This window comes from Onishia taeanensis, from assembly GCF_013349955.1.
GTDB lineage: Bacteria > Pseudomonadota > Gammaproteobacteria > Pseudomonadales > Halomonadaceae > Onishia > Onishia taeanensis_B.
In genome coordinates, this window is record NZ_JABVXC010000001.1 from 343916 (window position 1) to 401586 (window position 57671).

Genomic DNA, 57671 nt, shown 5'->3' on the forward strand with positions numbered 1-57671 from the left:
AGACGGCAGCGCCTCAGGCGCAAAGGCCTCACCCAGGCGCTCGCCAAGCTTCTCGAGGCGAAAGGCCTCCTTCGGGCCATAGAGGGTGCAGGCCATGCCGCTGCTCCCGGCCCGGCCCGTTCGGCCGATACGGTGCACGTGCACCTCGAGTTCGCGGGCGATACCGTAGTTGAAGACCGCATCCAGGGCATCGATATCCAGGCCGCGAGCGGCCACGTCGGTAGCAACCAGGATCGAGGCGCTCTGGTTGGCGAACAGCACCAGGGTGCGATCCCGGTCGCGCTGCTCGAGATCCCCGTGCAAGGCCAGGGCGCTGAAGCCGTGCTCGCAAAGCGCTTCGGCCACTTCACGCGTCTCGCGCTTGGTGTTGCAGAACACCACGCTGGTGGCGGGTCGGTGAGTCAGCAGCAAGAGACGCAGGGCCTCGAAGCGTGCATTCTCGTCGGCTACCTGGAAGAAGTGCTGCCGGATACTGGCGCTATCGTGGGTCGACTCGACCTCAACGGTGACCGGCCCGCGCATCAGCGACTCGGCGATCGGGCGAATGGCATCGGTATAGGTGGCGCTGAACAGCAGCGTCTGGCGCTCCTCAGGCGTGACGCCGATGATCGCCTCCAGGGCTTCCTTGAAGCCCATGTCAAGCATGCGATCGGCTTCATCGAGCACCAGGGTCGAGAGCGCATCGAGGGACAGGGTGCCCTTGCGCAGATGTTCTTCGACCCGGCCGGGCGTGCCGACGACCAGATGGGCGCCGTGTTCCAGCGAGCCTCGCTGCGGGCCGAAGGGAGCCCCCCCGCACAGGGTCAGCACCTTGACGTTAGGCAGCGCGCGGGCCAGGCGGCGCAGCTCGCCGGCCACCTGGTCGGCAAGCTCACGGGTCGGGCACAGCACCAGTCCCTGGACATCCAGACGCGTGAGATCGAGTCTCGATAAAAGCCCCAGACCGAAGGCCGCGGTCTTCCCCGAGCCGGTCTTGCCGCGCCCGATCACGTCGCGGCCATCGAGCATCGGCGGCAGGCTCTGGGCCTGAATCGGCGTCATGGAGTGGTAGCCCAGCGCGTCGAGATTGGTCAGCAGCGCATCGGCCAGTGGCAGGCACGCGAAGGAGGTAGCATCAGACACGGTGGGGGATCCTTGGCAGCGGGAAAAAGCGAGGACGGGCAGGATACCAGACCCTTGGCGTGATCGTCTGGAAACCGCGCGGCATCTTACGCTAACAAATACCCCTGTTACCGATTTCGGTTGTTCAGTAAGATTTCCGCTTCGATCACGACGCAACAGGATGACACGATGGGCAGGGCCTTCCAGAACCGCAAGGAATCCATGGCCAAGACGGCCGATGCGAAAACCAAGGTCTACAGCAAGTACGGCCGTGAGATTTACGTGGTGGCCAAGTCGGGCGGCACCGACCCCAGCAGCAACCTGACGCTGCGCGGCCTGATCGAGCGTGCCAAGAAGGATCAGGTGCCTTCGCACGTGATCGACAAGGCGCTGGACAAGGCCGCCGGCGCCGGTGGCGAGGACTTCTCGCCGGCCCGTTACGAAGGCTTCGGCCCGGCCAGTTGCATGATCATTGTCGAGTGCCTGACCGATAACCCCAACCGCACCTTCGGCGACGTGCGCAACGCCTTCAACAAGGGCAAGGGCAAGATCGGCACGCCGGGCAGCGTCAGCCATATGTTCGACCACTGTGCGATCCTGCGCTTTGTCGGCGAGGACGAAGAGGACGTGCTGGAGTCACTGATGGGAGCCGATGTCGATGTCACCGACATCGAGAACGAGGACGGCCACATCACCGTTTTTGCGCCGCATACCGAGTATGCCAAGGCCAAGCAGGCGCTGATCGACGCTTACGGCGAGCTGGACTTCGAAGTCGACGAAATTCAGTTCCTGCCCCAGACCCATACCCCGGTCGAGGGCGATGACGTGGCACCGTTCGAGAAACTTCTCGATATGCTCAACGACCTGGACGACGTACAGAACGTCTACCACAACGCCGAGCTGTAAGCCTACCGCGCCGGGCTCACTCACAGCCCGGCGCACGCCCCTATCTCCGCCTGTTCCTTTGGCACCCAGCGGGCATGACGCCGGCCAGCCAGCATGCTGAACTAGTCAATATTGAGAGCTAGTCAATATTGAGAGCTAGGCAATCTCGCGAAACAGGATCACGTAGCGCCTCCTTTGGTCACGAATGACGCCATTCGCCGTGACCCGCACCGACCGCAACTCCCCATCACGCCGCTCAAACTGACACGCCTTTTCCCAGCGCTTGTCCTGATCTAGCGTGGCGACCAGATCGGGATGCACCATCAGAAACAGCCGCATGGCCGAACGGGCCTCTTCCTCCGGGAAGCCGCTCATCTCAGCAAAGGCGCTGTTGGCGATCAGCACCCGCTGCTGCTCGTCGAGCACGATGGCCGCAGCGCGGGTCTCGGCAAGCGCCTCCTTGGTCAGGTCAAGCTCCGTCTCGATCTGTTCGAGGTCGGTGATATCGGTGGCGATGCCGCCGATCAGGTAAGGCGCGCCGTGATCATCGATGATCGGGTACTTGCTGAACAGAAAGCTCCGTATACCCGAAGGTGTGGTGAGCACCTGCTTGTATTTGACCGGCTCACAGCTAAGCAGCACGTGACGATCCATCGCCAGCGCATATTCCATGATCTCGTGGTCGAGCACTTCCCACATCGGCCGCCCCAACAGCTGTTGCGGCGTAGTGTTCAAGGCCTTGGCATATTGCTGGTTAACCAGGCAATAGCTGTGGTCCAGGTCTTTGAGAAAGATCAGGTCGGGGGAATGCTCGATGATGCCGGCCAGATACTTGTCGCGCTCGTGGATACGCCGCAGGATCTCCTCGAAGGCCCGACCGACTCGGTTAACCTCCTCGAAGTGGCCGTCCTTGAAGGGCTTGGGCGCCCCGCTATCAGGCACCTGCTCAGCGTAGCGGGTCAGACTGCCCAGCGCGCTGGACGTCAGCCGGTTGACCACCAACATCATGATGACGCCGAGCGCTACCACCATCAGGGTGGCATATACCAGATTGGCGCTATAAAGGTCGCGCAAGGCATGGTAGCTATCGCTGGGCAGCACCGTGAGGAGCCGGTAGTCCCCACTCCTGCCGACCTTCAGTACATGCTCGCGCAAAATGCCCGCCGGGGTGATAAGCACCTCATCATCGGAGGCTTTCAGGGCCTTGAGCTGCTGCAAGGCATTCGCACCACTCTCCAGCGAATCGAGGACCGTGCCCTTGTGACTCAACGCAATCGCACGGGCGCCGAACATCGACTGTAGTTCGTTGAGAATCCAGAAGTTGTCGTTGAGCAGCACGAAGGTATGCAAGCGGCCAACCACCTCGCCAAGCAGTGGCTCGACCACCGGCAGCGTGAGCCGCAGCAGGCTATAGTGCTTCTGTTGAGCATTAGCCCCGATATCGGCGTCGACGGTGACCCAACTGCCCATCCTCGACTCTGAACGACTCAGCGCCTCAAGCGGCAGTTTCAGGTTCTGCAGGCTGGCGTTGGGGGCTACCTGAAATTGGCCATCGTGTTCTACCACCATGGCATCGATATAGCGCGAAGAGCTGTCCTGCATCAGTCCCTGCAAGGCTTGGCCCAGCAGCGCGTTATCGTCAAGCATCAGGGCCCGCTCAAGCGCCGCGGACTGGCTGACCTTCTCGCTGTACTGACGGATATTGCGGAAATGACCCTCGACAACGCTATCCAGCATGCGCTGGTCGCTAGCATGCGCATGCTCCGCCTCATGCTGCAGCGCGCGCTCCGCTCCCAGATAAGCGGTCGCCAGCAAGGTCAGCGACACACCCGCAAGCATCGCCAGCACCAGCGCCAGCAACAGCCGCGAGAAACGCCAGGTCCTCACTCGGGGGCTCCTGCGGCATGCTCGCTCGCCACGGCGTCATCGCCGTTGCTAAGGCGAAACGCCGGGCGTGCGAAATACCTGAGTACCTCGGGAGACACCGCGCAGCGCGCGCCACGATTCCTGTAGTAAATGAGTGACATGCGAGCCTGCTAGGTAGCGACATGAAATCGTGCGGTGGCCTAGTGCACAGCTATTGAGGGTGTACGTCTCTACCCACCTCAAGCAAGACAGAACCCCTCAGCGCCGAGCACGATTGTTTGGCGAAGCTGCGCTCAACTTACGCATCTCTTGACGGCGTACATATCGGTATCGGCATGACGGAACAGCTGCCGGCGATCACTCCCCTGCTCGGGGTAGAGCGCGGTGCCAATGCTCACCGTTATATCGACCTCGAGCAGTTGACCGCCCAGGCAAAAAGGCTCAGCAAGCGCCGCACGAATCTTGTCCGCCACGACGATGACGGCGGCCTGGTCTGCGATACCGGTCAGCAGCACCGTGAACTCATCACCGCCCATGCGCCCCACCATGTCCGACTCGCGCACGGCACCTTCGAGGCGGCGAGCCACCTCGCAAAGCAGTTCATCGCCCGCCTCGTGACCCAGGGTGTCATTGATGCCCTTGAAGCCATTCAGATCCAAATAAAGGAGCGCCAAATGCTCGCGCGAGCGATAGGCACGCTTCAAGCACATGTCGAAATGCTGATTGAAAAGCATGCGGTTGGGCAGCTCGGTCAGCGGATCATGACGCGCCATGTGTTCAAGGCGGGCCTCTGTCTGCTTGCGCGAGATAGCGGCGGCGACCTGAGTGGACACGAACTGCAAGAGCGCTTTTCCCTCTTCAGTGTAGCGAATGCCATCGGTATAGCTCTGCATGACCACGGCACCGATCACCCCCGCCTGAGAAATCAGCGGCACGCCCAGCCAGTCGACCCATTCCTGGCCCTGCGCCTCGGCCTGCTCAGCGGTGATCAATAACGCCTGGCCAAGGTGAATGACGTCATAGAGAGGGGTGCCGGGTGCGAGCGGCTGCGATGCTGGCAAAGGCACACGCTCATCGATGTAATAAGGGAAGCTCAGCCAGCCCTTTGCCGCATCGAACAGAACCACCTGGAAGTTGTCTGCCGGCAGCAGTTCGCCAATCACCCGGTGAATCTGCCGGTAGAGATCGACCAGGCCATCGGTCTGATACGCCGCTTCGGAAATCCGGTAGATCGCCTGCTGCACGCGCTCCGCTCGCTTGATCTCGGTGATGTCTCGCGCCACCGCCAAACGAATGCGCTCTTCCTCCAGCCAACGCGCCGTCCACATGATATCGACGGCATGCCCATCCCTGTGGATGTAGCGGTTCTCGAAATGCATCTTGAGCTGGCCTTCCATCACCTCGGCGGCGGTCGCCAGCGTGCGTTGCCGGTCGTCCGGATGAACCAGGTCGATCATGGCCGTGCCAATCAATTCCTGCTGGGAGTAGCCAAGAATGCGCTCGCAGGCGGAGCTGATGAAAACGAAACGCCCCTCGACATCGACCGCACAGACTGCGTCAGGCAATAGATCCAGCAGTTTGTCGAGAAGCAGCTCTGAATTCATATCGTCTCAATCCTAGGTCAGCAAGGCAGGCTTGAGCAGTCACGATTCGTTGCACGGCACTCAGGCAAGCCGCCGTTGAGAAGGCAGCGGCGTTAGGCTGTTAATGTAAAAGACTTCTCCCAGGTATTCGAATGATTGTGCGTTTTCCATACGAATATCATCGGCTAAGGAGCAACCTAATGACCCGATCCGCGCTGGGCACCCTGCTGGCAGCGGCCCTGTTCATGCTCGTGGGCTGTGGCGAATCATCAGCTCCCACAGCACAACTGGCCGCTCCCGACGAGACGGGCATCCTCAAGGTAGCCACGCGCAACGGCGCCACTACCTACTATTTCAACCGCCACGAAAATCCCGCCGGCCCTGAATTCGACCTGACACGTCGCTTCGCCGAAGATCGAGGCTGGGAGATCGAATGGTCGGTCTTTGATTCCACCTCCCAGGTGCTCGAGGCCCTCGAGGCCGGCAGGGTGCATTTGGCCGCCGCGGGGCTGACCCAGTTGCCCAGCCGGGATCAGCGCTTCACGCCGGGACCCGGCCATACCGGTATCGTCGAACAGCTGGTCTGCCACCGGGACATGCGACCCCTGCCCCGCCAAATCGAGGAGTTGACCGGCGTGGAGATTCGCGTCACCGCAGCGTCAAGCTACTCCCAGCAGCTCACCTCGCTGGTCAATGAACAGACCGGCATCAGCTTCGAGGAAGACCCGCGCTCCACCGAGGTGCTGCTGGAAGCCGTGGCCAACCGAACGCTGGACTGTACCGTCGCCGACTCCAATATCGTCAGAGTGGTGCGTCGCCACTTCCCGCACCTGGAAGTCGCCATGAACCTGACCGCCGGCAGCACCCTGGGCTGGTACCTGCCTAACGGACTGGAGGCGCTGGCCGACCAGGCAACAGACTGGATGGATAGCGACGCCGGCCACGCTGCCATCGAGGCAATGAACGAGCGCTACTACGACTATATCGGCGAGTTCGATTTCGTTGACCTGCGAGCCCTGAACCGTCGCATCGACGACCGATTGCCGAACTTCATCGACCTGTTTCTCGAGGCAGAGAGAAGCACCGGCATGTCGGCCGACCTGCTGGCCGCCCTGGCCTATCAAGAGTCCCACTGGGACCCCAGCGCCGTCTCCCCTACCGGCGTGCGCGGCATCATGATGCTGACCCGCAACACCGCCGAGTCGCTGGGCGTCGCCAATCGCCTGGATCCCAAGGCCGCCATCGACGGCGGCGCCCGCTATCTGGCCGACCGCCATGCGCGACTGCCCGAGGATATTCCCGAACCGGACCGCACCTATCTGGCGCTTGCCAGCTACAACATTGGCCGCGGCCACTTGCTGGATGCCCGCGAACTGGCTCGCAGCCTGGGCAAGAATCCGGATTCCTGGGAAGACATGAAAGAGATACTCCCGCTCAAGGCCGACAAGCGCTACTACCCGCAGACGCGCTACGGCTATGCCCGCGGCTACGAGCCGGTTCACTACGTCAAGCGCATCCGCAACTACATGGACATCATCGCCCCTGCCATCGACCCGTATGAGCTTGCCGAGGCCGACACGCAGGCGGCACAGGCGCTGTCCGAGGATGCCTCACAAGCCCCCAGAGCATCGCAGGACGGCTGAAGAAGGCATCAGAAGCCGCGCAGTACGATCTTGCCGCGCCCCTTGCCGGACTCCAGCAGCGCATGGGCGCGCAGCAGGTTCTCGGCGTTGATGGTGCCGAACTCTTCGGCAAGGGTGGTGGTCAGCTCGCCGCGGTCGACCATATCGGCGACTCGCTCGAGCAGCCGGTGCTGTTCGATCATATCCGCCGTCTGGAAGAGTGAACGAGTGAACATGAACTCCCAATGCACCGATACGCTCTTGCGCTTGAACGGCATGATGTCGAAGGACGCAGGATCATCGATCACCGCGAGTCGGCCCTGAGGTGCGATCAGCTCGGCGACCGCGGCCAGGTGCTGGTCGGTATGGGTCAGGCTCGCCACATAGTTCACGGGAGGAAGGTTGGCGGCTTTCAGCTCGTCGACCAGCGACTGATGGTGGTCAATGACATGGTCTGCGCCCAGTTCCTGAGCCCAGGCACGGGTTTCCGGCCTTGACGCAGTCGCGATCACGGTCAGGTCGGTAAGCTGCTTGGCGAGCTGGATCATGATCGAGCCCACGCCGCCCGACGCGCCGATGATCAGCAGCGAGCCGGCGTTTTCCTTGGGCACCTGCAGGCGATCGAAGAGCATCTCCCAGGCGGTGATCGTGGTCAGCGGCAACGCCGCCGCCTCGGCAAAACCTAACGATGTCGGCATCCTGGAGACGATGCGCTCATCGACCTGATGGAACTGCGCATTGGTGCCGCTGCGATCGACGGCGCCGGCGTACCAGACCTTGTCGCCGGGCTGGAACAGGCTCACATCCTCACCGACGGCCTCGACCACGCCGGCGGCATCCCAGCCCAGCACCTTGTACTCGCCGCCCTCGGGCGACACGTTCTGACGAATCTTGGTATCGACCGGATTGACCGAGACGGCCTCGACGCGCACCAGAAGATCGCGCCCCTGGGCCTCGGGGGTCGGCAGCTCGATATCCTCGAGCGCTCCGGCGGCAGTAACCGGCAGCGACTGCTTGTAACCAACGGCTTTCATATCGGGCTCCTATCGGCAGGTGTATTGCCGACCGAGTATAGGGGTACCATGGTGACGAACAAGTATGCACATTCCTGTGCGGTAGTGACCTTTCCGTGCCTTAGTTCCCCTGAAACCCCTGGGTACACTTTTGTATACTGCAAGCAACGGGCAAGGCCCCGCCCCGTAACACTCGACCAGGCGACACTCGAACAGGCGATACCCGAACATGGATCATAAAAACATGCGGCATCAGAGCTACGCCTGCAGCTTCGGCTGCTCCGTGGAAGCCGCCATCGAAGCCATCGGCGGCAAGTGGAAGGGCGTGATTCTCTTCCACCTGACGGATGGCACCAAGCGCTTCAACGAATTGCGCCGGCTGATGCCGTCGGTGACCCAGCGCATGCTGACCAAACAGCTACGCGAGCTGGAGCGCGACGGCATCGTCCACCGGCACGTCTATGCCGAAGTGCCGCCCAGGGTCGAATACCGCCTGACCGCCTTCGGCGAGACCCTCGAGCCGATCCTCAAGGAACTGGAAGCCTGGGGCAGCCAGTACCTGGACAAACTATCGGCGCTGCGAAGCGCGGACGAATAGTAGGCACGGACGAACTGAGAGCAGTTGCTCACTTCTCAGAGCACGTCATTAAAGACATCGACGCCTCGGCACAACAACACAGTGCTGGATCAGCAGCCAAAACCCTGTATGCTGACCGTGCACCACCGACAGTCAATGGAGTAGGCATCACGATCGATCATTCTTACCAAGCCAGCACGGAGGTTTTCATGAAGGTATATCGACCTGAATGGCAGTGCACGTTTAACGTAAACGAAGGCGTGGAAGAAACAGCCGGTTGGAAGGAACGCATCGCCTGGAGCATCAGGGCGCTTGCCAACAGGCTGGATGGTGGCGGACGTACGATCCAGATTGACTGCGATGTGACCCCTCGGGTGAGCCAGGAAGACGTCGATGTTTGCCTGGGCAAAGGCTTCGAGGTGACGCATAGCCTGCTCACCCAGCTTGCTCATCAAGCCGCCTGCGAAGACGTCATGCGTGACGCCAAGGCAGAGCTTTACGAGGAAAACACGCAGCATTGAGGGAAGCGACTGGCGTGAACGCACTGGCCTGAAAGAGCTGGTGTGACAGAACCTGGCAAGAATGCAAGTTGCTCGTTCGCAAGTGAAGCAGAGCATCTGTTTGATCGCACAAGGCCCTCAGTACCGGGGTCTCCGCACCGGGTTCTCCACACTTGTTACACTGTACGTTAGCCATTGCACGTGAGCAGGGAAGCTGCGAAAGCGATAGCCGATAGAGAGTTAATCGAAGCAAGCTAGACCGCCACGACACCCCATTCAGCCACGCTGGATGGGGTGTTTTCGTTCTGGCCCTTGCAACCGCCGCCGTGTTGGGACCAGCAGCAATCCCGTCCCGATATGCAGCCAGGTGCCCAGGCGCTCGGCAAGCTGGCTCACCACTTCCCCCGCTCGAGTGGAGCCCATGAAATGGCTGAAAATGATCTGGCCGATCACCATCTGTAAGCTGGCGAGTGGACGAGCCGGCGTCAACAAAATGTGCGGCAGGCCATGTCATGGGTGCGGTAAAAGAGCGCACTCAAGCCCTTGACGGTTGATTCAGATCAAGCGCGGGAGCAACATTCCTTCGCATGAGCTGCCCGCTAATTACCGCGCTGATAGCCAGTTTCGCCGTCATTCATTTCGACATTTTTCGGTATCCGGCTCGCGGTCCTGTCGCCGACCAACGTGACGAAAGGTTGTTAAGAAAGCTTCAAGGACACCAGGGCAGTCAGTTTTCATCACAGTGATGTGTCAGCGCATAAGGAGCCTAGTGACATGCTGAGTATTCTGATCTTCTTCCTGATTTATGCCGGCGTTTCGATTGCCGTTTATCAGCTGTATGACATCTATCATAGCCAGAACTTCGCTGACGAAGAGAAACGGGCACGCATCGGCGGGCAGGAAATTGAAGACCTGGCGCATCAGGCCAAGGAATACCGCGAAACCGGCTCATCAACGGGATTCATCAAAGGTGTGAAGGCCTTCTTCGGTAGCGACTTCGACCCGCGGATAGCGCTGGCCGCCTTCTCTCAAGGCGACAAGCTCCCCAACGTGGAACCGCTGCTGCGCCGGAAAAGCAACATCACCTGCAACGGCAAGATCCGTATTCGTCATCCCTTCGGCATCACGACCAACCCGCCGACGAAGGACTCACGGGGCGTTGCTATCGCCCTCATCATCATCAACTGCCTGCTGGCCCTGTTCCTGGGGGGCCTTAGCGTCTACTCCATCGGCTACGATGTACCGGCAGCCTGGATGCATGATGAATCGATCCTGATGCTGCTGATCTACGCGCTGATCCTGTTCACGCACTTGATTGCCAGAGCCGACAATTATCTGAGTGACCTCTATCAGATCGGCAAGTTGAATCGCCACTTCCCCGCCCGGCCGCTGAACCAGCAGCCGCAGGATGACGGCCTGTCTACGTGAGGCCATGCCTTTCTATCAATTGAGACATTACGCCCCCCGACCACAGCGTCAGGGGGCGTTTTTGGATACGGCGAAACCGCCTGTTCAAGACAGAAAAACGCAGGAGTGCAGCACCGATGCACAGGATCAACCCCGAAAAGCTTCAGCAAAGCAAGTGGACCGCCGTTGCGCCCAAGCACAAGGAAAAGCACTTCATGGTGACCAAGCTGGTGCGCGACGAGGAAGAAAAGGTGGTGCAGGTGGTACTGGAAGCCGTGCTCACCCGCCGGGAATTCACCCTGCCCTGGCAGGCGCTCAAGGATGACGAGACCTGGCGGATGGGCTGGAAGTAAGCGCCCTGTATCGGCGCTTCTTCCCTCCGCCAGTTCCCTCCGCCAGGCGGCAGTTCCACCGGGTGACGGGGGCTCCCAGCGTCTATCTAGAGGCCAGGAGCCGAATAGCCCGCCCTTAGGCCGTTGAGGCCGACGCCTCGGGCTGGGCAGTATGCTTGTCTTCCGTCCGGGAAATGATCGAGGTGCCGACCAGATCCCCCGTGACGTTGAGCGCGGTGCAGCCCATGCCCACCAGGGCATCGATGGAGGCCAACAGCGCCACTGTTTCGATCGGCAGCCCCACCTGAGCGAAGACCGTCGCGATCATCACGATACCGGCCCCCGGCACCCCGGCGGTCCCGATCGAGGTCAGGGTACCGATCAGCACGATCTGGGCCATGCTGATCAGATCCAGCGGCGCGCCGATCACATTGGCCGCGAACACCGCCGAAATCGCGATGCGAATCGCCGCGCCATCCATGTTGATGGTCGCCCCCAGCGGCAGGCTGAAGCCGTACAGGCTGCGCGCATGGCCGAGGCGACGTGAGGCATTCAGCGTCAACGGCAACGTGCCGGAGCTGCTCTGGGTGGCGAAGGCCGTGGCCATCGGCGTGCGGGCCTCGCGGAAGAAGGCGCGCAACCGAACGCCGAACAGCTTCATCAACACCCCGTAGACGACCAGCTGCGCCGCCAGCGCGATGTAGAGCACCGCCACCATGTCACCCAGCGACAGCAGCGTTTCCATGCCCTGCTGGCCGACCGTCTTGGCAACGATCGCAAACACGCCGATCGGCACATAATGGAGCACGCCGGACATGACCTTGAGGGTCACTTCGTTCAGTGCCTCGATCACGCCATACAGCCGCTCGCCGAGCGCGGCGTGGCTATCGGAGTTGCGCAGCATCAACAGCGCGATGCCGAATGCCATCGCCGTGAAGATGATGCCCAGCAGGTTGCCATCGACGAACGCCGCGACGATGTTATCCGGCACGATGTTCAGCAGCACGTTGGCGATACCCGGGTTATCGGGCACGCTGACCTGGGCGCTTTCATCCAGCGTCATGCCGCTGCCGGGGGCAAAGAAGGTCGCCACCGCCAGCCCGACCATGATCGCCAGCGCCGAGGTCACCACGTAGTAGCCGAACAGCTTACGACCCAAACGCCCCGTACTGCCAAGCGGCGCCTGGTTGATGCCGACCATCAGCGTGAACAGCACGATCGGCACGATCAGAAACTTCAAGAGCCGCAGCAGCAGCTCACCAAAGGGCGCCAGCCACTGGGCGGCGTCCTGACCACCCAGCAGGCCAACGACCACACCCAGCACCAGCGCGATGCTGACGCGAAGAATCAGCGATGCCTCCATATAGGTGCGCAGCAGCGCTTTCATAACCTAGCTCCCATCATGACGTTCCTCCCGAGCCCTCAACCAGCCGTGATGCTCACTGCCGGCGGCGGTGGTCGGTATTGTTAACGGTTAACCTCGCCCAGGGGTGAAAATTGGCAAAGCCACCAACAGGACAGCGCCCACAAGGCATTCCTCATGGGCGCTGGATGATTCAAAGGCCATTTGGCTGCCGCGCGATCATCGCGGCCGGCAGCGCTGGCCCCTAGTCCTAGTCCTAGCCTTGGCTTTCGAGCTTGTCCTGGGTCTTCAACTCGAAATCGCTTGGGTCGTGGCGCTCGTGGAGCTGCATCTCCGGCTCGCCGAAGGTGCGGTTGACCATCCGCCCGCGAGTGACCGCCGGGCGCTCATCGATCTGCTTGGCCCAGCGCAGCACGTGGGTGTATTCCTGCACCTGCAGGAACTCAGCGGCGTCATACAGCCGACCCAGCACCAGCTGGCCGTACCAGGCCCAGTTGGCGATATCGGCGATGGTGTACTCATCCCCGGCCAGGTACTCGGACTCCGCCAGGCGACGGTCCAGCACGTCGAGCTGACGCTTGGTCTCCATGGCATAGCGGTTGATCGGGTACTCGAGCTTCTCCGGCGCATAGGCGTAGAAGTGACCGAAGCCGCCGCCCAGGAAGGGCGCGCTGCCCATCTGCCAGAACAGCCAGTTCAAGGTCTCGGTGCGAGCCGTCAGGCTATCCGGCAGGAACTCACCGAAGCGCTCGGCGAGATACAAAAGGATGGCGCCGGATTCGAAGACCCGGGTCGCGGGCGCGGTGCTGTGATCCAGCAGCGCCGGAATCTTCGAGTTCGGGTTGATCTCCACGAAGCCGCTGCCGAACTGATCGCCATCACCGATGCGGATCAGCCAGGCATCGTACTCGGCATCCTTGTGGCCAAGCGCCAGCAGCTCCTCGAACATCACCGTGGCCTTCACACCGTTGGGCGTGCCCATGGAATAGAGCTGGAAGGGGTGCTTGCCGACCGGCAGCTCCTTGTCATGAGTCGGCCCGGCGATGGGCCGGTTGGTGCTGGCAAAGGTACCGCCGCTAGCCTTTTCCCAGGTCCAAACCTTCGGTGGAACGTACTCGTTGCCTTGGCTCATGAAGCGCTCCTCGGTATCGGATGACGATATCAAATGACGGTATCAAATGATTTGGTTTACCCACCTAGGTGGGGGCACGTTAGCTTGCTATCAACCTGTGACAAAAATATAGCGTGCGATAGTTTCGCGCCGGAATCTACCTCAGCCCTCACCAGCGCGCCCCAGCCGAGACAACCGCACATCCACCGTAACGGTCAGCGCCTCCAGCGCCGCGGCCTTCTCGCGGCCCTCCGCGCTGGCGCGGTGCAGGTGCGGGGTCATTGCCAGCAGATCGGCGATGGCATCGACGCCCTCAAGCTCGAGCGAATAGCGAATACTCTCTGTGGCCAAGGCCGTGAACCCTTCCGGCGCCTGAGTACCTTCCTCGCGCTCGGGTTTCAGGCTCGGGTAGATGATCTCGCGCAGCTCGCGCAGGTGATCCGGCCCGGCCTCGACCATCAGCAGCGCGCCGCCTGGCTTCAGCACGCGAGCGAACTCCGGGTACACAGGAAAGCCGAACATGCACAGCACGACATCCAGCGTGCCGGGCTGCACCGGCAGGTTAGCGTTGCTGCCCACCACCCAGCTGGCTTGCTGGCCTGCCTGCTTGCCTTGCTTGGCGGCGGCGAGCACCGCCCACTTGGAGATATCCACACCCAGTTGCGCCAGGCTTTGCCCATCACCTGTCGTTTCGCCTGTTGCCTCACCCCAGGCCTTGGCCAGCTCGCGCAGGTAATAGCCTTCACCGCAGCCGGCATCCAGGCAGCTTGGGGAGGCAATGCCAGCATCATCGCGAGGCACATCGTTCTCCAAGTGGCTCAGCGCGACCCGGCTGACGGCCTCGGCAATCGGCCGGTAGTGGCCGGCATTCAGGAAACGCTGACGCGCCGCCACCATCTCCTTGCTGTCGCCGGGATCGTGGGAGCGCTTCTTCTGCACCGGCAGCAGGTGCACATAGCCCTGCTTGGCGATATCGAAACTGTGGCCGACGCCGCAGCGCCAGGTGCTGCCGCTCCTGTGCAACAAGTCGCCGTCCAGCGGGCAGGCCAGCGCCTGAAAGGGGATGGTGTTCATGTCTTGCCTCACCGACTGATGATGAATGCCTTACGCAAGCTGAGTCACGCTTGCTTGTGGCTTGCTGGCGGAGCTGACCGGCCCCGCGAACACAAAGAACCCGCCGAATGGCGGGCTCCTGTCGGCCAGCGGCGAGCGATGCTCGAGCGCTCAGTCATGCTCTACGGCGGCGATGATAACATTCCCCACCACGGCACCGGCAGCGACCTGCCACCCTCACGCCCCTGGCGCCGCCTGCTGCTTTCTTCGCCACCTGGCCAGGGCGCGCCGCGCGCACGCTTGAACACCTCGCACTGTGTAACGGCCAGCTTCTCGGCCAGCATTCCGGGTGGCACCCAGGGCTAGAGCATCATGCCACTAGCCCTCAGCGAGGCGGTTCGGCGTCCTTGTCGGCCGCAGGCTCGGGCTTGTCATCGCCCGCGATATCGTGACGGCTGATGACCATCGCCGATCTCGGCCACCACTCGGGGTGGCGATCGCGAATGAAGGCCATCATCTTCTCGCGCACATTCATTTCCGCGACCCAGCCACTGTGGGGGTCTGAGGTCATCAGGAAGCAGGTGATCGTCTGGACCATCTCGACTTGTCCCGTCACGTAACACGATAGCTTGTGATGCTCGATGACGTTGTCTTCCGCTTGCGCGAACTCCAGGAATTTTTCTCTCAGACACTCGATATCGGCGCTTAGGTGCAGGGGGATTTCCAGACACCTGTATTCCTTGGTGCTCTTGACCGAGAGGTTCTCGAAGGGCCGGGAGATGAAGTAGGTGACCGGCACGATCAAGCGCCGCTCGTTCCAGGCCCGCAGGCGAATGAAGGTGTAGAAGATGCCTTCCACATAGCACCACTCACCCTCGAATTGCACCAGGTCGCCGATGCGGATGGACTTGGCCAGCGACAGCTGGAACGAGGAGATGATATTGCCAAGCACCGCCTGGCCGGCGATACCCACCAGCACCGTCAGCACACTGGCCGACGCCAGCAGGGACAGCCCTAGCGTCTCGAAGAGCTGGATCTGACTGAGAACATAGATGGTAACGGCGGTGACCGAGATCAGGATGATGATCCGGCGCAGGGCATAGAGCGTGGTCAGGAATTTGCGTTCATCCTTGGGTTTGGTGTCATCGATCTGCCCCGTCAGACGACGAATCATCTTCAGCATCAGGGTATCGACGAGGCGAATCGCCACCGTGCCGGCTCCCCAGGCCAGTATGGCGATCAGCAGCACCCGGAAGGAGGTGGTGGCCACGGCCGAGAACGAGACCACATAGTTGAGCAGCACCTGGGTGATCAGCGACATGGCGATGAGCGCCAGGGGCACCTTGATGCGGCTGACGAAAATGCTGGGCGCACCGGACGGTAGCCAGCGTGTCGCGATCCCGGCCAGGCCGAAGATGCCGTACCCCACCAGCCCCACGGTCATCAGAAACACCGGGATGGCGATCCACTCCCAAATCTTGAGCACCCCGAACGAGGCCTTGAAGCGCTTCGGGATATAGGCTTCGACCCAGGAAGGGCCGTATCGCTCATAGAGCACCGGAACCGATGACACGCTCTCCGGCATGACCAGCCACACCGGTTCCTCGTCGTCTACCCGGTACCGGCCCAAGCGAATGTCATAGGTTTCGCCATTGGCCTTCAGCGATGCCAGCTTCAGGTTGCGACGCGGCTTGCCGGCCTGGGTGTTCTTCCCCGATGCGTCTTCAATGGCGGCATCCTGGCGCCCGGAGAGGTCGGACACCTGCAGCAACTCGCCACGCTTGAGCACTTCGGCCAGCTGTCGGGCCAACTGGGCCCCCTGCTGCTGTTGCTCCGCTGGGGGCACATCAGAAAGGTTAAGGACATGGGCCGCCGCCGCGAAGTCTTCCTTTTCGGTCAACGCCTGAAAACTCCGGATCGACTGCCGAGGCGTGACGCGCTCCACCGCCTCGGGTGGCGCATCCAGTCCCACGTTGAGCGAATCGACGACGAACCAGCGGGTTTCCTCGCTGTCTTCGCTGGACGTTTGAGCGATCGCCACGCTGGATAACGTCAGCGCCACCACGGCCACTAGCCACCGTCGCCATAGACCCTTTGTCTTCATACGCGCCTTATCCTGTGCGATGGGATACCCACCTATGCCCGCGGCCAGCCTGGCTCAGCGGCGATATAAAGGAATACGCTCTCGAATCAACGAAGCGCTGACGCAACATGCCCGGCAAAGCGTTTCACCAGCAACGCTGATTCATGCAACTATCTTGAAAGCGGTGACAGCAGGTCCGGGTTAACCACCAGGTTCCTCACCCCGTGAGCATGATCTTCCGCGAAGACATTGCCTTGGCACCATTGTCCCACGGAGTGGATATTCACCTTGGTGACCTCGGGGCGAACGTTCCAGGTGACCTGAAAGGGCGACCCGATCTCATTATATGCCGGCCCCGTCGTCGAGCCCGCATATTGCACCGGCTCGCCGGTGTCGGCGGGGATATTCAACGCCTGGTGCAGGCCGTCTTGCATTCCGTGTTCGGTCAGTTCGCCGAAGTTCCGGGCGGCGTTGTCGCTGACCAGCGCGTACACCTGCGTCTCTACGCGTAACTGCGGGTTCTTGTTGGCTGCATTCATGCACGCGCCCAGCGTCGGACCCGGCTCGACCTGGGCCGTCGAGTAAACGTAATGCACTTCGATGGTGTCACCCGGCACGAGGTTGCCATGCTCGCTTGGACACACCGCCTCGCTGACAGGCCTAAGCTCTGACTCACTGAAGTCGCCCGCATAGCGATAGCCACTGTGATAACCATGACCATCGCCATTGCCGGCGTACTCGGTAAACTCCCCGCCCTTGTGCTCGGCATTCTTGTGGAAGTGAATGTTGCACAGATTCATCGCCTGGGCGGGAGGAGCAGCGCTGAAAGCCACCGGGTTGTTTCCGGCGCTCGAGTCGATATCACGGGGTGACTGCGGGCCGAACCCAGCGCCCTCGGTGCTCTCTTTGAGCATCTCACGCTGCTGTTCGATGACGCGGTCGGCCACATCGGGGGGGGCTGGCGGGCGCATCCTTGGCACTCACACAGACAGGCAAACTGGATAGCGTAACCAACACGGCGAGTATATTGCGCTTCATTGCATCTCTATCAGGTTGTTGATTGGTCAGGCGTATGGCCTCAGGAGAGTCCCTCTACCTAGGCCACCCTTGAGTTAGCCTTAACTAACAAGCACTTGGCAATAAAAAAGCCTGCCGGTCAGGGCAGGCTTTGACGCGAAGCAGTCGAATCAAGCGTTACTGGCACGCCTTACGCGATCGCTCCCACTCAATTATCGCCGGCGGCTTACTACCTGAGCGCTAACGACACACCAAGAAAGATGTCACCGGGCTATCCCACTACCGAACAACGCTTCCAGTGCAGTGCGTTGCTCAGCGTGCTTGGTCGTGTTGTCGTTCTTCAACTTCTTGAGATTGAAGAGCTTCCAGCGCACGGCGGGTAAATCCGAAGCAAGAGGACGGTCTATTGCAGAGAAGTCGGGCATGCCGTCGTGCAGGCTTAATAGGAACTGCTTGGTACTTTCATCCAAGCGGGACTGGATATCACCCACCAGCCGTTCGCGGGTATTTAGCAGCTCACCAAGACTCACCGGCATCCGGGTCATGCCTGTGAACTCCTGCGAATAAGGCTGATCGAGATTGAGCAGGTTGGGGTTCAGAAGCTCATGGATAGGCCTCGACGACCCCGCAATATGAACCAGAAAGGTGCGAAACAGATCTTCCGTCAGGCCCTCGTTCTCGTAGAGTTGTCTAACGTCATAGAGATCACGTGGATGCTGACGATCCAAGGCCGCATGCAATTTGCCACCGAACAAATCTTCGAAGGACACGACCTGGATTTCCGCATAGCCGAACTGATCCTCCACCGTTTCAGAGACGACCCGAGTTTCCGGTTCATGCACGACGCCACGCGTAACTGGCGATGTTTCGATCTTGATCTCGACACCGTCCAAACGGGCAATAAGACGAGTGGAACCGCCGCCACCGCCCAGAATACGTTGTGTGTTGACCCCCGTGATGCCGCCTTCAATGCTGGCAGCGATGCGGTCCATCGATTCATTTATCTCGGCAAGGCTCTCTTCCCTGCCCTTAATGGGCAAATAAGTCAGGTCGATATCAACCGAAAGCCGCGGCAGATCACGATAGAAGAGGTTGATGGCTGTACCACCCTTCAGGGCAAATACTGTCTCTTTAGCGACGTGCGGGAGCAGGCGCACTAAAAGCGCGACTTGCGCCGCATATCGTTCAACCGCCATCGCTGATCTCCCCGCTAATGAATTCATCAGGCACCATGATGCGATAGCGCGGGTGTATCCTACCGCCGCTGACCAACGCGCGATCGCCACTCCCGAGATTGAAATCAGCGGGATTGAGACGCTTGCGCCAGGGGTGATCGTGATGATCGGCAAAGACGAAGAATAGGCGCCGGACCTTGACCTTATTACAGCTGTGCAATAGTGCCGTTAGTAGCTTCGGACGCAGCGTCGTCAGGCTCTGGAACACCATGTCGAGATTATGAAAACTCTCTTGATCGGGCAATTCGTCCATGGCCTCCAGAATCGCTCGTTCGGGCGCCGATATCGTCATTGCCCAATCCCATGGCAAATGGCTCTCGCCAGCGGCTGAGTCACTGACCACACCCAGTGTCGGGTCGTCGAATAACGATCTACGGCGGGTCACGACCGGGGCATTGAGTGGCAACTTAACGAGCCAGTTCGGTATCACATCACCATAGACCCAGACCGTTGCATGATGGCCCAAGCGCAAATAATGCGCATAGCCCTGCTGATCGAGCGCCGTCGTGCCTCCGACGTGAACGCCATAGCCCATGATCTGCTGCATGGACAATAGACATGTTTTCCAGTTGATCGGCTCTGACAGAGGGCCCTGAGGCGCGGGGCGTCTAAAGACACCGCGGCTGACCCGTTCCAGCCAGCCACGCTTGACGTAGTCGCGAAAGGTTTCATAAGCGAGCCCTTGTGCCGTAAGCCACCGAGCATCAACCAAAAACCCTGCCGGAACTGCCTCAAGAACTCTCTTTAACTTTTGTGATTTTTCGGCCTTCATAACACCTATATTGGCACTTTATTAAAGAAGTAACCACACAACCCTTTAGAAAAAACCAATTTGGGGTGTCTAAAGCACTGTAAATACTATTAGCCTGAAGAAAAGATCCAGAGGCCAGCCAACGAGATACGCCGGAACTCAGCAGTGAGGTGCTCCCTCTAGCTTCCTGGCTTTTCGCCACTTACCCAACGCGCGAACGCCTCAGCTTGAGGGTCCGCCTCCTGCACGGCATACACCACCAGCCGCAGATGCCGCCCCTCATCGACGATCAGGCTGGTGTGCTCGAAGCCGACCTCGCCGAGCCCTTCGATACCCAACGACCGGCGCCCCTCGCAGGGTGCGTGAACGTCGTGCTGTTGCCACCACTGTCTGAATTCCGGCGCGATCTTCTTGAGTTCGGCCACCAGGGCATCAATGGCCGGGTCGTTTTCCGCGCGGGCATGGTCACGCCGAAAACTGGACAGCATCCGTGGCGCCTGAGTCGACCAATCGCTAAATATCCGCCGCAGGTCGGGATCGACAAAAAGCATCCACAGTAGGTTGCGATACTCCGCCGGTTGCGCCGCGAAGTTGAATACGCGGTCTGCCGCCTCGTTCCAGGCCAGGACATCCCAGCGCAGGTTCAGCACGTAGCTTGGCCGCGACGACAGGTCATTCATCAGGCGTTTGACCAAGGGCGGCACCTGGCACCAGGTCTTGCCCGGCTCGACCGGCGGACGCTGATGGGTCAGAAAAAACAGATGGCGCCGCTCTGAAGCGTCCAGTTGCAACGCCTTGGCCAGGTTGTCCAGAAAGGTGGAGGACACCCCAATCTCCCGTCCCTGCTCCAGCCAGGTGTACCAGGTCACCCCGACACCCGCGAGCGCCGCCACCTCTTCCCGCCGTAACCCCGGTGTTCGCCGCCGCGTGCCCGCAGGTAGCCCGACCGATTCCGGCGATACCCGCTCGCGCCGCGTGCGTAGAAAGTCGGCAAGCTCATGCCGGGTCCGGACGAGGGTTCGTTCCTGAGCCATGCTGTTGCCTTTAGTAATAGCATAAGAGGTTAAATTGTAACCCCTTCATACTAGCAGCAGACTGCGCGTACTTTCCGCTTGATTACGCCTTTTAGAAAAAAGGAAACGTACGCATGACACAGGCTTCACGCAGCACGACCTACCTTGTCGCCACCGGCGCCTTCGCCCTGGGCATGGCTTCCTACGTCACCGCCGGGTTGATCCCGATGATCCAGGCCGACTTTGCGGTTTCCGTCTCGGTGGCCGCGCAACTCGTCACCGCTTTCACACTGGCCTACGGGCTCGGCTCGCCACTCTGTGTCGCCCTGCTGCCCGCCCACCGGCAGCGTGGCGGGCTCTTCTTGATGCAGGGGCTATTCGTCATCGCCAATGCAGCCAGCGCCCTGTCGACCAGCCTTGTCGCTCTGATGGCATGGCGAGTTCTGGCCGGCATGGCGGCCGGCACCTATCTCGCCATCGGCATTGCGGCGGCCGTCAGCGTTGCGCCAGCGGCCGAACGCGGCAAAACAATCTCGATCATCATGGGCGGCATGGCCAGTGGCACCGTGCTCGGCGTGCCGCTCGGCCTGATACTGGCAGAGCACTGGGGCTGGCAGGCCGCCCTATGGCTGATCGCCCTGATCGGGCTGGTGACGCTGGTCGGCCTAATCTTCCGCCTACCGGCGATACCCGCCGCCCAGGTGGTACCGATGCACCGTAAGCTCTCCATCCTGATCGACCGCAAGGTCATCGGCCTGCTCGGCATCTCCCTGCTGGCCGCCATCGCCAGCCTGGGCATGTATACCTTCATCGCGCCACTGATCAGCGCACATGGCGAAAACTCGGTAACCCTCTCGCTGTGGGTGTGGGGCATAGGCGGCGTGCTCGGCAGCTTCCTGATCGGCGCCCTGGTCGACCGCTTTTCAGGGCCAAAGCTCACCTTCGCCATCATGCTGCTGTTGGGGGGCGCACTAATCGCGCTACCGCTGTTGCTTAGAATCAATCCCTGGCTGGCACTACTCCCCATCGCGCTCTGGGGCGCCGTGGGCTGGGCGCTACAGGTACCGCAGAATAATGAACTGATGAAAGCCCGCGAAGCCCAGGGCGACGGCAACCTGGCGGTGGCGTTGAACGAATCGGCGCTGTATTTGGGCAGTGCTATCGGCGCATCAGCCGGCGGCCTGGCACTTGCCATGCAGGTACCGGTCGACATGCTGTCAGTGGGCGCGGGTGCTGTGGCGCTGCTGGGATTGGGCGTGCAGGTTTGGCTAATGAGGCAGACGAATACACGGGGTATCGCGTGCCCTCATCTTTGAGGTGGTTCGTTATCCCGTTGTTCTCGCTGGTATAGCGCGAGCGTTGCTTCTACACCTGTAGCAAGTCGCGGACCATCGTTTGATTGAGAGTTTCGTCGCTCATCCTGCCCTCCTGCTCGCGGGACTCGAACAGAATCGGCTCGAGCCCCGCTGCCAGCAGATTGGCCGCATCACTCAGCCCTTTGATGCCTAGCCCGACACGAACTCTTCTCTCAGTTACACTAGGCGACCGCCTAGAGGGTAAGGTTGTCTCACCCCTTGTTCACCCAGCCCTTCCCGACCTGTGATGCATTCCATGACCATTTCCGCACGCCCTTCGAAGCTGAGCCTGCCTCAGGTCAATCCCGGTGTGTCGACGGTGCTGGAGTATCTGCTGCTCAAGTTTCCGGCCATCGGTGAGGCGACATGGCGTGAACGCATGGCCACCGGCAAGGTGCACCGTGATGACGGCTCCTGGATTACGCCGGCGTCGCCCTTCAAGCCACATCTCCGCGTGTTCTATTACCGCGAAGTGGCAAGCGAGCCGAGCATTCCCTTCGCAGAGAAGATCCTCTATCGAGATGAGCACATTCTGGTGGCCTACAAACCGCACTTTCTGCCCGTTACGCCCGGCGGGCGCTACGTGAACGAGTGTCTGCAGCAGCGCCTGCGCAAAAGCACGGGCATCGAGTCGCTACAGGCAGTGCACCGCCTGGATAGGGTCACGGCAGGACTGGTGCTGTGCTCCCTCAATCCCGAGACCCGCGCGCTGTATCATCAGCTATTCAAGTCACGGCATATCCACAAGACCTATCAGGCCATCGCCGAGATAGACGGCGATACGTCATTGGTGGGTCAGCAGTGGGACGTAAAGAATCGCATCGAGCCAAGCGAGCAGCGCTTTCGCATGCGGGTCAGCGAGGGCGATGCCAACAGCCATTCGGTGATTCGCTGCGTGCAGCAGACCGATACTCAGGCGCTGTTCGAATTGCATCCCGTCAGCGGGCGCCGCCACCAACTACGCGTGCACATGCAGTCACTCGGCTGGCCGATCCTGAATGACCGCTACTACCCGGTGCTGCAGCCGCTCTCCCCGGATGACTACACGCGCCCCTTGCAGCTGCTCTCCAAGGGCTTCGAGTTCATTGATCCCGTGACTAATGAGCCTAGGTGCATTGAATACGATGGCAACCTGGAGCTTGAATAGCGCGGCGCCCTGTTCGACCGCTTCTCCGGCCCCAGGCTCACCTTCGCCATCATGCTGCTGTTGGGTGGAGTGCCGATCGCGCTACCGCTGCTACTGAGAATCAATCCCTAGCTGGCACTGATCCCTATCGCGCTCTGGGGCGCCGTGGGCTGGGGATTACAGGTATCGCAGGATAATGAGCTGATGAAAGCCCGCGAAGCCCAAGGCGACGGCAACCTGGCAGTGGCATTAAACGAATCCGCGCTTTATTCGGGAAGTGCTATCGGCGCTTCAATCGGCGGCCTAGCCCTTGCCATGCAGGTACCGCTCGACATGCTGTCAGTGGGTGCGGGGGTCGTGGCGCTGGTGGGAATGGTTACCTATCTTTCAAAATAGACTGCTAACGGCATCGCTGATCTCTAAACAGCGGCTCGTCAATACATGACAAACAGCTTTATTTGTCACGATTGCGTTTAATCTGTTCTTCAAGCGCTTCCAGATCTTTCAGGTCTTCTTCATCAGCCTCCAAGGCCTCTGCCTGGCGGCGGTGAGAGTCAAACTGGCCATAGCGCTCATGGGCGATAGCTTTAGCTCTTTGGGCACTGATAGTGCCGGCCCCATCCAGAATAGGCCGTTCACTAAAATCCAACAGCCGGTCAACATTACGGCGCCAGTAATCCAGCGTGAGATCCTTACGCTCCTTGGCACGCAACTCGGCCTGCTCCAGAAAGATCACCACCAAGCGATTAAGCGTATCGACCTCGTCAGCGGACAGATAATTCTTGGCTATGGTCACGTCCTGCTTACGCACTCGCGCGCCTTGCCAAGTGGTGAGTGCCATATTGGGCTCTTCTGGATTGGCACGACTCACTACTATTTCGGCTGCGGTTTGCTCAGTGACGGCATACAGCAGCTTGTTCTGCACTTCAGCAAAGAAGCGGTGAGCATCACTATCATCGGTGTGATAGTCACTGCTCAGGGCGAATAGATCGCGAACCTTCTGATAGAAGCGTTTTTCCGAGGCACGGATATCGCGTATACGTGCCAGCAATTCATCGAAATAATCCCAGCCACCCGGCTCTTTCAAACGCTCATCATCCATGACGAAGCCCTTGATCAGGTATTCGCTGAGATTGGCTGTGGCCCATTGACGAAATTGTGTTCCTCGCGGCGAGCGCACCCGATATCCCACTGCCAAGATCATCGACAGGCTATACCAGTTGACTTTATAACGCTTCCCGTCAGAGGCAGTTGTCAAGGAAACCTTGACAACTGACTCTCGAGATAACTCGCCTTCTTTCAGTATGTTACGAACGTGCAAGCTTACATTCTGCTTCGTCGTCGCAAACAGTTCGGCCAGCTCAGCCTGGGTCAGCCATACGCTCCCGTCCTCGGCGTGTAGATATACCGCACTACGCCCATCATCGGTTCGGTAGAGGATCAGTTCACTGTTACCCATGAGCCAGCCCTATTGAGGTAGATAGCAAAAGCCCGCCTTATTTGGCGGGCTTGATAGACTAGCAAAGCCTGGCTTTCACTCCCACTCAATCGTCGCGGGCGGCTTGCTGCTGACGTCGTAGGTCACGCGGGAGACGACGCTGGTCTCATTGATAATGCGGCTGAAGACGTTCTCCAGCAACACCAACTAGGTGCCCCCCGCTTGCCGTGCCGCCCGCACTGCCGGCCTGTCTCCGATCAGCTCCACATAGCTCGCCAGCGTCGGCCATGGGGCAAGCGCAATACCGAAGAAGCGGCACCACCCAGTGACCGTATAGAGATAAGCGTCCGCGACACCGAAGCTCTCGCCCATCAAGTAACTTTGGTTACTCAACACGCTTTCGAGATAGTCAAAGCGCTTGAATATTTTGTCGCGGAAGAGAGCACAGGCCGTTTCAGGCAACCTCTCGTTGAACAGCGGCGCCAGGCCAGCGTGAATCTCACTGTTGATGAATGCCAGCCATTCCTGGAGCCGATATCGCTCCCAACTTTCGGCGGGTGGCGCGAGCGCCGTCTGCGATGATAGATCGGCCAGATACAGAAGTATGGCCGGGCCTTCAGTCAGTACCGAGCCGTCTTCCAATGCCAGTGCCGCGACGTACCCTTTCGGATTGATGGCAAGAAAGTCTTCCCCCGTCTCCGTCGTTTTATGGCGGTTATCCACGCGCACCAGTTCGAAGGGCAAACCCAGCTCACGTAGAACGATATGGGGCGAGAGCGAGCAGGTGTTGGGCGCGTAATAGAGCTTCATGGCAGTTCCTCCTGTTGATAGACCACGCTGACAATCGACATGGACCTATCGAGGGTGCTTCTCGCTCGACTACCTGTAAAATTAATCCTCCAACAAGTAACCATTAGCTGAGCTACTCCCATGATGAATCTCGTCCACTGGCGCTTGATTGTCGCTGTTGCGGACGCGGGCGCCATCTCGCGGGCCGCCGAAAGGGTCGGCATGACCCAGTCCGGCGCCAGCCAGGCCATCGCTCAGATGGAAAAGACGCTGGGAGCAAAGCTGTTCACCCGTTCGCGCGGGGGAATCAGTGTGACCGCCTTTGGTGAACCGGTAATCGCGCACGCCCGTTCCATGTTGGCGAGTCTCGAAGCAATCCACGGCTTGGCTGACGAGCAAGAAGGGCTTGGTAGCGGTCGTATCCGTCTAGGTAGCTTTCCCTCGGTCATCTCGAATCAACTCCCTCCCCTACTGACCACCTTCCGTCAGCGCCACCCTGGTATCGAGGTCGTAGCCCTGGAAGGTACCGATGAAGAAGTTGAGGCGTGGTTAGCCAGTGGCGCCATCGACCTCGGTGTGGTGTTGAATCCCACACCGGACCGTCAAGCCTTGATACTCGGTCGCGATTCTTGGGTAGTCCTGACACCCACTTCCCATCCGTTGGCGCGACGCGCGTCTACGCAAGGTGTCGACTTCGCTGAAATCGCCACACAGCCGTTCATTCACGCCACTGGCGGCTGCACTGTGAATGGCCAGAGCTTGGCTCGAGATGCGGGATTGGAATTAGCGGATATTCAAGTGACTGTACGCGACTGGGCTAGCGCCTGCGCGTTAGTACGCGAGGGTATGGGCATCGCAATAGTGCCGGAATCCATACTACCGGCGGATAGAAAGGGGGTGCGCGCGCTGCCGTTGGCACCATCGATAGACCGGAGATTCGGACTGGTCGCTCCAAACTCGCTAGCAACCAACCGACCCTTGAACAGGTTCTGGCAGCATGTGGCAAAAGCCACCAAGCAAGAGTAAGCCGACCTTGAGGTATAATCCCGTTGCGAGCGCAGCTCGACACAACAAAAACCCTCCTGATGGCGGGCTATATGAGGCCTGATGACGTACTTCGCGACTCGTACCTATTCGGTCTGTGTCTCCCTGGAGGGGATGAAGTGCAGCACGCCCACGACGACCGAGCCCACCAGAAAGCCGATCAACGCAGAGCACAGCGTATTGAAGCTCCAGCCCAGCATGCCGCCGAGGCCACCGGTTGCCTCGGCGATGCCCTGCTCGACATGGTGGACCCACGCATAGGGCGCGTTGAACCAGCCCGTGCCATCGGCACCCAGGTTGACCAGCAGGATATGCCCGCCCACCCAGAGCATGGCGACGGTGCCCACCACCGAGATGACCGCTAGCACCTTGGGCATGGCAGTCACTAGACTCCGGCCCAGCGTCTGAATGCCCGAACTATCGTGCTGGGCGAGCTTCAGGCCGAGATCATCCATCCTGATCAACAGCGCCACCACGCCATACACCAGAATGGTGATGAAAAACGCGACCACCACCAGGCTCGCCAGCTGTGACCAGAATCCCTGATGGGAGACGGCGGAAAGCGCGATCACCATGATCTCGGCGGACAGAATCAGGTCGGTCCGAATGGCATTGCCGACGATCTTTTTCTCGGCCTCCGGCCCCTTTTCAACCGACGGCTTGTCGTCATCCTGCTCCCCGGAGAGCTTGTGCCAGACCTTCTCCGCGCCCTCAAAGGCCAGATAGGTACCCCCCACCATCAGGATGATCGGCAGTAGAAAAGGCAAAAAGTGATTCAGCAGCAAGGCCACCGGCAGGATAAAAACCAGCTTGTTGCGGATCGACCCCAGCGCGATCTTCTTCACGATCGAGAGTTCACGCTCCGCCGTTACCCCCTGCAAGTACTGCGGGGTCACCGCCGTATCATCGACAACCACCCCGGCCGCCTTCGCCGTCGCACGCCCAGCGGCGGCACTCACATCATCCAGTGATGCTGCGGACAACTTCGCCAATGCGGCGATGTCATCCAGTAGTCCTATCAAGCCGCCGATCATGGAAGCCTCCTGCATCAATAAAAGGTGAAGATAGTAAAGCACACGACTGCTGCCGGGGGTCTCAGGGACATTAATACCGTATGGCCCTGGCGGTTAGGGAGGAAAGTTCATAATGCACGGTGGGATGGGTGAGGCAGGTAGCAAATCGCGATGCTGAAAACTCAACGTCAGGCGAAATCTCACGTTTTTGGCATGCAGAAACACCAAAGCCCGCCGAAGCGGGCTTTGGTGCTCGAAGCCTTGCGGCTCGACAGCGCAGACTAACCCGGAAGTTAGGAAGCCGGACGTTTGAAGCCTGAAGGCTTTTCTTGCGCTGAGTCACGTCAAACGAGACGTCTTGACCATCCTGCAGGGATTTAAAGCCTTCAAGCTTGAATCTCGGAGAAATGGACGAACAGATCGTCACCACCTTCGGCGGGGTTACACCTCCAGCACCTTGGCATTTTCTGCTCTTCTTTGGCTGCAGTTGAGGGAATATTCATTCCCTACTACCCGGCCATGTGTTCAGATCTCCTTTTCATAGAACAGGGTAATTAAGCTGCTTCATTCCCATAAGCTCGTAGACCCCTTTCAGGTTGTCTGTGGTGGGCTTGTCTTCACGAAGCCAGCGAACCGATACACCGAGATAGCAGGCCCACAGAACGCCTTTCTTGAATAGCCGCCATTGGCGAGTCTTTGCCATCACTTCGATATATTGGTTCACGAGCAGGTACTGGTACTCACCGGCTGTGTACTTGGCAGCATCGAACGCTTGCTGGTAGTGAGTCGCAGCAGACGCATAGTCTTCGGCGCGATAACAGACAACACCACGCAACCAGTGCAGAAGCCAGGTGAGTCGCTCAGCCACCTCCGCCTGGTTCATGTCCTCCTCAAGCGCATCAATGACCGCCGGACTGAGCTCGGGATCCTTGCGCTTCGATAGGCCACGCTTGATCAGAGGCACAATACCTACGGGGGGAGGTTGGCGCCAGCGAGACACGATATCCACAGGCACTTGTGCCACATAAGAGCCATATCTACTCTCGTTCCAATTCACAATTAATGGATCAGGCTCGCCTGCCGTACTTGAATGATGTCGTAAAACTTCCGCGGCGCTTTGGCGTTTTGCCTCAAAGAAAGCCCAAAAATCAGGTGCCATCTTCAGCCCCAATAGCACTTGGGCATCATGATCTGGATCGGGGCCGATCTGGCTTAGCTGCGCCTCATACTCCCGATAGAAGCCTTCAAGCTCCTCGTTCATCCAGCTGACATATAAACGGATCTGCTCGCAGAGTTCGTCCAGGAAGTCCTGGCCATACGCTTGGCTAATAAGAGAAGTAGCCATGGTTGCCATTCTAGCAAGGGCCGCATGGGTAATAATGGCATCTTGCAACGGCTTTTCGATCGGGTTACCGACAGCCTCCTGCACCTTGAACGATTCTTTCAGGTTCTGCAGCAAGTTCCCTAAAGAAGGGATGTGCCCGCGTTGATGCCAGTTCCTAGCCGTTTTCTCGTTTTGCCACTCGTTGGTTTTGGGGTCTTGTCCTTCGGAGCTGGGTTGTCTATGGAAGTTCGCCAAGGTTTGACCGCAGGATTCATAGGCCCAGTTAAGCACCTTGCTAAGCGGCGATACTTGGCGCCCTGCTTTTGTGGTTGGCAGGAACCAGAAGGGATCCGACGGCCGGATGGGTTGAACGACGAAGCCCAAATATTTCAACCACTCCCTCGTCAAGGAACGCGTACCTTCGTCAGCCAGGTAAGTCACCAGTAAGAACCTGATAGAGTCACGCTTGCTCATGAAGGTACCTTGGGTTGTAACCAGAGACGCATATAGGCCATACAAATCATTGATCAGGCCTGTCAGTTGACGCTCACGTACCGGACAGCGGATATAGGGTTCCAGGCACTGCGCCAACAGGGTAAATAACTCCTCAACATTGGGCTGTAGCTCGCCCTTCTCCTGCGTCAATCGCTGCAGGCGGGTCTGAATGGTTTTCTTCTGTTCTTCGGCAAAGCCGGTTGGCCCCTTTTGATTTTCTTTGGTTCGCGGCAGAACCCCGGTGATGTCGAATAAAATTTTCACCAAGCTACCGAGGGTAGGTAGAGCGTATCGAGTCATGGCATCACTTTCCTAGGTTCTAGGGGACTTCCCTGTCCCCATTGCTGTTATTTTTTGTTAGAGGTGCGACTCTCTTTAATTTGCTTGCCGTGGTTCCCGTTGGATTTGGCATTCTTGATGTTTTGACCAGTTGTGCCTTTATTGCGGTTCAGTGTATCGGCACGATCATTTAGTTGCGCGCGGGTCTTTTGGTTTGCCATAAGGTAATCTCCTGTGAGTGTGTTGCAGGGCTCAGGCTATCGCCCCTGTGTGGCCCCGGCGAGGTCAAAGTTGGCGACACGTTTTTAAATGGCCGGACATGCAACTACTACCAACCACGATGACTAGGGCCCATACACCTAGTCATACGTCATGCCTTCCGTGCGGCCGATGGCATGCGATTCAGCGCCGCGCTTAAGCCTTCTATGCTGAATTAAGGCGAACCGAGGACTTCTTGGAAATAGCTTGCTCCGTGGCGACAACCTACTCGGCGTCCGGTGCGGAACGACCCTGACCTCGCCAAACGTGCGGTGGCACAGGCATTCGATAGTGACGGCAAGCCGTGAGAAGGATTGGAGTCAGGCGAGTTCGAACAGCGCTAACCTGCTCCTCCAGTGGATGCTCTTCCATCACGCGATTAATTAGACTTAAAACGGCTTCTAGTGAATCATTGAGTGGCAGACCTGGTACCGACAACCCGTGATCTCGATCACCTTCCCAGAAAACTTCGTCCGTTCGTTCATCAGGAACCCAGATTTGGTGGGTCATATGCGGAGCCTGCTCAAGCAACGTACTCCGCAAGCGTTCTGTGCGCTCCTTATCACCGATCATCGCAAGCCAAGCAAGCACGAAGGTATAAAGAATTCCTGCTCGCGTATTCTCTTCGAAGTATGCATCACTGTGATCTCTAGGATGAACTAGGACATCTCGATAATCTGTCTTCGGTGTCGGATAGTGCTGGCGACTCAAGAGCCCGTTGCAAAGGTAATCGGACATACAACGGACGTAGTCAGCAACGCTGGAAAGACGGCCGCGCACGTCTGCGAGACGCATGAAAAGAGCTAGTTCGATTGCGAAATCGTCGCGAACTGGAACGGTAAGGCCCGGGTTCGAGTTCAGCATCTCGATCGTGATATCAAGCACCTTATCTGACCGTTCACGCATTGCCTGCGCAAACGACTCGTCTTGCGAGACACTAATGGCATCCAACCATAGCCCATGGAGAGACAACCTTCCCAGTGTCTCGAATAGAGCAATGTTGATGTCGACCGGGTTGCGAGAATTTACGGCCATTGAAAGCGCGTATTTTTTATCGGCAAACGGCCCAATCTTCTCGACGAGAAGAAGGTTGGCAATAAGGATATGAGTTTTCACGATCTGATCGAAATGAGCCAGCCGCTCCTTTTGCGTCGCCCCCTTGCGTAGACGGGTATTATCGCAGTATGGCCAGCTACGTAGCAGCACCAGTTCAGATGCTAGATACGCTGCCTCGAGATTACCAGCGTCGCGAGCCCATACGAAGAGTATCCAAAGGCACAAGTAGGCTTTGCGTAGCTGGCGTGTCCGCTCTGTCTGGTTCTTCGGCTCAGTAAAGATGGCATCGATCAAGTCACGGAAATGCTGATAAGCGACGTCGGGCTGATCAAGCATCGCTAGCGCCTTCTGAAACACTCCCCGGTTCTCGCTCTCGATTAACTCTGCCCGTAACATGCCGCTTAGAATCAGATCCGCGAGGCGGTCTCCATTCCACTCGGCGAAGTAAACGTTGCCCTTCTCGTTCATCCGGCAGAAGCCGCTCCACTGGGCACGAACATCCTCGCGCATTTCGCCACCCATGCAGACACAAATGACGATGGGCAGATCCGTAAGGTGGGGTGGGATGCGATTCGGGATATAGTCATCCAGAACTTCGTGCAGCGACGGCCGCACGGCCTGCTGACCAGTATCCCAATGCTCTCGTGTCAAATCGCCAGACTTGATTGTGAACAGGAACAGACTTCGAGCGCCATTGCGATCAGGGTTGGGGCCGACTGCAGCGACGTCGACACCGGCTTGCCGTGTGCCACGACGTGGCCGGGTTAGAACTTCGAATCCACTCTCAGCCAGAAGGTCAGGCAAAATAGCGTCAAGTTCGTCGCGCTCGCGCAGCGAGCGCAGGTAGTGTGTCACGACAAGTTTCATCGTTGTTCTCTCGGCTCAAGCTTGAAATGGACAAGCATTTGGTCGAGGCCGACCGGGTCAACAATATTGCGGAGAGGCAACTCGGACGAGACCGAGAACGATTTCATCTCGATCTCGGTGAGATTCGTGTCGCCCTCACCAGTATGAATCGGTGTCAGCGAAGAGCGACCATAAAGGATGTATTGCTTGGTGAAGATATCCTCGAATATAGACCCCCGACTCTCCTGCTCCATGCCTCGTTCCATCCTCTCGTTCCAATGAGCACGCTCTACCTCACGCTGCATTTCGCTGGGGTGCAGTTCAACCAAACGTTCCACCCCCTCCAGCGCATCCTCAAATGCAGCCTTTCGTTCGAGCAGCTCAGTAATACCAGAGCCGTTCGCTCCGCCGTCCTCAACGTAGCGTTCAAGGTAGCTCTTCAACTTGCCACCATAGCTCAGGAGCAGGGAGTCATAGATCAGATTGAGGACGTCACTGGCGATATCAGGCGATCCATCGCGAAGTACCGCTAATGGTATGGCGACCGCTGCCAGCGGATCGATAAAGAACCATCCGACAGCCTTGCGACAGAGAAACAGCTGGTCTGATGGGGCTGGTGGCAGAGACGACGTAGGGATTGAGAAGGGCGGATCCTCGCTCCCAACACTGCACACTTCATTCGCCACGCATATACGAGTGTGTACTCCTCCATTGAGCAGCCAGTGCACAACCGCACTACCAAGCACCTCAGCGCCTGCATGCGTCAGCGCGTGATACGCACTCTGGAACGCACCTAGCGTAATCTTCCCCTTTGAACGATCGATCAACCCACCAAGTAGTCGGATCACCTGTTCAGCACGCCCATCTCTCACAAGTTGGTATGAGGCATGATCAATGTGCGAGATGGTTAAAATATCGTTTGGGTCAACATCTGCAACGGTATAGAGACACAGGTCTATGACGTTCTCTGTGAGGCCTTCTCGATAACGCCAAAGGAGATCTGCCGCCAAGTGAATCGTAGATGGGCTCTGCGTCTGAAGGACGCGTTCAAGTTGTTCGTCGACACTGGCTGGTGCGCATACTTTTCGCTTTGCAGCAGCGCGGTAGCCCGCTTCAAGGGACCGAAGGGCAGTATCCTCATCGTCGCTGGACGCTTCTTGGGTTAGTGTGTCGAGTACCTCATGGTAGCGCTCCTCCAATTCCATGGCCCCTAAAGCCGAGAAGGCTGCGAGCTTCGCTTCCCGATCGTGAGCTTGCGCGAAAATTAGGCCTTCCTCGACATCAGCGTTCATTAGGAGAACCGTGGATAGTTGACGCAGAGCACGGTTATCGCCGGTACGTGCTGATTCGTAAACCTTGGAAGATCTGGTTGCGTCTTTCTTCGTCCATTCCCCAAAAGCGGTACTCAGGGCGCCAGTATCCAGATCGTTGCCGCCTGAATCCAGCAAGCGCGTGATGAAGGCAAGAAGGACCTCCTGATCTACATTCAGAAGAGGTATCAGGTCGCATAGAACATGCTGGACGAGGAAGAAGCGCCGTCCCTCCAGCTCTGCCAGCGCATCTTCGACATGGAGATCAATTGGTGGCGCATCGGTAGCGTTCAATATAGCCGCGAGCGCTTCGACCAACGCAGAGCGGTTATCGTCTAGACGCCGGAACTCTCGATCCGCAATAGTACGAACCAAGCCGCGCGTGCTGAGCTGGGTAGCCAATTCCGTCTCGTCTACCGGCTCCCCTTCAGTTGCCATTGATTTACACATTGATCTTTATTCCCAAAACAGCTTACAAGACTCTCTAAGTCAATGAAATTCCGCATTCTATTCAGCACTCATGGTGCCATATAAGAGCCGCGCCACCACCAATACCGCTGATAGCCACGCTAACGCGGTACTTCCACATTATGCTTTTCATCTCCATTTTGTATGGCCGTAATCTAGATCCTAATACCTAGTCAACCTTAGCCAGATTACATTAGGCAACAAAAAAGCCTGCCGATATCGGCAGGCTTTCGTATGACGCAGGTGATGCGGCGGAGCTAGGCGGCGCTCATCCGCCTTGCCCTGGCGATCACTCCCACTCAATCGTCGCGGGCGGCTTGCTGCTCACGTCATAGGTCACGCGGGAGACGCCTTCCAGCTCGTTGATGATGCGGTTGGAGACCTTCTCCAAGAGCTCATACGGCAGGTGCGCCCAGCGGGCGGTCATGAAGTCGATGGTCTCGACGGCACGCAGGGCAATCACCCACTCGTAGCGGCGGCCATCGCCGACCACGCCCACGGACTTCACCGGCAGGAAGACGGCGAAGGCCTGGCTGGTCTTGTGGTACCAGCCGGCGTTGTGCAGCTCTTCGATGAAGATGGCATCCGCCTCACGCAGGATGTCGGCGTATTCCTTCTTCACTTCGCCGAGAATGCGCACGCCCAGGCCCGGCCCCGGGAAGGGGTGACGGTAGACCATGTCGTAGGGCAGGCCGAGCTCGACGCCGAGCTTGCGCACCTCGTCCTTGAACAGCTCGCGCAGCGGCTCGACGAGCTTGAGCTTCATGGTCTCGGGCAGGCCACCCACGTTGTGGTGCGACTTGATCACGTGTGCCTTGCCGGTCTTGCTGGCGGCGGACTCGATCACGTCCGGGTAGATGGTGCCCTGGGCCAGGAAGTCGACGCCTTCGATCTTGGCGGCCTCGGTATCGAACACGTCGATGAAGGTGTTGCCGATGATCTTGCGCTTGGCTTCCGGGTCGTTGACGCCTGCAAGCTTGCCGAGGAAGAGGTCTTCGGCATCGACGCGGATCACCTTGACGCCCATGTGCTGGCCGAAGGTTTCCATCACCTGGTCGCCTTCCGCCTTGCGCAGCAGGCCGTTGTCGACGAACACGCAGGTCAGTTGATCGCCGATGGCCTTGTGCAGCAGCGCGGCAACCACAGAGGAGTCGACGCCACCGGACAGGCCGAGCAACACGTGGCGGTCGCCGACCTGCTCGCGCACGCGCTCGACCTGGTCTTCGATGATCTGGGCCGGAGTCCACAGACGCTCGGACTGGCAGATATCCAGCACGAAGTGCTCGAGGATGCGCTGGCCCTGCAGGGTATGGGTCACCTCGGGGTGGAACTGCACGCCGAAGAAGCGCTTCTCTTCCCAGCTCATGGCGGCGATCGGGCAACTCGGGGTGGAGGCGGTCACGGTGAAGGTGTCCGGCACTTCGGCGACCTTGTCACCGTGGCTCATCCACACGTCGAGCAGGCTCTTGCCGCTGTCGTGGTCGATGTGATCCGAGATGTTCTTGAACAGCGCGGTTTCGGCGTCCAGGCGAATCTGGGCGTAGCCGAACTCGCGCTTGTTGGAGCCGGCCACCTTGCCGCCGAGCTGCTCGGCCATGGTCTGCATGCCGTAGCAGATGCCGAGTACCGGCAGGCCCATCTCGAACACGCACTGGGGCGCGCGGGGCGAGCCGAGCTCGGTGACGGACTCCGGGCCACCGGCGAGGATGATGCCGTTGGGGTTGTACTCGCGAATCTCGTCTTCGGTGATATCGAAGGCGCGCACTTCGGAGTACACGCCGATCTCGCGCACGCGGCGGGCGATCAGCTGAGTGTACTGGGAGCCGAAGTCGAGGATCAGGATCTTGTGGGCGTGAATATCGGTCATGAAGAAAACATCTCTGTGAGGCCGCAAGCCAGTCCAAAAGCTCGCTGGTGGAGAAACCGAGTTAGGTCCTGGGTCGGTCAACCAGCGGGTCAAAAAACGAACGGCGGGGATAAGCCCCGCCGCCGTCTAGCGCATGCTGTGATCAGCTGGCCCGATAGTTCGGGGCTTCCTTGGTGATCTGCACGTCGTGAACGTGAGACTCGTTGAAGCCGGCGCCGGTGATCTGCACGAATTCCGGCTTGGTGCGCATCTCCAGAACGCTGCGGCAGCCGGTGTAGCCCATGGAAGCGCGCAGGCCGCCCATCAGCTGGTGAACGATGGCGCTCATCATGCCCTTGTAGGGCACGCGGCCTTCGATGCCTTCCGGCACCAGCTTCTCGGCGCCTTCGGACTTGTCCTGGAAGTAGCGGTCGGCGGAACCCTGGGTCTGGGACATGGCGCCCATGGAACCCATGCCGCGGTAGGCCTTGTAGGTACGGCCCTGGTAGAGCTCGACTTCGCCCGGCGCTTCCTCGGTACCGGCCAGCAGGCCGCCGATCATCACGCAGCTAGCGCCTGCGGCGATGGCCTTGGACAGGTCACCGGAATAGCGCACGCCGCCATCGGCGATCAGCGGGATATCGTAGGGCTTGAGCGCCTCGGCGACATTGGCCACCGCGGTGATCTGCGGCACGCCGACACCGGCGACGATACGGGTGGTGCAGATGGAACCGGGGCCGATGCCGACCTTGACGGCGTCTGCGCCGGCTTCAGCCAGGGCGATAGCGGCATCGGCGGTGGCGATGTTGCCGCCGATCACCTGCACCTCGGGGAAGTGCTCCTTGACCCAGGCGACGCGGTCGATCACGCCCTTGGAGTGGCCGTGGGCGGTGTCGACGACGATGGCATCGACGCCGGCCTCGACCAGTGCGGCGATGCGGTCCGGGGTTTCCGGGCCGGTGCCGACGGCGGCGCCGACCAGCAGGCGGCCGTCGCTGTCCTTGGCGGCGCTCGGGTAGGTGCGTGCCTTCTCGATGTCGCGCACGGTGACCAGGCCGCGCAGGCGGAACTCGTCATCGACGATCAGGATCTTCTCGATGCGGTTTTCCTGCAGCTTGGTCTTGATCTGCTCGAGCGGCGTGCCGACCGGCACGGTGACCAGCTTCTCGCGCGGCGTCATGATCGCTTCGACGCTGTCGCTGTGGTCCGGCTGGAAACGCATGTCACGACCGGTGACGATACCGACCAGGGTCTCGCCCTCGACCACCGGGAAACCGGAGTAGCCGTACTCGTCGGCCATCGCCAGCAGGTCGGTGAGCTTGGCCTTGGGGCCAACGGTCACCGGATCCTTGACGATCACGCTCTCGTGCTTCTTGACCTTACGCACCTCGGCCGCCTGGCCGGCGATGGTCATGCTCTTGTGGATGATGCCGATGCCGCCTTCCTGCGCCATGGCAATCGCCAGACGGGCTTCGGTCACGGTATCCATGGCGGACGAGCAGAGCGGGATGTTCAGTTCGAGATTGCGGGTCAGGCGGGATTTGAGGCTGACGTCCTTGGGGAGGACATCCGAGTAGCCGGGAACGAGTAATACGTCATCGAACGTAAGAGCTTCTTGCGCCATACGTAACATATCGGCAACACCCAATGTTGAGCAGATGGAGGATGTGGTGAGGGGAAGTTAATCAACCATTATAACGCCGAGCCCCACCTTCCATCAATCCGGGTCCTGGATGAAAACCTGTTCGCCCGGCAGGATTCGTGATACCCCTCACCCGCCGTCAAGCTGACCGCTCTGCTTGTCGTCAGGCAAGCCACCATGCCCCTGTCACCACGCCCGTCATCATGCCATCCTCAACCGCCGCGGGGCCGGTCGCGGGCGCTCGAACAGGCGGCGAAAGCGCCGAAAAAACGTCGCAAGGCTGTTATCCGCAAGGCCGCCGCGCGAAAATGTCGCACAAGGCTTTTCCATGGCAGATCATCGCGTGCGGCTCACCCTGCCTTGGCATGCCGTAAAAGGCTCACGCTCACGACAGGAGGTCACCGACGCTTGAATAACCCCCTCATCTCTCGTTTCGTCGCCCTGTGCCGCTTTTTCCCCACGCTTGCCCTGGGGCTTGCCGGCGGCGCCATCGCCTTCCAACTAGACCTGCCGCTGCCCTGGCTGCTGGGCGCCATGATTGCGACCACTATCGCCAGCCTTGGCGGGGCGCGGCTGCGCTCCCCCGGCCGCGGGCGCAAGGGGGTGCTGGTGGTCATCGGGGTCATGCTGGGCTCGGCCTTTCATCAGGGGCTCAAGATCGATGTGGCGGCCTGGAGCGCGAGTCTCGCCATCATGCTGCTGGCAACCGGCGTCATGATGGCCTTCTCGGTGTGGTTCTCGCGCAGGATCGGCGGCTATTCGGTGGAAACGTCCCTCTACGCCGGGGTGCCGGGGGGAGTATCGGCGGTCACCCTGATGGCATTGGAATCCGGCGCCGACCTGCGGGTGGTCGGCATGACCCATGCGGTACGCATTCTGATCCTGCTGCTGGCCATCCCGCTGGCACTGCCGCTGTTTGGCCATGTCAGCATGCCGGAAAACCGCACCGATATCGCACACTGGCTGTGGCTGCCGGGTGCGATGGATACCGCCTGGCTGGTCGCGGCGGGGCTTGTCGGCGCTTGGCTGGGCAAGCGCCTGCGATTGCCCAACGCCCTGCTGTTCGGCCCGGCGCTGGCCTCGGCCGCGCTGCACCTTTCCGGGGTAAGCGATGCTGCGGTACCGCCCACGCTGATCGCCCTGGCCCAGGTGCTGATCGGCGTGTCGGTGGGCGTTCGCTTTACCGGGACCTCGCTTGCCACGGTCGGCCACACCCTGGCGATGGCGGTTATTCAGGCCCTGGGGCTATTGGTCATTGCAGGCCTCGCCGCCTGGGGCGCCCAGCAGTTGGCCGGCATCTCGGTTGCCGCCGCGCTGCTCGCCTACATGCCCGGCGGCGCCCCGGAGCTGAGCCTGGTGGCGCTTTCACTGGGCATCGACCCGGCCTTTGTCACCGCTCACCACCTGCTGCGCATCACCATATTGGTGCTTTGCCTGCCGCTGCTGCTAAAGCGCCTCGGCCAGACGGTCGCCTAGGCAATGTCTGAAAAGTACTGTGCTCGCCCATACGGCGTTAAAAACCGGCTGGAGCGCCAGCCCGGTCAAGATGCTCATTTACACCCCGTAAACTGGTACGCCAGCCCGGTCCGCTCTTTCGCCAATTTTTGCCTTGCCTGGACTTCGCTCGTCGACTTTTCAAACAAAACCTAGGGGCGAGCCGCAAGCGGTCGTTGCCACCGGCAGCCGCCGGCCTCACCGGGTTATGATCAACAACTCAGACCCCGACAAGAACAACTAGACTTTCATAAGGTGAAGAAGAGCTAGCACCTTGACGAAGACAACTCCTCGGTAAGGCACATCTTGATCCTTGATATCAGTGCCATACAGCTTATCGGCGTTGCCGCCACCGCCTTTCTGGCCTCACTCATTGGCGGTATCAGCGGTTACGGCACCGGGCTACTGCTGCCGCCGATCCTGATTCCCATGATCGGGCCGGAGGCGGTAGTGCCGGTGGTCAGTCTCTCGGCGCTGATCACCAATGCCAGTCGCGTCGCCGCCTTTCGCCATCAGTTCGACCGTGCCCGGGCGCTTTGGGTGGTGGCCTTCGCCCTGCCCTTCTGCCTGCTCGGCGCCTATGGCTACACCCGCCTCTCCGGGCCCATGATCAGCGTGGTGCTGGGGCTATTCCTGATCGCGATCGTGCCGCTGCGGCCGCTGCTGGTGCGTCGCCACGGCCACCTTGGCAAGCCGGGGCTGGCGCTGGGCGCGGGCGGCTACGGGCTGCTGATGGGCGGCACCTCGGGCTCAGGGGTGGTGCTGATCTCGCTGCTGCTCTCGGCGGGGTTGAGCGGGGCCAGCGTGATCGCCACCGATGCCGGCATTTCCTTGCTGCTGGGCATCGCCAAGGTGTCGCTATTCCAGGCGGCCGGTGCGCTTCCGCCCGCGCTGTGGCTGATGGCACTGCTGATCGGCGCCTGCGCGGTTCCCGGCACCTTCCTCGCCAAGCGACTGTCGCGGCGGCTGTCGCTGCGCTGGCACTCGTTGATCCTGGATGGCGTGGTCGTACTCGGCGGGCTCCTGCTGGTAATCGAAGGCGCCAGCGCCCTGCTGTAACGCATTGCTGCCCCCCGCGATGGCGCTCGTGTTACGCTGCCGAGCCACCCTTGAGCGCTGGAACACCGCATGTCCGCCCCCACTCCCCAGGCCCTTTCCGTCAGCGAACTCAATCGCCGTGCCCGGCTGATGCTGGAGCGCGACTTCGGCGACTGCTGGGTCGAGGGCGAGCTTTCCAATGTGGCGCGGCCGGCCTCAGGGCATGTCTATTTCACCTTGAAGGACGAGCGCGCCCAGCTGAAGTGCGCGCTGTTTCGCAATCGCGCGCGCTTCGTGGGCAGCCCGCTGAACGACGGTGATCGGGTACGCCTGCGCGGCAAGGTGTCGATCTTCGAGCCCCGGGGCGATTATCAGATGATCGTCGAGGCGGTGCAGCCGACCGGCCAGGGCGACCTGCTGGCGGCCTTCGAGCGCTTGAAGCATCAGCTCGGCGCCGAGGGCGTGTTCGCCAATGCACGCCCGCTGCCCTGCCCGCCGCGACATCTACTGGTGCTGACCTCGCCGACCGGCGCGGCGATTCGCGATGTCTTGGCGGTGCTTGCCGCCCGCTGGCCGCTTTCCCGGGTCAGCGTGCTGCCGGTGCCGGTTCAGGGCAAGGAGGCGGCGCCGGCCATGATCCGTGCCCTGGCGCTGGCCAACCGCGACGCGCGCTTCGATGCGGATCGTGACGCCATCCTGGTGACGCGCGGTGGCGGCAGCCTCGAGGATCTGTGGGCCTTCAATGACGAGCATCTGGCCCGGGCGATTTTCCATTCCCGGCTGCCGGTGCTTTCGGCGGTGGGCCACGAAACCGATGTCACGCTTTCAGACTTCGCCGCCGATGCGCGAGCCCCGACGCCTTCGGCGGCAGCGGAGCGGCTGGTGCCGGACCAGGCGGCCCTGCGCCAGCGGCTCGACAGCGCCCTTTCGCGCCTAGCCCGCGCCCAGCGCAGCCGGCTGGACGCCGAGACCCAGCGTCTGGATCACTTACGCGCCCGACTGCGTCACCCCGGTGAGCGGCTCGCCCAGCAGCGCGCGCATCTTGGCCAGCTAGAGGGACGCCTACAGCGGGCCATGCAGTCACGGCTCATGGAGGCCCGCACCCGCGAGCGGCACGCCGGCGCCCGCCTGAACGCCTTCGACCCGCGCCAGCAGTTGGATAGCGCCCGGCAGCGCCTCGTTCAGGCCGACAGCCGGCTTCAGGCGGCCCTGCCCCGCCAGCTCGCCGAACATCGCCAACGGCTGTCGTCGCTCGCCCGCGAGCTGCAGGCGGTCAGCCCGCTGGCGGTACTCGGGCGCGGCTACTCGATTCTTTCAGATGATGAGGGTCGGGTGATACAGCGCAGCCAGGATACAAAGCCGGGGCAGCAGCTGACCGCACGGCTGGGCGAAGGCAGGCTCAAGGTGGAAGTGAAGCGGCGCTTCAAGGCAGCGCCGGCCCCGTCACAGGCCTCACCACAGGACCCGTCCCAGGCCACAGCCCAACCCGCGGGGCCAGAGCGCCAGGACGAGACCGACTAATCAGCCATCACTCTTGGCCACGGCCTTGAAGCTGCTGGGCTCGAGTTCGTGGCGGCCCAGCAGCTTGTAGAAGTCGGTGCGGTTGCGCCCGGCGATGCGTGCGGCCTGGGTGACGTTGCCTTCGGTGATCTTCAGCACCTTGATCAGATAGCCCCGCTCGAAGCTCGCGCGGGCGTCATTGAACGACGGCAGGGCGTTCTCCTCGGCCACCAGTGCCTGGGCGACCAGCGCTTCGGGAATGATGGGCGCACTGGTCAGCGCCACGCACTGCTCGACCACGTTGACCAGCTGGCGCACGTTGCCGGGCCAGGCCGACGAGGCCAGCAGGTTCAGCGCCTCGGTGGAGAAGCCCTTCACGAACGGCTTGTGACGGGCGGCGGCCTGGCTGACCAGATGCTTGGCCAGCAGCGGCACGTCCTCGGCGCGCTCCTTGAGCGGCGGCAGGCGCAAGTTGACCACGTTGAGGCGGTAGTAAAGATCCTCCCGGAAGTCGCCCTCATGCATGGCGCGGTCCAGGTCGCGGTGAGTGGCCGAGATGATACGCACGTCGACAGGCACCGAGGCGGTCGAGCCCAGCGGCCGGACCTGACGTTCCTGCAGCACGCGCAGTAGCTTCACCTGCAGGGAGAGCGGCATGTCGCCGATTTCGTCGAGGAACAGGCTACCGCCGTCGGCGGCCTGGAACAGCCCTTCGTGCTGGCTGATCGCGCCGGTGAAGGCTCCCTTGGCGTGGCCGAAGAGTTCGCTTTCCAACAGCTGCTCGGGCAAGGCGCCGCAGTTGATGGCGACGAACGGCTTGTCGGCGCGGGGGCTGGCGTCATGCAGGGCGCGCGCCAGCAGCTCCTTGCCCGACCCCGAAGGCCCACTGACCAGTACGCTGACATCGGCACCGGCGACCATGCGGGCCTGGTCGAGAATACGCTCCATCTGCGGGCTGCGGGTAATGATCGCCGAACGCCAGGCGTCGTCGCCGTCGCTGGCGGCCGGTGCCTGGAGCAGCGCCTCGTCGATCGCCGTGAACAGCTCGTCGCGGTCGACGGGCTTGGTCAGGAAGCTGAACACCCCCTGGCGGGTGGCACTCACCGCATCGGGGATCGAACCATGGGCGGTGAGAATGATCACCGGCAGACCCGGAGCCTGGCGCTGGATCTCCTGAAACAGCGCCAGGCCGTCCATCTCGTCCATGCGCAGGTCCGAGAGCACCAGATCCGGGCGCTCAATGGCCAGGCGGTCCAGCGCCATGCGGCCGCTGTCGGCGGTGGTGACGCGAAAGCCACGGCTTTCCAGCCGCATGCCCAACAGCCTGAGCAAGCTGGCATCATCATCGACCAGCAGGATATGGGCGATGGGTTTGCTGCCCTTGAGGGCGCCGGTCAGTTGCGCGGCGTCTTTCACGGTGATCTCCCTTCTTTTCAGACGAAGCCTGGCCAGGCACCCGGCGCATCACGCCTCAGGGGGCCTGCTGTCGCAGGTTGATGCTTTGCTCGATATCGCTCAGGGCCTCCAGCTTGGCGGCCATCTCGTCCAGCTGCTCGGCCTGAGCGGTGTTTTCGTCGGCCAGCGCCTGGCGTGCCTGGCGCTGCTCGGCCAGCTTGGCGGACAGGGCACGGCGCCCTTCGAGCTCATTGAGCCAGTAACGTAGCAGCGGCTGCAGCTCCTCTGGTGCCTTGGCCAGATCGGCCTTGTAGAGCTCCGAAGCCTGATTCCATTCGCTTTCGCTGCCCCAGGAAAGCACCACAGCACGGACCAGGCGCTCCTGGGTATCGTCGCCATCGAGGCGCGCCAGTTGGCGGTCACGCCAGTCACGATCGCCACGCAGGGAGGCCAGCCCGAAGGCCACCCAGGCCTCGGTCTGGCAGGCATTTACGGTCAGGCTAGGCCACTCGTCCTGGCAACCGGCGGGCAGTTCCGTCAGCGTCGGTGGCGTGGAGGACGTTTGCGCCGGCAGCCACTGGCATCCTGCCAGCAGTGAAACGGCGACCAGCCCCGTCAGAGTGCGGTACAGCATGGGTCATGAGTTCCTTGCGTCTGCGTCTGCCGCACGGTGCTGAGGTGACGGCATCATTATCGTATTCGTGTCCTGCTGATTCACGCCCTGCGCATTGCATGTCTGCCAGGGCAAGGTCAGGCGGAAACACACCGCCAGACGAGCATCGTCGACCAGTTCCAGGTGCCCCTGCTGGGCCTTGGCACAGTCGGCGGCCACCGACAGGCCGATTCCCGAGCCCTTGAGCGGCCCTTTGCGCCGGGCACGTCCCTGGTAGAAGGGATCGAAGAGCCGCTCGCGGTCTTCATCGCCAATCTCATCGCCGCTGTTGGCCACTTCCAGCAGAAGCAGGTCGCCGCGCTGCTGGGCCCGCAGCTCAAGCATCCCGCCGTCCTCGCCATAGGCAATGGCATTGGACAAAAGGTTATCGAGGATGCGCCCGGTGGCGGTGCGGTCGGCTTGCCAGGCCAGCGGCCGGTCGCGCCACTTCACCTGTATGCCCTTGGCATCCAGGGCCAGCTGATGCTTGGCCAGCAGCTCCTTGATCAGCGTGGTGACATCGAATCGCTTGACGCTGGCCTCGGCATGGTGCTGAAGCAAATTGTAGTCGAGCAGCTGTTCGATGAGGCGCTGAAGCTCCTCGCCGCTGGCCTCGATCAGCTCGAGGATCTCGTGCTGGCGCGCGCTCAGCTCGCCGGCCACCCCGTCGGAAAGCAGCGCCGTGCCTTCCCTGACGCTTGCCAGCGGCGTCTTGAGTTCGTGGGACATGTGGCGCAGGAACTGACGCTTCTGGGCCTCCAGCTCATCCAGCCGTGCCGACAGCCAATCGAGCCGCTCGTCGAGCTGCACCAGCTCCGCCGGCCCCTGAAGCCCCTTCGAGGGCGCAGGCTGACCGGCGCTACCCAGGCTCAGGATGCGTCGTTCGAGCTGGCGAATCGGGCGAATGATCAACCAGGTGAACAGTAGCATCAGCACCAGGCTCGCCGAGACCAATGCCGTGGTCTGCAGCCACAGGCGGGTCTGCACGCCACCGGCCTGTTCGCGGATACGTTCGATGCGCGCGTCGATGTGCCGGTTGGTCGCCTGGCGCACGGCCTCGGTGCGCTGGGCGAAGGGCACGAACTCGTCGAGCCGGGACTGGATGTCGTCCACCGGGGCATCGAGCAGGGTCTTGAGGCTATCGATGCGGTTGGCGAGTGCCTGAGCGTCGGGGTTATCGGGCATCAACAACCGCTGCCTGGCCAGCATTGCCTCGAATTCGTCGGCTCGCTGGGTATAGATCTCGCGCAGGCCGGGCTCCTCCAGCACCGCGTACTGGCGAGCGCTGCGCTCCATCTCCACGGCAAGCGAAGACAGTGTCCGGGCGCGGCGAGTTTCTTCGACCGCCTGCCGAGCGCTGTCGTCAGCGAGCCGGGTCAATTCGGAGAGCGCCTGACCGGCCTGGAACATCAAGATACCCAGCGGCAGCATCACCACCAGAAAGGCCAGTAGTACCAGTTGCAGCAGGGAACGGGGGCGCCAGCGGCGCGAGACCTGAGTGGTCATGACAAGGGTTCTTTGCAGAAGGAGTTGGGACGATGTCATGGGGCTTACCACTGCAGGATACCAGAGTTGCCGGGAACGACCGCGACCTTTCACGGCTTACCGGGCCTGGTCGGAGGCATGAACCCGGTCGGGAGCATGGTCACGGCTTGGACACGCCGAGCCATGCCAAGGAATAGACAAAAAAAGAGGGCCGGCAGAGCCGGCCCAATACGCAGGGAACTTCAGGTGAAACAATGTCGGGGGAGCAGACGCGTCTGGGCGGACTGGTCGACATTCTTTCTGGGCCTAAGCCCCGAAGTCACACGACGGTATCGTCACTCGCCAGAAGCTGGCCGTCATGTGTGGGGACGCATCCCCTCTTCGTTCAGGTGGCAGCGCCGCTTGCGCGTCGCCGCCGGATTCAGCCCCCGAGGGGGCGAGGCATCCTTGCCGAGAGCATCCTTGCCCGTAGCGGTACCGTTCCTTGCCTGTCGGCGGTACCCGTCTCATCGCTACATCAGTCACACATCGCGTGGAGCAGACACGACCGACCCGATCGGGTGACATGCACAGGGTAAGTAAATGCGCCCTGTCAGGCCGGCCAGGAAACGGTTCGAGCCGTGATGAACCGAATCCCTTGCTTGCTCGCTTAATGTATTGCGAGGAGCGTGCCAAAAACCCACAAAGATATTTATTTTCAACAACTTAAAAACAAACACCTATGCCAATCAGGCCAATGAAGCTCTCAAAGGGGGGAAAAGTCGTCCGCGACCCGCGGTTTTCGTCTCCAATTGGCGACGTCATAGCACGGCAAATGGAAAAAACTTATTAAATCAAATAGTTACCATGTACTCTTTTGGCGACATTCGCTGCTCCCGCTGTCGCTGACGGCGACACGCATACTGAGGCCCCCATGCCACAGGTGCTCGCCTTGGGCTTTCGTAACGGACCCTCGCAAAGAGCCCGCATGGCCCCTATAGCAGCAACGCAGGTGGCGGACTCACCGCACGGCATTCAAGCCAGAAACATGCGTGGCGTGGCGACAGGGTAATGCAAAAGACGGACAGGCGGCTGCCACTCAGGGCCGCCGCCTGTGATCAGCTCAGGGCCTTGAGCAGGATCTTTGACTTGCGGGCATGGTTGTAGGCATCGCGCTTGAGCGGCGGCAGGTCGTGGATATCGGCGAGCTCGAAGCCCTTTTCGATAAACCAGTGGGCGGTATGGGTGGTCAGCGCGAACATCGCCGAAAGCCCGCGGCGCCGGGCGCGACGTTCGACGTCGGCCAGCAGCCGCTCGCCGCGACTGCCGCCACGGTAATCGCCATGCACCGCCACGCAGGCCAGTTCGCCCATGTGAGCATCCGGATACTCATGCAGGGCGGCGCAGCCGATGATCATGCCGTCGCGCTCGATGACCAGGTAGTCCTCGATCTCGTGCTCCAGGCGCTCTCGGGAACGCGGCACCAGCATGCCGCGCCGCTCCAGGGGCTCGAGCAGTTCGAGCAGGCCGCCGACGTCGCCTAGCTCGGCGTCCCGCAGCTGCTCGTAGCGATGCTCGGTGATCATGGTGCCCACGCCGTCGCGGGTGAACAGCTCGCCTAGCAGGGCGTCGCTGTCATGCCAGGAAAGCAGGTGCGTGCGGGCCACACCATGCCGTGCCGCGGCACAGGCTGCTACCAGGTGGCGAGAAAGCTCGCTACCCGGCGCCGCCTCGTGCACCAGCGGTTCGGCCTCGGCCGGGGTCAGTTGGCGCTGCAGAGCCCCGCTGCCGTCATGCAGGCCCTCGGCTTCGCCCAGCAGCACCAGCTTGTCGGCACCAAGTGCCACCGCAGCCTGCTGGGCGACTTCGGCGGCGTCCAGATCGAAAACCTCGCCGGTGCTCGAGAACCCGAGCGGCGGCAGTAACACCAGCGAGCCCTGCTCGAGCAAGGCGTCGATCGCCTCGGCGCGCACCCGCCTCACCTCGCCGCTGCGGGCGAAGTCCAGGCCGTTGCGCACACCCAGCGGCTTGGCCATTACCAGGTTACCGGAGACCGCCGTCAGCTCGATGCCGTGCAGCGGCGTATTGGGCAGCCCCAGCGACAGCCGCGCCTCGAACCACAGCCGTTGCTCGGCGGCGATGCGCTCGACCCGAGCCATGATGGCGTCATCCGCCACCCAGCGGCCCTCCTCGCGTCGTGGCGTAATGCCTTCCTCGGCCAGCGCCGCATTGACCTGGGGGCGAATGCCGAACACCAGCACCAGCCGCACGCCCAGGGTATGCAGCAGCGCCAGATCCTGAATCAGCGATTCGCTGTGACCCGCCGCCATCGCCTCGCCCTCGATCAGCACCACGAAGGTTCGTCCTCGGTGGGCATTGATGTAGGGCGATGACTGACGAAACCAATCGACGAAGGGAAAGCGCGTATTCAAGGGCCGCACTCCGGCAGCTAGAGGGTGAAATCGGGCAGCATGCCCGCCAGACATGACTATAACAGAGGGCGAAAAAAGGCGGCACCGCCTCGCGGTGCCGCCTTATGACGACTGGCAAGCGCGCTAAGCGCGAGGAATTTGCATCGCGCGCAGCAGCAAATTACTGCGCTTAGCCGAACATGCCCTTGAACATGAAGAAAAACATGATCGCCAGGAAGGCGCCGGCCGGCAGAGTGATCAGCCAGGACATGACGATGGTGCCGATCACGCGCAGGTTGAGCGCCGCCATGCCGCGAGCCAGGCCCACACCGAGCACCGCACCGACCAGGGTATGGGTGGTCGAAATCGGCAGGCCGGTACCCGAGGCCAGCACCACGGTAGTAGCGGCGGCCAGGGTGGCGGCGAAGCCTCGGCTCGGCGTCAGCTCGGTGATGCCGGTGCCGACGGTGGCGATGACCTTGTGGCCATAGGTGACCAGGCCGACCACGATGCCGCCGCCGCCGAGCACCAGCACCCACCAGGGCACCAGCGAAGCCCCGCCGACGTCGCCGTGACTGTAGACCACGCTGATCACTGCGGCCAGCGGGCCAACGGCGTTGGCGACATCGTTGGAGCCATGGGCGAAGGCCATGGCACAGGCAGTGAACAGCATCAGTACTGCAAAGACGCGCTCCACACCGCCGAAACCAAAGGCATCATCCTCACTGCGGTTCCGGCTGACGCGACGCTCGAGCACGCCACCCAGCGCCATCACGGCGAGGCCAATCAGCACCGCGTAGGCAAGGCTGACGCCAAAGCTGAGATCGAAGCCGACATGCTTAAGGCCCTTGGTCAGGGTGACCATGGCGACGATGAAGCCGACCAGGAAGATGTACATCGGCACATAGCGCTTGGCGGCAGCGAAGGGGTCGCGGTTCTCGAAGATCAGATGCTGTACGGATTTGAACAACATAAAGGCAATCGAGCCCGACATCAGCGGTGACACCACCCAGCTGGCGGCGATCTGACCGACCTTGCCCCAGCCAACGGCTTCGAGACCGAGGCCAGCCATGGCGAAGCCGACGATGGCGCCGACGATGGAATGGGTGGTCGACACCGGCCAGCCGCGCATCGAAGCCACCAGCAGCCAGGTCCCGGCGGCCAGCAAGGAGGCCAGCATGCCGTAGACCAGCAGCTGGGGATCACTCTCGAGCAGCGCCGGGTCGATGATCCCCTTGCGAATGGTTTCGGTGACCTGGCCACCGGCGAGCCAGGCGCCCAGGAACTCGAAGATCACGGCGATGAAGATCGCCTGCTTGATGGTGATGGCCCGCGAGCCCACCGACGTGCCCATGGCGTTGGCCACGTCGTTGGCCCCCACGCCCCAGGCCATGAAGAAGCCGAAGACACAGGCCAGAATAATGAAGATGTCGCCGTGTTGCGCAATGATCGACATAAAAGCTACATCCTTAGGGATGACTGAAGACCCGCCGAAACACGCCTCGATGCGCCTGTCCTTGGCGAGTGCGTCGCAGAGCACTCACCGTGGGCGTGGGGCGGAGGGTTCGAGAGTGTGAATCAGCGGGCGGTCAGCACCTGGAGGCGGCTGCCCACGCGCTCGGCACCGTCGGAGAGCTCGCCGACCCAGTCGATGATCTTGTAGAGGAAGATCACGTCGACCGGCGGCAGCTCGCTCTCGAGTTGAAACAGCTGGCGACGAATGGCCACCTGCTGGTCGTCGGCCTGGTGCTCGAGGGAGTGCAGCTCGCGAATCAGGTTCTGCATGACATCGGCAACGTTGCTGCCGAACCCCGACTCGAGCAGATCCTTGAGTTCTTCGAGGGCCTTACGGGCCTGGGACACGGCGGCCACCGAGGTACGCAGGTAGTCGCGCATCGTCGGCGCCAGCGACTCGGGCACCTGCATCTGCCGGCCAAGCATGATGCCGGTGATGTCGCGGGCCTTGTTGGCGATCTTGTCCTGCACACTGATCAGATCCAACAGGTCCGAGCGGGAGACCGGCAGGAACATGGTATTGGGCAGGTTCAGGCGCAGCTCGGTCTTGAGCTCATCGGCCTCGTGCTCGATGCGGGTGATGGCGCCACGATGGCGCTCAGCCGCCTCCCAGTCACCGCTCAGGGTGGACTCGAAGAACGGCAGCAGCTCGTCGGCGCACTCGCTGACCTTGACGATATGCAAAAGCAGCGGCTGGAAGGGCGAGCGACCGAAGATCGCCGAAAACGGATTAGATGTCACCATGGTAGGTAAGCGATTCGCGTTGGAAATGGCGCGGACATTATAGTGGTGGCATCGACCGACGTCATAAAGAATTCACCAATTTGTCATATAGGAAGCATCGGCCATGAGCCAGGAAATCGAACTCAAGCTCGCGCTACCGCCAGAAGGTCCCGAGCGACTGCGCCGCCATCCTCGCCTGGCGGCGCTCCCCACCGAAGACCGCATCCTTGCCAACACCTACTTCGATACCCCGGATGGCGCCCTGGAAGCTGCGCGCGTGGCCCTGCGCATCCGCGATACCGGCAAGGGCCGGGTACAGACCCTGAAGACCACCGGCAACGGTCAGGGCGGGCTTTCGGTGCGTGGCGAATGGGAATGGCCGATCGACGAGAACCGGCTGGACCTCGACGGGCTCAAGACCCTGGCGCCCATGCAGGCATTGGGCGACGAGACACTCGCCGCCCTGGCGCCGCGCTTCGCTACCGACTTCTCCCGCCGCACCTGGATCGTCGACGTCGAGCAGGGGCGCATCGAGGTGGCGCTGGATGACGGCGAGGTCCAGGCGGGCGGGCGCCGGGCGACGATTCGCGAACTGGAACTCGAGCTCAAGGACGGTGACCCCGCGGCCCTGTGGGCGCTGGCCGACGAGTTCGCTGCCTCGGTGCCGCTGCGCCCCGCCACGGCCAGCAAGGCGGCTCGCGGCGCAGCCCTGGGCGAGGGCCAGTGGCCACTGCCAGAGGCCGACGACGATCCGGCGGCGCTCTTTGAGCGCGCCATCCTGGCGCTGGACGCCCTGGCCGACAGTCAGGACGCTCGTTTCAAGGACGAGGCCCGCCAGTCGCTGGACCGGCTGGTCGCCCTGGGCGATGATCGGCTGACGAGCCCGGCCGCCTCACTGCTCGCGGCCCTGAACCATCAGGCAGCACAAGACGATGCCTGGCTCGATGTAGCCTTCGGCCAAGCGGCCCTTGCGCTGGCGCGCGCCCTCTATGCGCCAGCCTGACGAGCGTACGGGCCTGAAGGACGCGCGCACCTGAACACCGGCCCCGTTGCCCTGCGTCCAAAGGCTCGCTCTTAACTCCAGGACTGGGAGGTCCCTTGTTCCCCACTCTCAAACCCGCCGGCGAAGGCCTGCGCACCCGGATCTTTCAGGTCATCTTCGAATCGGATACCCGGCTGGCCAAGGGCTTCGATATCGTGCTGATCGGCCTGATTCTGGCAAGCGTAACGGTGGTGCTGCTCGACAGCGTACCGAGCTATAACGCCGCCTATGGCCAGTTGTTCGCGGCAGCGGAATGGGGCTTCACCGGGCTTTTTACGCTGGAACTGCTGGTTCGCCTTTACTGCCTGGAGCGACCGGCCCGCTACCTGAGAAGCTTCTACGGCATCATCGATCTTATTTCGATCCTGCCGACCTGGCTGGTGCTGCTGCTTCCCGGCGCACATTCGCTGGTGGTGATCCGTCTGCTGCGGGTGTTGCGCATCTTCAGGGTCCTCAGGCTGATGCAATTCGTCGGCGAAGGCCGGCTCTTGATCGAGGCGCTCAAGCGTAGCTCGCATCAGATCCTGTTGTTCCTGTTCACGGTATTCATGCTGGTGACCATCTTCGGCTCGCTGGTCTACATGATCGAGCCGCCGGAGGCCGGCTTTACCAGCATTCCCAAATCCATTTACTGGGGCATCGTCACCCTGACCACGGTCGGCTATGGCGACATCACCCCCACCACGCCGCTGGGCCAGTTCATCTCGATGACGGTGATGCTGATGGGTTACTCGATCATCGCCATCCCTACCGGGGTGTTCTCGGCCGAAGTGATCCGCTCTATCCGTGCCGATCGCTATTCCGATGAAGCCTGCCCGGGTTGCGGCTACGACCGCCACGAGGAAAAAGCCAAGTATTGTATGAAGTGCGGAACCTGGCTCGACGAAAATACCGAAGACCCACGCGAGGCCGAGCGTCGCGAAGAAGCAGAGCGAGAAGAAGAGGAAGCGCGAGCGAAAGAAGAGGACGACGATAAGGCCCCGGATAAGGCCCCGGATAAGGGCTCAGAGAAGGACTAAGACTCGCGGGACAGCCGGGGCGACACCAGCGCTGGCGCCGCCCCGGCAGCAGTTCAGACCTGGAAGGGTGCCAGATCGCCACGCCCTTCGCGCACAATCACCGGCGGCAGGTCGCGCAGATCGATCACGCTGGTCGGTTCCAGGTGGCAGGCGCCACCGTCGATGACCAGGTCCAGATGGGCGCCGAAGCGCTCGCGGATCTCCTCCGCATCCGTCATCGGCAACTCCTCGCCGACCGGAATCAGAGTCACGCTCATCAACGGCTCACCGAGCGTCTCGAGCAGCGCGTGGGTGATGCGATGATCCGGCACCCGCACGCCGATCGAGCGGCGTTTGGGATGCAGCAGCAAGCGTGGCACCTCGCTGGTGGCATTGAGGATAAAGGTGTAGGGCCCCGGCGTATGAGTCTTCAGCAGCCGGAACACTGCGTTGTCGACCTTGGCGTAGGTACCGATCGTCGACAGGTCCGAGCAGACCAGGGTGAAGTTGTGCTTGTCATCCAGCGAGCGCAGCCACTTGATCTTCTCGATGGCCTTCTTGTCGCCCAGGTGGCAGCCCAGCGCGTAGCCGGAGTCGGTGGGATAGGCCACCACGCCGCCCTTGCGGATGATCTCGGTCGCCTGGTCGATCAGGCGCTTCTGGGGATTGTCGGGGTGCAGCTGGAAGAATTGCGTCATGCTCGCTCCTGAGTTGCATGATCCATGATGATAAACCGCAGGTCAGGCCGCCTCAGCGAGAAGCGCAGCCAGACGGGGGTGCTGCCAGACGGGGCGCAGCGCAGTGCGCGGCACCGGGCTCATGCTGCCCGGCGCCACCGGCCCACCGGGAAAGTGAAAGTCGCTGCCCAGCGAGCCATACAGGCCCCGTTCATCGAGCTGGCGTGCCAGGTCGCGGGTCACATCGGCGTTCTGGAAACCGCTGACCAGCTCGCAGGCCTCGCCGCCGGCGGCGGTGAAGGCATCCAGCAGCAGCCCACGCTTGCGACGGGTCAGGCCATAGCGCAGTGGATGCGCCAACACCGCCACACCGCCGGCATCATTGATCCACTCGACCACCTCGGACAGGTACGGCCAGCCGGCCTTGACGTCGCCGCGCTTGCCGCTGCCCAGATACTTCTTGAAGGCCGTACCCATGTCCTTGACCAGGCCATCGGCGACCATCGCCCGCGCGAAATCCGGGCGTCCCAGTGGACGATCACTACCGGCCTGGGCTCGCGCCTTGGCCAGGGCATCGTGAAGCCCCAGCTTCTCCATGCGTCGGGCGATCTCTTCACCGCGAGTCACTCGCGCCTTGGCCTGCGCCTCGAGGCCAGCGACCAGGCTGCCCTGCGCCCCCTGGGGCAAAAGGCCCACCACATGAATGTTCATGCCCTGCCATTGCGATGACAGCTCGAGCCCCGGCAGCAGCGTCATGCCCAGCGCATCGGCGGCCTCTTGCGCCTCGGCAACGCCATCCAGGGTGTCATGATCGGTGAGCGACAGCCGGGTAAGGCCACGCTCATGGCACAGCGACATCAAGGCAGCGGGCGACAGCGCACCGTCAGATGCCGTGGAGTGCATGTGAAAGTCGATGCCCTGGGCATCGGCAAGCGGAGTCTCCGCCTGGAAAGCGGGAGCAGCGGGTGTGGGAGGTGACACGTGAGTCTCGTTCATCGGCATGACGCCGGCAGGCGACTTTGTCAGAATAGGACTACCATGGTGCGCGCCGCGCCGGTTGCGGTCAATTTCAGGTGCGACGGCGCCTTCCTGCCCCATCCATCGAAGGAAACTGCGATGCTCTACGCCATCATCAGTGAAGATGTGAATAACAGCCTCGAATGGCGCATGGCCGCCCGTCCCGACCACCTGGCCCGCCTCGAGAAGCTGCGCGACGAAGGCCGCCTGGTGCTGGCCGGCCCGCACCCGGCGGTTGACGCCGAAACCCCGGGCGACGCCGGTTTCAGCGGCAGCCTGGTGGTCGCCGAATTCGAGGATCTGCCCACCGCTCAGGCCTGGGCCGACGCCGACCCCTACGTGATCGCCGGCGTCTACGCCAAGGTGACCGTCAAACCGTTCAAGAAAGTGCTGCCCTGAACGACGCCCGAGGCCGCCTGTCGCCCTCCTTATCCACCCGCGTTTTCCACAGCCAGTTTTGCACAGTGGCTGTGGAAAAGTTTGTTGAAAGCCCGCGGACGCCTTGCCATAAGTCAGCCAAGACGCCCCGTTGGCGAAACTGGTTATTTTTTAACCAGCCGTGTTTGCATTATGGCGACTCGCAGCAGCGCTTTCACGAAGAGCGCTGTCTATAAAACCCCGTCTGAACAAGCCCTGTCCCGATAAGCCTGACCCCGATTCATCCTGCCGATTTCCGGAGCCCAAGCCTTGAGTGCCGCCGACGACCGCCCCGCCCCCCTGCCTCCCCTGGCCGCCCTAGACGTCGCGCACCTCGACTGGCCGAGGGACGACACCAACAGCGAGGCGCCCCACTCCAGCGCTTTCGATGATGTCTACTTCTCGCGTCACGACGGTCGCGCCGAGACCGAGCACGTCTTCATCAATGCCAACCGCCTGCCCGAGCGGTTTGCAGCCTGGCAGGGCCCGCGGCCCTTCGTGATCGGCGAGACCGGCTTCGGCACCGGCCTCAACATGCTGTGTGCCTGGGCCGCCTTCGAGCGTCACGCGCCGGCCACGGCGCGGCTGCATCTGGTCTCCACCGAGCGCTTCCCGATGAGCCGGGACGACCTCGAGCGGGCACTGGCCGCCTGGCCAGATTTTCACGACAAGGCGGGCCGCCTAGCGGCCCAATGGCCGGCGCCGCTGGCCGGCGTGCATCGGCTGCATTTGAGCGCACGAGTGACCCTGGACCTGCACTTCGGCGACAGCGCCGAGCGCCTGGGCCAGCTCGATGGTCGCGTCGATGCCTGGTTCCTGGATGGCTTCGCGCCGTCCAAGAACCCGGATATGTGGCAGCCCGCGCTCTTCACCGCCATGGCCCGCGCCAGCCGGCCAGGCGCCACCCTTGCCACCTTTACCTGCGCCGGCGTGGTCAAGCGCGGCCTCACGGCAGCAGGCTTTGCCTGGCGCAAGGTGCCAGGGCACGGGCGCAAGCGCGAGATGCTCGCCGGCGAAATCGACGCGCCACCCCACCATGACCCTCGCCCAAACACGCCCTGGTTCACGCCGCCCTCGGCGCAGCCCGCTCGACACGTCGCGGTGATCGGCGCCGGACTCGCCGGCACCACGGTGGCCGAGGCCCTGGCGCGACGCGGCGTGGCGGTGACCCTGATCGAGCGCGAGGCCCCCGGCGCCGGCGGCTCGGGCAACCGCCAGGGCGCGCTCTACGTGAAGCTCGCCGCCGAGACCAACGCCCAGAGCCGGGTGTATCTCTCGGGGCTCCTGTACAGCCGGCGCTGGCTGACGACCCTGGACCCTGAGCGCACCTTCTGGGACGACTGCGGCGTGCTGCAGCTGGCCACCAACGAGCGGGAAGCCAAGCGCCAGGCGCGCTTTCTCGCCAACCATACGCTGCCAGAGGACGTCGTCGCGGGCGTTGACGCCGAGGCGGCCTCCGCGCGCGCGGGGGTGGCCATCGACTCGCCGGGGCTCGACTATGCCGGCGCCGGCTGGGTGCGGCCGGATCTATTGTGCGCCCGCCTTGCCGCGACGCCGGGCATCACCCTGCACCGAGGCGAGGTCAGCGAAATCACGCCAGGTGCTCGCCCCGCGACACATGAGGGAGGCTGGACGCTGACGCTCAAGGACGACGAGACAATCGTCGCCGATCAGGTGGTGGTGGCCACGGCGGCGCTGGCCAACCGCTTCGCACAGACCGCCGCACTGCCGCTGCAGCCGATCCGCGGCCAGGTCAGCGCCGTCAGACTGCCCAAAGGCATTGACCTGCCAAGGCTTTCGCGGGTGATCTGCGCCGGCGGCTATGTGCCCCCGGCGACGGACGGCATACTGAGCTTCGGCGCCACCTTCGCGCCCCATGACACCGACACCGCCCTGCGCGAGGCCGATCATGCAGCGAATCTTGCCGAACTGGAGGCGAGCCTGCCGCACTTCACGGCGGCACTCAGAAAGGCCGGCGTCGACCTGGCGCCGGAACAGCTCGACGGGCGGGTGGCGGTCCGCGCGGCGAGCCCCGACAAGACCCCGTATGCCGGCCCGGTGCCGGACGCCGCACGCTGGCGCGAAGACTATTCGGCCCTTGCCAAGGATTCCCGGCGCATCCCCGACACGCCAGGTTCCCATCACCCGGGGCTGTGGATCAGCGCCGCCCACGGCTCTCGCGGGCTTGCCAGCGCCCCGCTCTGTGCCGAGGTGATCGCCTCACGCATCTGCGACGAGCCGCTGCCGGTAGAACGCACCCTGGCCGACCACCTGCACCCGGGCCGGCGCTTGATCAGCGAGCTGATCAAGGGACAATCGAAGGCTTGATGGGTTACCCCCCTGGAACGCCGACGCCCCGGCCATGGCCGGGGCCGGGGCGTCGGAGTACGGGCTGAACGAGAGATCGTTCAGTACTGGTCGTCTTGATGCTCATCGTAGCGGGCATCGATGATCGCCGTACCCGCCGCCGCGATCAGCACGATCATCACCGTGCCCAGCACCCAGGCGAAGTACCAGGCGCCACGCTCGCCCAGCACGATGGTCAGGGCGATCGCCACCACGGCGACGAGCAGCCAGAAGAGAAAGATCAGGACATGTTTCATGGTGCGCTCCGCAATCAGTAGGCGTGTTCGTCGTGGGCGATCGATTCCGGCGTCACCTTGCCGCGCATCACCCAGAAGGCCCAGCTGGTGTAGATGGCGATGATCGGAATGAAGACCAGGGTGAAGGCCAGCATCCAGCCAAGCGTCCCCAGGCTCGAGGAGGCGTCCCACACGGTCAGGCTGTGGCTAGGCTCGCTGGACGACGGCATCAAAAACGGGAACATCGCCGCGCCCAAGGTGACCAGGGTGGCGGCCCAGGCCAGCGCGCCCAGCCACCAGGCCAGGTGCGACAGGCCGGCGCGCGCCGCGGCGATGCCGCCCAGCACGGCCAGGTAGACCGCCGCCGGAACCAGCCACAGCGCCGGATGCGCCACATAGTTGGCGAGCCAGGCGCCGGACGCGGTTTCCACCGTCTTGTTGAGCGGCAATGCCGGGCCGGCCGGATCGCCCCCCGCGGTGATCTCGTAGCCATGCATCATCGAAACCCAGATGCCGCAGATGGAGAACACCGCCAGAGCCGTCAGACCGGCGACGGTGACCAGCCGGCAGGCGCGCTCGCGAATCACCCCGGTACCGCGATTCATCACCATCGTCCCGCCCTGATAGAGCGCCAGCGCCAGCGACATCACCCCGCACAGCACGGCGAAGGGGTTGAACAGGGTGATGAAGCTGCCGGTGTAGTAGGAGATCATGTTCCAGGTGAAGTGGAAGGGCACGCCTTGCAGCATGTTACCCATCGCCGCGCCGAAGACGATCATCGGCACCGCGCCGGAGACGAACAGCATCCAGTCCCAGGCCCCGCGCCAGCGATCACTGGGCAGCTTGCTGCGGTACTCGAAGCCCAGCGGACGCACGATCATCGACCACAGCAGCACCAGCATGACCACATAGAGCCCCGAGAAGGCAGTGGCGTAGATGGTCGGCCAGGCGGCGAACACGGCGCCGCCGCCGAGAATGAACCACACCTGATTGCCGTCCCAGTGCGGGGCGATCATGTTGATCACCGCGCGGCGCTCGCCGTCGGTGCGGCCCAGGTAGCGCAGTGCGGCGCCGACCCCCATGTCCATGCCGACCATCACCGCCAGGCCGATCAACAGCACGCCCAGCAGTACCCACCAGGTCACCTTGAGTAGTATGTACGGATCCATGGCTTAGGCCTCGCTCCACTGGGATGAATGACGTTGGGTCGGTTCGACAGGCGATTCGCGCCTGTCTTCGCTCGGCCCCAGGCGAATGAATTTCACCATCAGGAACATCTCGATGACGATGAACAGGGTGTAGAGCAGTACGAAGCCGACCAGCGAGAAGATCATGTAACCGACGCTGTGGGTGGAAGCGGACAGCCAGGTCGGCAGCTGACCGTAGACCGTCCACGGCTGGCGACCCAGTTCGGCAACGATCCAGCCTGCCTCGTTGGCGATGAAGGGCACCGGAATCATCCACGGTGCCAGGCGCAGGAACCCGTTATGCCGATGCAGGGTGCCGCGCAGCGAATAGATGACCGCAAGGATCAGGAAGGCCATCATCAAGAAGGCCGCCACCACCATCACCCGGAACGACCAGAACACTGGTGCCACCGGCGGGATGGTATCGGCCGCCGCCTTGGCGATCTGCGCATCGGTGGCCTGGGAGACGTCCTCGACATAGCGCTGGACCAGCAGCGCATAGCCCAGGTTGTCCTGATGGGCGTCGAAGGTCGCGCGCGCCTCGGCATCGTCCGGATTTTCGCGCAGAGCCTTAAGCGCGGTCAGCGCCGGGATACCGTCGCGGATCTTCGCCTCGGCATCGACTTCCAGGTCGCTCACGCCGGGAATCGACTCGTCGAAGGTATGGGTGACCAGCGGGGTGAGCAGGTAGGGCACCTGCAACTCGAAGTCGTTGCGCTTCTCCTCCTGGTTGGGCCAGGCGATCAGATTGAAGCCAG

50 protein-coding genes and 3 pseudogenes (2 of these 53 running past the window's edge) are annotated in these 57671 nt (G+C 61.7%); 18 read left to right on the forward strand and 35 right to left on the reverse strand.

Annotated elements, in window-relative coordinates:
• Positions 1-1122 carry the 5' portion of an ATP-dependent RNA helicase DbpA gene (dbpA, locus tag HUS66_RS01575; protein ID WP_175069213.1) on the reverse strand. 270 nt of this gene lie to the left of the window's left edge, so the window shows 1122 of its 1392 coding nt (coding positions 1-1122); its start codon is at positions 1120-1122; the stop codon falls past the left edge of the window.
• A gap of 168 nt (positions 1123-1290) precedes the next feature.
• Between dbpA and HUS66_RS01580 the strand changes: the two genes are divergently transcribed.
• A complete protein-coding gene (locus tag HUS66_RS01580) occupies positions 1291-2007 on the forward strand; it encodes a YebC/PmpR family DNA-binding transcriptional regulator (RefSeq protein WP_175069214.1) in 717 nt (238 codons plus the stop codon).
• 135 nt (positions 2008-2142) lie between these two features.
• Here the strand turns inward: HUS66_RS01580 and HUS66_RS01585 are convergent, their stop codons facing one another.
• From HUS66_RS01585 to HUS66_RS01595, 3 genes are all read right to left on the reverse strand, one after another.
• Entirely contained in the window at positions 2143-3873 is a 1731-nt protein-coding gene (locus tag HUS66_RS01585) for a PAS domain-containing protein (protein ID WP_175069215.1), read from the reverse strand.
• Positions 3870-4013 (reverse strand): hypothetical protein, encoded by a 144-nt coding sequence (locus tag HUS66_RS01590; protein ID WP_175069216.1) that lies wholly within the window; start codon positions 4011-4013, stop codon positions 3870-3872. The genes HUS66_RS01585 and HUS66_RS01590 overlap by 4 nt, the downstream gene beginning before the upstream one ends.
• Positions 4014-4145: 132 nt before the next feature.
• On the reverse strand, positions 4146-5456 hold the full coding sequence (locus tag HUS66_RS01595) for a sensor domain-containing protein (protein ID WP_175069217.1): 1311 nt from the start codon (positions 5454-5456) through the stop codon (positions 4146-4148).
• A 179-nt stretch (positions 5457-5635) separates the two neighbouring features.
• Here HUS66_RS01595 and mltF point away from each other — a divergent pair, with 179 nt between their 5' ends.
• A complete protein-coding gene (gene mltF, locus HUS66_RS01600; protein ID WP_175069218.1) occupies positions 5636-7078 on the forward strand; it encodes a membrane-bound lytic murein transglycosylase MltF in 1443 nt (480 codons plus the stop codon).
• Between the two features lie 8 nt (positions 7079-7086).
• Here the strand turns inward: mltF and HUS66_RS01605 are convergent, their stop codons facing one another.
• Complete coding sequence (locus HUS66_RS01605; RefSeq protein ID WP_175069219.1) at positions 7087-8091, reverse strand: zinc-binding alcohol dehydrogenase family protein; 1005 nt, start codon at positions 8089-8091, stop codon at positions 7087-7089.
• 208 nt (positions 8092-8299) lie between these two features.
• On the opposite strand from HUS66_RS01605, the gene HUS66_RS01610 reads away from it, so the two are divergent.
• The 4 genes from HUS66_RS01610 (at position 8300) to HUS66_RS01625 (ending at position 10907) form a co-directional block, all read left to right on the forward strand.
• Positions 8300-8668: a winged helix-turn-helix transcriptional regulator gene (locus HUS66_RS01610; RefSeq protein WP_425340063.1), complete on the forward strand. Its 369-nt coding sequence runs from the start codon at positions 8300-8302 to the stop codon at positions 8666-8668.
• A 188-nt stretch (positions 8669-8856) separates the two neighbouring features.
• Positions 8857-9168: a hypothetical protein gene (locus HUS66_RS01615; RefSeq protein ID WP_175069220.1), complete on the forward strand. Its 312-nt coding sequence runs from the start codon at positions 8857-8859 to the stop codon at positions 9166-9168.
• Between the two features lie 753 nt (positions 9169-9921).
• The gene (locus HUS66_RS01620; RefSeq protein ID WP_175069221.1) at positions 9922-10575 is read left to right on the forward strand and encodes a hypothetical protein; all 654 of its coding nucleotides are present in this window, start codon (positions 9922-9924) and stop codon (positions 10573-10575) included.
• A gap of 116 nt (positions 10576-10691) precedes the next feature.
• Positions 10692-10907, forward strand: coding sequence for a TIGR02450 family Trp-rich protein (locus HUS66_RS01625; protein ID WP_175069222.1), 216 nt, complete (start codon positions 10692-10694; stop codon positions 10905-10907).
• 115 nt (positions 10908-11022) lie between these two features.
• Here the strand turns inward: HUS66_RS01625 and HUS66_RS01630 are convergent, their stop codons facing one another.
• The 3 genes from HUS66_RS01630 to HUS66_RS01640 form a co-directional block, all read right to left on the reverse strand.
• Entirely contained in the window at positions 11023-12273 is a 1251-nt protein-coding gene (locus HUS66_RS01630; protein ID WP_175069223.1) for a dicarboxylate/amino acid:cation symporter, read from the reverse strand.
• Between the two features lie 232 nt (positions 12274-12505).
• Entirely contained in the window at positions 12506-13381 is an 876-nt protein-coding gene (yghU, locus tag HUS66_RS01635) for a glutathione-dependent disulfide-bond oxidoreductase (RefSeq protein ID WP_175069224.1), read from the reverse strand.
• Between the two features lie 141 nt (positions 13382-13522).
• Complete coding sequence (locus HUS66_RS01640) at positions 13523-14434, reverse strand: putative RNA methyltransferase (protein ID WP_175069225.1); 912 nt, start codon at positions 14432-14434, stop codon at positions 13523-13525.
• Positions 14435-14572: 138 nt separating this feature from the next.
• Here HUS66_RS01640 and HUS66_RS01645 point away from each other — a divergent pair, with 138 nt between their 5' ends.
• Entirely contained in the window at positions 14573-14779 is a 207-nt protein-coding gene (locus HUS66_RS01645) for a hypothetical protein (protein WP_175069226.1), read from the forward strand.
• A gap of 19 nt (positions 14780-14798) precedes the next feature.
• On the opposite strand, the gene HUS66_RS01650 is transcribed toward HUS66_RS01645, so the two are convergent.
• The 5 genes from HUS66_RS01650 to HUS66_RS01670 form a co-directional block, all read right to left on the reverse strand.
• Positions 14799-16517, reverse strand: coding sequence for a mechanosensitive ion channel family protein (locus tag HUS66_RS01650; protein WP_175069227.1), 1719 nt, complete (start codon positions 16515-16517; stop codon positions 14799-14801).
• A gap of 149 nt (positions 16518-16666) precedes the next feature.
• Positions 16667-17467, reverse strand: coding sequence for a delta-class carbonic anhydrase (locus HUS66_RS01655; protein WP_175069228.1), 801 nt, complete (start codon positions 17465-17467; stop codon positions 16667-16669).
• Positions 17468-17776: 309 nt separating this feature from the next.
• Complete coding sequence (locus HUS66_RS01660) at positions 17777-18709, reverse strand: nucleotidyl transferase AbiEii/AbiGii toxin family protein (protein ID WP_175069229.1); 933 nt, start codon at positions 18707-18709, stop codon at positions 17777-17779.
• Positions 18699-19520, reverse strand: a complete 822-nt coding sequence (locus HUS66_RS01665) for a type IV toxin-antitoxin system AbiEi family antitoxin domain-containing protein (protein ID WP_175069230.1) — start codon at positions 19518-19520, stop codon at positions 18699-18701. Before HUS66_RS01665 ends, HUS66_RS01660 begins: the two co-directional genes overlap by 11 nt.
• Positions 19521-19678: 158 nt before the next feature.
• Positions 19679-20533 (reverse strand): helix-turn-helix transcriptional regulator, encoded by an 855-nt coding sequence (locus HUS66_RS01670; RefSeq protein ID WP_175069231.1) that lies wholly within the window; start codon positions 20531-20533, stop codon positions 19679-19681.
• A gap of 113 nt (positions 20534-20646) precedes the next feature.
• Here HUS66_RS01670 and HUS66_RS01675 point away from each other — a divergent pair, with 113 nt between their 5' ends.
• From HUS66_RS01675 to HUS66_RS01685, 3 genes are all read left to right on the forward strand, one after another.
• The gene (locus tag HUS66_RS01675) at positions 20647-21828 is read left to right on the forward strand and encodes an MFS transporter (protein ID WP_175069232.1); all 1182 of its coding nucleotides are present in this window, start codon (positions 20647-20649) and stop codon (positions 21826-21828) included.
• 295 nt (positions 21829-22123) lie between these two features.
• A complete protein-coding gene (locus HUS66_RS01680; RefSeq protein WP_175069233.1) occupies positions 22124-23014 on the forward strand; it encodes a pseudouridine synthase in 891 nt (296 codons plus the stop codon).
• A gap of 183 nt (positions 23015-23197) precedes the next feature.
• On the forward strand, positions 23198-23389 hold the full coding sequence (locus HUS66_RS01685; protein WP_175069234.1) for a hypothetical protein: 192 nt from the start codon (positions 23198-23200) through the stop codon (positions 23387-23389).
• 58 nt (positions 23390-23447) lie between these two features.
• Here the strand turns inward: HUS66_RS01685 and HUS66_RS01690 are convergent, their stop codons facing one another.
• The 3 genes and pseudogenes from HUS66_RS01690 to gstA form a co-directional block, all read right to left on the reverse strand.
• Positions 23448-24452, reverse strand: coding sequence for a virulence RhuM family protein (locus tag HUS66_RS01690; RefSeq protein ID WP_175069235.1), 1005 nt, complete (start codon positions 24450-24452; stop codon positions 23448-23450).
• Positions 24453-24527: 75 nt separating this feature from the next.
• Positions 24528-24632: pseudogene (locus tag HUS66_RS17910) on the reverse strand (hypothetical protein); the annotation flags it as partial.
• 6 nt (positions 24633-24638) lie between these two features.
• Complete coding sequence (gene gstA, locus HUS66_RS01700) at positions 24639-25241, reverse strand: glutathione transferase GstA (protein WP_175069236.1); 603 nt, start codon at positions 25239-25241, stop codon at positions 24639-24641.
• A 120-nt stretch (positions 25242-25361) separates the two neighbouring features.
• On the opposite strand from gstA, the gene HUS66_RS01705 reads away from it, so the two are divergent.
• Complete coding sequence (locus HUS66_RS01705) at positions 25362-26246, forward strand: LysR family transcriptional regulator (RefSeq protein WP_175069237.1); 885 nt, start codon at positions 25362-25364, stop codon at positions 26244-26246.
• Positions 26247-26350: 104 nt separating this feature from the next.
• Here the strand turns inward: HUS66_RS01705 and HUS66_RS01710 are convergent, their stop codons facing one another.
• The 8 genes and pseudogenes from HUS66_RS01710 to guaB all read right to left on the reverse strand — a co-directional run bounded on the left by HUS66_RS01710 (position 26351) and on the right by guaB (position 36792).
• Positions 26351-27298: a DUF808 domain-containing protein gene (locus HUS66_RS01710; RefSeq protein WP_175069238.1), complete on the reverse strand. Its 948-nt coding sequence runs from the start codon at positions 27296-27298 to the stop codon at positions 26351-26353.
• 280 nt (positions 27299-27578) lie between these two features.
• A pseudogene (locus HUS66_RS01715) lies at positions 27579-27720 on the reverse strand (cold shock domain-containing protein); the annotation flags it as partial.
• Positions 27721-27815: 95 nt separating this feature from the next.
• Positions 27816-29396, reverse strand: coding sequence for a hypothetical protein (locus HUS66_RS01720; protein WP_175069239.1), 1581 nt, complete (start codon positions 29394-29396; stop codon positions 27816-27818).
• A gap of 47 nt (positions 29397-29443) precedes the next feature.
• Positions 29444-29596: a hypothetical protein gene (locus HUS66_RS01725; protein ID WP_175069240.1), complete on the reverse strand. Its 153-nt coding sequence runs from the start codon at positions 29594-29596 to the stop codon at positions 29444-29446.
• Positions 29597-29858: 262 nt separating this feature from the next.
• Positions 29859-31556, reverse strand: a complete 1698-nt coding sequence (locus HUS66_RS01730) for a hypothetical protein (RefSeq protein WP_175069241.1) — start codon at positions 31554-31556, stop codon at positions 29859-29861.
• Complete coding sequence (locus tag HUS66_RS01735) at positions 31553-33283, reverse strand: hypothetical protein (RefSeq protein WP_175069439.1); 1731 nt, start codon at positions 33281-33283, stop codon at positions 31553-31555. Before HUS66_RS01735 ends, HUS66_RS01730 begins: the two co-directional genes overlap by 4 nt.
• A gap of 319 nt (positions 33284-33602) precedes the next feature.
• On the reverse strand, positions 33603-35180 hold the full coding sequence (guaA, locus tag HUS66_RS01740) for a glutamine-hydrolyzing GMP synthase (protein ID WP_175069242.1): 1578 nt from the start codon (positions 35178-35180) through the stop codon (positions 33603-33605).
• 142 nt (positions 35181-35322) lie between these two features.
• Complete coding sequence (gene guaB, locus HUS66_RS01745; RefSeq protein ID WP_175069243.1) at positions 35323-36792, reverse strand: IMP dehydrogenase; 1470 nt, start codon at positions 36790-36792, stop codon at positions 35323-35325.
• 417 nt (positions 36793-37209) lie between these two features.
• Between guaB and HUS66_RS01750 the strand changes: the two genes are divergently transcribed.
• The 3 genes and pseudogenes from HUS66_RS01750 to xseA form a co-directional block, all read left to right on the forward strand.
• Positions 37210-38277 (forward strand): AbrB family transcriptional regulator, encoded by a 1068-nt coding sequence (locus tag HUS66_RS01750; protein WP_254628642.1) that lies wholly within the window; start codon positions 37210-37212, stop codon positions 38275-38277.
• A gap of 324 nt (positions 38278-38601) precedes the next feature.
• A complete protein-coding gene (locus HUS66_RS01755) occupies positions 38602-39354 on the forward strand; it encodes a sulfite exporter TauE/SafE family protein (RefSeq protein WP_175069245.1) in 753 nt (250 codons plus the stop codon).
• A 69-nt stretch (positions 39355-39423) separates the two neighbouring features.
• Positions 39424-40761 (forward strand): annotated as a pseudogene (gene xseA / locus HUS66_RS01760) (exodeoxyribonuclease VII large subunit); the annotation flags it as partial.
• Between the two features lie 93 nt (positions 40762-40854).
• On the opposite strand, the gene glrR reads toward xseA, so the two are convergent.
• The 6 genes from glrR to HUS66_RS01790 form a co-directional block, all read right to left on the reverse strand.
• Complete coding sequence (gene glrR, locus HUS66_RS01765; RefSeq protein WP_282847830.1) at positions 40855-42249, reverse strand: two-component system response regulator GlrR; 1395 nt, start codon at positions 42247-42249, stop codon at positions 40855-40857.
• 55 nt (positions 42250-42304) lie between these two features.
• Positions 42305-42862 carry a hypothetical protein gene (locus HUS66_RS01770; protein ID WP_175069247.1) on the reverse strand — a complete coding sequence of 186 codons (558 nt, stop codon included), beginning with the start codon at positions 42860-42862 and terminating at the stop codon, positions 42305-42307.
• Positions 42863-42865: 3 nt separating this feature from the next.
• Positions 42866-44386, reverse strand: coding sequence for a sensor histidine kinase (locus tag HUS66_RS01775; RefSeq protein WP_175069248.1), 1521 nt, complete (start codon positions 44384-44386; stop codon positions 42866-42868).
• Positions 44387-45462: 1076 nt separating this feature from the next.
• Positions 45463-46776 carry an amino-acid N-acetyltransferase gene (gene argA, locus HUS66_RS01780; protein ID WP_175069249.1) on the reverse strand — a complete coding sequence of 438 codons (1314 nt, stop codon included), beginning with the start codon at positions 46774-46776 and terminating at the stop codon, positions 45463-45465.
• A 169-nt stretch (positions 46777-46945) separates the two neighbouring features.
• Positions 46946-48211: an inorganic phosphate transporter gene (locus tag HUS66_RS01785; RefSeq protein WP_175069250.1), complete on the reverse strand. Its 1266-nt coding sequence runs from the start codon at positions 48209-48211 to the stop codon at positions 46946-46948.
• A gap of 122 nt (positions 48212-48333) precedes the next feature.
• Positions 48334-49014 carry a TIGR00153 family protein gene (locus HUS66_RS01790; protein ID WP_175069251.1) on the reverse strand — a complete coding sequence of 227 codons (681 nt, stop codon included), beginning with the start codon at positions 49012-49014 and terminating at the stop codon, positions 48334-48336.
• Between the two features lie 103 nt (positions 49015-49117).
• On the opposite strand from HUS66_RS01790, the gene HUS66_RS01795 reads away from it, so the two are divergent.
• Together HUS66_RS01795 and HUS66_RS01800 are read left to right on the forward strand one after the other, a co-directional pair.
• Positions 49118-49996, forward strand: coding sequence for a CYTH domain-containing protein (locus HUS66_RS01795; RefSeq protein ID WP_175069252.1), 879 nt, complete (start codon positions 49118-49120; stop codon positions 49994-49996).
• Positions 49997-50091: 95 nt separating this feature from the next.
• Positions 50092-51054 (forward strand): ion transporter, encoded by a 963-nt coding sequence (locus HUS66_RS01800; protein ID WP_175069253.1) that lies wholly within the window; start codon positions 50092-50094, stop codon positions 51052-51054.
• 53 nt (positions 51055-51107) lie between these two features.
• Here HUS66_RS01800 and HUS66_RS01805 read toward each other — a convergent pair whose 3' ends face one another.
• Both HUS66_RS01805 and HUS66_RS01810 read right to left on the reverse strand, forming a co-directional pair.
• Entirely contained in the window at positions 51108-51731 is a 624-nt protein-coding gene (locus tag HUS66_RS01805) for an L-threonylcarbamoyladenylate synthase (RefSeq protein WP_175069254.1), read from the reverse strand.
• 42 nt (positions 51732-51773) lie between these two features.
• Positions 51774-52613 (reverse strand): PHP domain-containing protein, encoded by an 840-nt coding sequence (locus HUS66_RS01810; RefSeq protein ID WP_254628662.1) that lies wholly within the window; start codon positions 52611-52613, stop codon positions 51774-51776.
• 213 nt (positions 52614-52826) lie between these two features.
• On the opposite strand from HUS66_RS01810, the gene HUS66_RS01815 reads away from it, so the two are divergent.
• Together HUS66_RS01815 and mnmC are read left to right on the forward strand one after the other, a co-directional pair.
• A complete protein-coding gene (locus tag HUS66_RS01815; RefSeq protein ID WP_175069256.1) occupies positions 52827-53126 on the forward strand; it encodes a YciI family protein in 300 nt (99 codons plus the stop codon).
• A gap of 288 nt (positions 53127-53414) precedes the next feature.
• Entirely contained in the window at positions 53415-55472 is a 2058-nt protein-coding gene (mnmC, locus tag HUS66_RS01820) for a bifunctional tRNA (5-methylaminomethyl-2-thiouridine)(34)-methyltransferase MnmD/FAD-dependent 5-carboxymethylaminomethyl-2-thiouridine(34) oxidoreductase MnmC (protein WP_175069257.1), read from the forward strand.
• Positions 55473-55552: 80 nt separating this feature from the next.
• Here mnmC and HUS66_RS01825 read toward each other — a convergent pair whose 3' ends face one another.
• The 3 genes in view from HUS66_RS01825 to HUS66_RS01835 are tightly spaced (at most 14 nt apart) and all read right to left on the reverse strand, a layout consistent with a single transcriptional unit that may run on beyond the window.
• On the reverse strand, positions 55553-55747 hold the full coding sequence (locus HUS66_RS01825; RefSeq protein ID WP_175069258.1) for a hypothetical protein: 195 nt from the start codon (positions 55745-55747) through the stop codon (positions 55553-55555).
• A 14-nt stretch (positions 55748-55761) separates the two neighbouring features.
• The gene (cydB, locus tag HUS66_RS01830) at positions 55762-56895 is read right to left on the reverse strand and encodes a cytochrome d ubiquinol oxidase subunit II (protein WP_175069259.1); all 1134 of its coding nucleotides are present in this window, start codon (positions 56893-56895) and stop codon (positions 55762-55764) included.
• A 3-nt stretch (positions 56896-56898) separates the two neighbouring features.
• Positions 56899-57671: the 3' portion of a cytochrome ubiquinol oxidase subunit I gene (locus tag HUS66_RS01835; RefSeq protein ID WP_175069260.1), read on the reverse strand. 808 nt of this gene lie beyond the right edge of the window; only the last 773 of its 1581 coding nucleotides appear in the window; its start codon lies beyond the right edge, outside the window; its stop codon occupies positions 56899-56901.

Coding starts and splice junctions, on each gene's coding strand:
- HUS66_RS01610 (WP_425340063.1), top strand. CDS start 8,300: ATGGATCATAAAAACATGCGGCATCAGAGCTACGCCTGCAGCTTCGGC.
- HUS66_RS01640 (WP_175069225.1), bottom strand. CDS start 14,434: ATGAACACCATCCCCTTTCAGGCGCTGGCCTGCCCGCTGGACGGCGAC.
- HUS66_RS01735 (WP_175069439.1), bottom strand. CDS start 33,283: ATGGCAACTGAAGGGGAGCCGGTAGACGAGACGGAATTGGCTACCCAG.
- cydB (WP_175069259.1), bottom strand. CDS start 56,895: ATGGATCCGTACATACTACTCAAGGTGACCTGGTGGGTACTGCTGGGC.
- HUS66_RS01590 (WP_175069216.1), bottom strand. CDS start 4,013: ATGTCACTCATTTACTACAGGAATCGTGGCGCGCGCTGCGCGGTGTCT.
- HUS66_RS01770 (WP_175069247.1), bottom strand. CDS start 42,862: ATGCTGTACCGCACTCTGACGGGGCTGGTCGCCGTTTCACTGCTGGCA.
- HUS66_RS01630 (WP_175069223.1), bottom strand. CDS start 12,273: ATGAAAGCGCTGCTGCGCACCTATATGGAGGCATCGCTGATTCTTCGC.
- HUS66_RS01825 (WP_175069258.1), bottom strand. CDS start 55,747: ATGAAACATGTCCTGATCTTTCTCTTCTGGCTGCTCGTCGCCGTGGTG.
- HUS66_RS01615 (WP_175069220.1), top strand. CDS start 8,857: ATGAAGGTATATCGACCTGAATGGCAGTGCACGTTTAACGTAAACGAA.
- yghU (WP_175069224.1), bottom strand. CDS start 13,381: ATGAGCCAAGGCAACGAGTACGTTCCACCGAAGGTTTGGACCTGGGAA.
- HUS66_RS01625 (WP_175069222.1), top strand. CDS start 10,692: ATGCACAGGATCAACCCCGAAAAGCTTCAGCAAAGCAAGTGGACCGCC.
- HUS66_RS01725 (WP_175069240.1), bottom strand. CDS start 29,596: ATGGCAAACCAAAAGACCCGCGCGCAACTAAATGATCGTGCCGATACA.
- HUS66_RS01620 (WP_175069221.1), top strand. CDS start 9,922: ATGCTGAGTATTCTGATCTTCTTCCTGATTTATGCCGGCGTTTCGATT.
- HUS66_RS01710 (WP_175069238.1), bottom strand. CDS start 27,298: ATGATCGGCGGCTTGATAGGACTACTGGATGACATCGCCGCATTGGCG.
- HUS66_RS01655 (WP_175069228.1), bottom strand. CDS start 17,467: ATGCGCCCGCCAGCCCCCCCCGATGTGGCCGACCGCGTCATCGAACAG.
- guaB (WP_175069243.1), bottom strand. CDS start 36,792: ATGTTACGTATGGCGCAAGAAGCTCTTACGTTCGATGACGTATTACTC.
- HUS66_RS01775 (WP_175069248.1), bottom strand. CDS start 44,386: ATGACCACTCAGGTCTCGCGCCGCTGGCGCCCCCGTTCCCTGCTGCAA.
- HUS66_RS01650 (WP_175069227.1), bottom strand. CDS start 16,517: ATGAAGACAAAGGGTCTATGGCGACGGTGGCTAGTGGCCGTGGTGGCG.
- HUS66_RS01790 (WP_175069251.1), bottom strand. CDS start 49,014: ATGGTGACATCTAATCCGTTTTCGGCGATCTTCGGTCGCTCGCCCTTC.
- HUS66_RS01670 (WP_175069231.1), bottom strand. CDS start 20,533: ATGGCTCAGGAACGAACCCTCGTCCGGACCCGGCATGAGCTTGCCGAC.
- HUS66_RS01805 (WP_175069254.1), bottom strand. CDS start 51,731: ATGACGCAATTCTTCCAGCTGCACCCCGACAATCCCCAGAAGCGCCTG.
- HUS66_RS01645 (WP_175069226.1), top strand. CDS start 14,573: ATGCTCGAGCGCTCAGTCATGCTCTACGGCGGCGATGATAACATTCCC.
- HUS66_RS01705 (WP_175069237.1), top strand. CDS start 25,362: ATGATGAATCTCGTCCACTGGCGCTTGATTGTCGCTGTTGCGGACGCG.
- HUS66_RS01680 (WP_175069233.1), top strand. CDS start 22,124: ATGACCATTTCCGCACGCCCTTCGAAGCTGAGCCTGCCTCAGGTCAAT.
- HUS66_RS01660 (WP_175069229.1), bottom strand. CDS start 18,709: ATGGCGGTTGAACGATATGCGGCGCAAGTCGCGCTTTTAGTGCGCCTG.
- HUS66_RS01730 (WP_175069241.1), bottom strand. CDS start 31,556: ATGAAACTTGTCGTGACACACTACCTGCGCTCGCTGCGCGAGCGCGAC.
- gstA (WP_175069236.1), bottom strand. CDS start 25,241: ATGAAGCTCTATTACGCGCCCAACACCTGCTCGCTCTCGCCCCATATC.
- HUS66_RS01720 (WP_175069239.1), bottom strand. CDS start 29,396: ATGACTCGATACGCTCTACCTACCCTCGGTAGCTTGGTGAAAATTTTA.
- HUS66_RS01785 (WP_175069250.1), bottom strand. CDS start 48,211: ATGTCGATCATTGCGCAACACGGCGACATCTTCATTATTCTGGCCTGT.
- HUS66_RS01685 (WP_175069234.1), top strand. CDS start 23,198: ATGAAAGCCCGCGAAGCCCAAGGCGACGGCAACCTGGCAGTGGCATTA.
- HUS66_RS01675 (WP_175069232.1), top strand. CDS start 20,647: ATGACACAGGCTTCACGCAGCACGACCTACCTTGTCGCCACCGGCGCC.
- HUS66_RS01665 (WP_175069230.1), bottom strand. CDS start 19,520: ATGAAGGCCGAAAAATCACAAAAGTTAAAGAGAGTTCTTGAGGCAGTT.
- guaA (WP_175069242.1), bottom strand. CDS start 35,180: ATGACCGATATTCACGCCCACAAGATCCTGATCCTCGACTTCGGCTCC.
- mltF (WP_175069218.1), top strand. CDS start 5,636: ATGACCCGATCCGCGCTGGGCACCCTGCTGGCAGCGGCCCTGTTCATG.
- HUS66_RS01815 (WP_175069256.1), top strand. CDS start 52,827: ATGCTCTACGCCATCATCAGTGAAGATGTGAATAACAGCCTCGAATGG.
- HUS66_RS01580 (WP_175069214.1), top strand. CDS start 1,291: ATGGGCAGGGCCTTCCAGAACCGCAAGGAATCCATGGCCAAGACGGCC.
- HUS66_RS01810 (WP_254628662.1), bottom strand. CDS start 52,613: ATGCACTCCACGGCATCTGACGGTGCGCTGTCGCCCGCTGCCTTGATG.
- HUS66_RS01595 (WP_175069217.1), bottom strand. CDS start 5,456: ATGAATTCAGAGCTGCTTCTCGACAAACTGCTGGATCTATTGCCTGAC.
- HUS66_RS01690 (WP_175069235.1), bottom strand. CDS start 24,452: ATGGGTAACAGTGAACTGATCCTCTACCGAACCGATGATGGGCGTAGT.
- HUS66_RS01605 (WP_175069219.1), bottom strand. CDS start 8,091: ATGAAAGCCGTTGGTTACAAGCAGTCGCTGCCGGTTACTGCCGCCGGA.
- HUS66_RS01795 (WP_175069252.1), top strand. CDS start 49,118: ATGAGCCAGGAAATCGAACTCAAGCTCGCGCTACCGCCAGAAGGTCCC.